A 57,231-nucleotide genomic window follows, 5' to 3' on the forward strand; every position below is an offset into this window, starting at 1 on the left:
GCCCTTGGCGTGCTGCTTCTCCACCGCGCGCTCGGAGCCGGCGTGCGTCGCCTCGTGGATCCGGCGCTGCAGATCCGCGAGCTTCCCCGCGGTCGTGTGAATGTCGATGCTTGCTGACTCTTCCGGCTCGGACATCGGGATGCGGCTCCCTGCCTGCTCAAGGGGACGTGAGGGATCGGTCGTACGTGGTGCGTGGCGTGCTCAGAAGTGGGTGTGGTTACTCATCCGTAGAGTAGTGCTGCGCCTACCGTTCGGCAGTGCGGCGTTTACCACACTCCTGACCCCTTCCGCTCGTACGATCGGAGCGTCGCGGCGGGACACGTCGGAGGGGCGGCATCACGAGAGTGATCGAGCGCCCGTGAACCTCGGCTCGTCAGGGCTGGAATCCGTCCCCTTCTCGCGGGGCGGAGGATGTCAAACCTAGGGTGGGTTGCATGACGAACCCACCAGGTGCACAAGGTGACCCGTCCAGCGGACCGGGTGAGCCGAGGTCGGACCGCTGGTCCGACCTCGGCCGGCCGCCTCTCAACTCCGCCTCCCTGCGCCGGGCCCTGGTCCGGGAGGGCGGGCTGTGGAGCTCCCTGGACGTGGTGCCCGTCATCGGCTCCACCAACACCGACCTCGCGGGGCGGGCCGACCGGCTTCCCGAGGGCGCGGTGCTCGTCGCCGAGGAGCAGAACGCGGGCCGGGGCCGGCTCGACCGGGTGTGGAGCGCGCCGCCGCGCTCCGGGCTGTTCTTCTCCGTTCTCCTCAAGCCGACCGAGGTGCCCGTCCGGCACTGGGGCTGGCTGCCGCTGCTCAGCGGCGTCGCCGTCGCGACCGGGCTGTCCCGGATCGCCGGGGTCGACACGGCGCTCAAGTGGCCCAACGACCTGCTGGTGACCGTGCGCGGTGAGGAGCGCAAGGCGGGCGGCATCCTCGCGGAGCGCGCGGGCGCCGAGGGGGTCGTCATCGGGATCGGCATCAACGTCAGCCTGCGCGAGGACGAGCTGCCGGTGCCGACGGCCGGATCGCTGGCGCTGGCCGGTGCGGAGACCACGGACCGTGACCCCCTGCTGCGGGCCGTGCTGCGGTCGTTGGAGGAGTGGTACGGGCGATGGCGGGCCGCCGGGGGCGATCCGTCCGTGAGCGGCCTCCAGGAGACCTACGCCGCGGGCTGCGCGACGCTGGGGCGCACCGTGCGTGCCGAGCTGCCCGGGGACCGGTCGGTGGTGGGGGAGGCCGTGGCCGTGGACGGCGACGGGCGGCTGGTCCTTGCCACGGAGCACGGGGTGCAGGAGCCGGTGGGGGCGGGGGACATCGTGCATCTGCGGCCCGTGTGAGGGGAAAGCCGCGGAGACGGTGGGTGCCGGGTGCCGGGTGCCGGGTGCCGGGTGAGGGGTGGGACGTGGGGCGGTCTGTGGGTGGGTGCGGCCTACACGGGTGTGGGCCGCGGGTGGTGGCGGGTGAGGCCTGTGGGGCCGGTGTGGGCTGAGTGATGTGTGGGTGGGGTGGGGGGTGGGGACTCGGGGTGGTGTGTGGGGGAGGGCGGGTTCGCTCGTCGGCTCCTGCCGGGTGCCGTTGGGGCCCGTCCGGGTGGCGTGACTGCCCGCGGCGGGCTTGGGGGTGTCCACCATCGGCCCCACCTGACGGAGTGAGCTGGCGCACACCTGCCGTAGAGTTGAGGCCGGTCGAGTACGTGACCGCGGGAGATCGGAAGGGCAGCAGGAGTGAGCGTCGAGGACACGGGCTCCGGCACGGACGCGGATGGCCGCGTGGAGCCGCCCCCTCTCTCGGCTTCGCTCGAGCGGGGCGAGCCCCATGACGTGGACGCCGACGAGGAGGACCCGCTGGCGTTGCGGCTCGAAGGGCTGATCCTCGGGGCCGAGCGCCGGTACACCCCCTTTCAGGCGGCGCGCAGTGCCGGGGTCTCCATGGAGCTGGCGTCCCGTTTCTGGCGGGCCATGGGCTTCGCGGACATCGGTCAGGCCAAGGCGCTGACCGAGGCCGACGTGCTCGCGCTGCGGCGCCTCGCCGGTCTCGTGGAGGCGGGGCTGCTGAGTGAGGCCATGGCGGTGCAGGTCGCCCGGTCGACCGGGCAGACCACGGCGCGGCTGGCCGAGTGGCAGATCGATTCCTTCCTGGAGGGGCTGACCGAGCCGCCGGAGCCGGGGATGACCCGGACCGAGGTGACGTATCCGCTGGTCGAGCTGTTGCTCCCGGAGCTGGAGGAGTTCCTCGTCTACGTCTGGCGGCGCCAGCTGGCCGCCGCCACGGGCCGCGTCGTGCAGGCCGCCGACGACGAGGAGATGGTCGACAGGCGCCTGGCGGTCTGCTTCGCGGACCTCGTCGGGTTCACGCGGCTGACCCGTCGGATGGAGGAGGAGGAGCTCGGCGAGCTGGTCGAGGCCTTCGAGACCACGGCGGCGGACCTGGTGGCGGCGAACGGCGGGCGGCTCATCAAGACCCTCGGCGACGAGGTGCTGTACGCCACGGACGACGCGGGTGTCGCCGCCGAGATCGCGCTGCGCCTCATCGAGACCATGGCCAACGACGAGACCATGCCCGAGCTGCGCGTCGGCATGGCCTTCGGCACGGTGACGACGCGGATGGGCGACGTCTTCGGCTCCACCGTGAACCTCGCCAGCCGGCTCACCTCGATAGCGCCGAAGGACGCGGTCCTCGTCGACGGCGCCTTCGCCGAGGAGCTGACCCGTACGGGCGAGGCCCCCGCCTCCGAGGCCGAGGCCGCCGAAGCCGCGGCCGCCGCGGAGAAGGAGGGCGAGGAGCCGCCCACCTACCGTTTCGCCCTCCAGCCGATGTGGCAGCGACCGGTGCGTGGGCTGGGCGTGGTCCAGCCGTGGCTGCTCACGCGGAGGCCGGGGAAGGTGTGAGGGGCGAGGAGCCGCCGGGTGTCCGGCGCCTTCTCGTGGCACGGCCACAGCCACAGCCACAGCCACAGCCATAGCTACGGATCCGGGGTCGGCTGTGTGGCCGCTCCTGTGGTCACGGTGTTCCCTCTGGTCACGGCTGTCCCTGTGGCAACGGCTGTCCCTGTGGCTACGGCTGCGGTGGCTGATCTCTGTTATCCGCTCAGGGCGTCGTCGACGCATACGCCGACGATCGGGACGCACAGGCCCGGTTTTGTCGGCTTCGTGGGCGTGGTCGTGTCGTCGGGGGCCGTCGGCGTGGTCGGGGAGTCCGGTGCGGTCGGCTGCTGGGGGGCCGCCGCCGGGGGCTGGGTGGGTGCGGGAGCGGTGGGCCGGGAGGCTTCCGGCGCGCGGGGTGCCGTGGACGTGTCCGGGGCCGGCGGAGTCCTGGGGAGGTCGCCGGTGCCGGGGGCGGCGGGGAGGTCGACGCCGATGGAGGGGGCGGGCCGGTAGGCGGAAGGGGTCGGGGTGGGGGAGGGCCCTCCCGGTGACGGAGGCTGCCGGGTGGGCGTGGGGTCTCCGCCGCCCATGGGAGCGTCGGCGGTGGGGATGCCCGCGTCGGTGCCCGGCTCGCCGCCCACGGTGGCTCCCGCCTCGGTCGTGCCGTCCGTGACGTCGTCGGGCGCGCTCGGGGCCGGGCCCGCGGCGCCGACGCCGCCGACCGGGTCCGATGCCAGCCGCAGGAGGCTCAGGGCGCCGGCGGCCAGTGCCATCCCGCCCACCGCGAACAGCAGTTTCCGGGGCCGAGGCCGGCGGTGCCGGCCTCGCGGGCGAGGAGCGGGCTGGTCGGGGGTGTGGGCGACCTGGTTCGGGCGGCCTGTCGAGATCCCGGACGTGGTCGAGGAGAAGGGCGTCGTGAGGGTGGCGGGGGTCGTGGAGGGCTTCCACGGGGGCGGGGGCGTCGCCGAACCCGTCGACGGTGCCGGGTGTGGCCTCGGTGTCGTCGGTGGCTGCTGTGGCGCCCGTGGTGTGGTCTGCGTCGGCCTGGTGGCCGTGTTCGTCGTCATGGTTCGTCCCTCCCCTGCGCGCCCGTGTCCCTCGGTGCGCCTATGGCGGAGCGCAGGTTATGCGCCGTGGTCGGCGCTGTGGCCGGAGAAGGTCCGGATGTCACCCGTACGGGGAAAAGATCGTCGGGGTTCGTCAAGGGGGCGCGCCGTGGGGGCTCCCGTTGGGGTGGCCGCGGGGAGCACGGATGACGCCGTCTGCCGCCGCGTGTCCGTCGGGGTGGAGGGGTGGGGAGGGACTGGGGCTGGGGTGGTCGTGGGGCGGGCCGGGGTTTCGTCCGGCGGGGGTGGCTGGGATGATCGGGGCGGTGCTTGTTAACTGTCGTTAACCGGGAGGGTGTCATGGGTGACGGTGTGGCTGTGGGGGAGCGGCGGTTCGGGGAGTTCGTCATGGTGCGGCGGCACGGGTACGTCGCCGAGCTCGCGCTGGACCGGCCCAAGGCCATGAACGCCGTGTCGACCGACATGGCCCGCTCGGTCGCGGCGGCGTGCGACGCGCTCGCCGCCGACCGGGACGCCCGCGTCGTCGTGGTGACGTCGACGCACGAGCGGGCGTTCTGCGTGGGAGCGGACCTGAAGGAGCGGAACTCCTTCAGCGACGCCGATCTGGTGCGCCAGCGGCCCGTCGCCCGCGCCGCGTACACCGGCGTGCTGGAGCTGCCGATGCCCACGATCGCCGCCGTGCACGGCTTCGCGCTGGGCGGCGGCTTCGAACTCGCCCTGTCCTGCGACCTGATCGTGGCCGACCGTACGGCGGTGGTGGGGCTGCCCGAGGTGTCGGTGGGGGTGATCCCGGGGGGTGGCGGTACGCAGTTGCTGCCGCGCCGGGTGGGGGCCGCGCGGGCCGCCGAGCTGATCTTCACGGCGCGCCGGCTGGAGGCCGAGGAGGCGCGGGAGCTGGGGCTCGTGGACCAGTTGGTGGAGGAGGGGCGGGACCGGGCCGAGGCCCTGGCGCTGGCCGAGCGGATCGCCGCGAACTCGCCCGTAGGGCTGCGCGCGGCCAAGCGTGCGCTGCGGCTCGGGCACGGCCTCGACCTGCGGGCCGGTCTGGAGGTCGAGGACGCGGCCTGGCGCTCGGTCGCGTTCTCGGGCGACCGCGCGGAGGGTGTGGCCGCCTTCAACGAGAAGCGAAAGCCCGCCTGGCCGGGGGAGTGAGCGGAAGGGGGGCCGAGCGGACACGGGTGGAGCGGAAGGGGGCGGGTGGGGCGTCGGCGAGCGTCGGCTGTCCGGGGGTGTGGTGCTGGGCTTGTGGCTTTCGTGGGGGTTGCGTGGCGCGTCCGTCCGGTGCGGCCTGCGTGGCCTGGCGCGGTCGGCGCGGTCCGTTCGGCTGGCCCGGCTCGGTCGCCCCGGGGGCGGGACAACTCTCGGTGCCGCTCTCGGTGCAGCGCTCGGCCCGTACCCCTGTTCGCCCCACTAACGTCCCTAATCGGGGCAAAGCTACCTAGCCTGGGGTGATGGGAGAGGACAGGCGGCTGAGGGCCGTGGTGGCGTTGGCGCGGGGGATGGCGGGGGCGCGTACGTCGCGGGAGACGTGGTGGGCGGCCGCGGACGGATCGTGTCGCGCGCTCTCGGGGAGCTTCGCCGCGCTGTCCGTCTGGGAGCGGGAGCGCGGGCTGCTGCGGGTGCTGGTGAACGTGGGGAACCGGGCGCCCGACGAGGAGGAGTTCCCCGAGGACGAGACGTACCCGGTGCACGAGTTCCCGGAGATCGCGGAGTTCCTGCACGAGCGGTGGCTGGAGGGCGGTGAGCCCAACGCCTGGGTGGAGACGGCCGCGGGGCCGGTCGGCGGGCGGCGGCCCGGCGGCTACTGCCATCAGCGGGTCGCCGCGCTGCGCCGGCGCGGGCGCGGCTGCTGTGTGGTGGCGCCCGTCGTGCTCAACGGCCGGGCGTGGGGGGAGCTGTATGTGGCCCGGCCCGCCGGGGAGCCCGTCTTCCACGGTGACGACGCCGCGTTCGCCACCGTGCTCGCCTCGGTCGTGGCGGCCGGGCTCGCGCAGTCCGAGCGGCTGGAGGAGGCCCGGCGGCTCGCCTTCACCGACCCCCTGACCGGGCTGGGCAACCGGCGCGCGGTCGACCTCCGGCTCGACGAGGCGATGGAGGCGCACCGGCGCGACGGGACGGTGATCAGCCTGGTCGTCTGCGACCTCAACGGGCTGAAGAAGGTCAACGACTCCTACGGGCACGCGATGGGGGACCAGCTGCTGGAGAGGTTCGGTTCCGTGCTGTCGCGGTGCGCGGCCGAACTGCCCCGGGTGCTGGTCGCGCGGCTCGGCGGGGACGAGTTCTGTCTGCTCGCGGTCGGCCCGTCGGCGGACGACGTGGTGCGGGTCGCCGGGGATCTGTGTGTGCGGGCGCGGGAGCTGGAACCGGGGGACGGGGTGGCCTGCGGGGTCGCGTCCACCGGCGACCCGATCGGGCCCCTGCGCTCGGCCCGGCGGCTCTTCCGGCTGGCCGACGCGGCGCAGTACCGGGCCAAGGCCGCGGGCTCCGTCGAACCGGTCGTCGCGGGGCGCGAGGGAGAGGGTGCGGAGGACCCGGTGGTGAGCCTCGCCGACCGGCCGCCCGCGCCGGTGGACCCCGCGCACCCGGGGGACCGGCGCCGCATTCGAGGGCGCCGGTCCTAGGGCGGGCCGCGCGGCGGGTCGAGTCGGCGCGCGGTCCTGGGCTGCCCACGGCCAAGGGGGGAGTGGGCCGTGGGCCGGTCCGAGATATCGACCCTACTCGCCGTCCGCGACCTCTACGGCTCTGACCTGGGGGTTCTGACCAATCTCTGAGCAACCTCCGATCGTTCTCCGAGCGGATTCCGATCTACGCGGATTGCGGATCGCGGTGGGTAAGGAGCCCCTGCGCCCTTCGGTCGTGACATTCGGCGATTCAGTCCCTACGATCCTGAATATGGATATGCACTCTGTGGACACGGTGGTCCTCGGGACGTCCGGGGTCACCGCGGCCGACGTCCTCGCCGTGGCGCGCGCCGGCGCCCGGGTCGAGCTCTCCGACGAGGCGGTGACCGCCCTCGCCGCGGCGCGCGAGATCGTGGACGCGCTGGCGGCCAAGCCGGAGCCCGTCTACGGCGTCTCCACCGGCTTCGGCGCCCTCGCGACCCGGCACATCAGCCAGGAGCTGCGCGCCCGGCTCCAGCGCAACATCGTCCGCTCCCACGCGGCCGGCATGGGGCCGCGCGTGGAGCGCGAGGTCGTGCGCGCGCTGATGTTCCTGCGGCTGAAGACCGTCTGCTCCGGCCGGACCGGCGTACGGCCCGAGGTCGCGCAGACCATGGCCGACGTCCTCAACGCCGGTATCACCCCCGTCGTCCACGAGTACGGCTCCCTCGGCTGCTCCGGCGACCTCGCGCCGCTCTCGCACTGCGCGCTCACCCTGATGGGCGAGGGCGACGCGGAGGGCCCCGACGGCGTTGTAGGGCCCGCCGGTGAACTGCTCGCCGCACACGGCATCGCCCCCGTCGAGCTGCGCGAGAAGGAGGGGCTGGCCCTCCTCAACGGCACCGACGGCATGCTCGGCATGCTGGTCATGGCCCTCGCCGACCTGGACATGCTGTACACCTCGGCCGACATCACCGCCGCGATCTCGCTGGAGGCGCTGCTCGGCACGGACCGGGTCCTCGCGCCCGAGCTGCACGCGATCCGCCCCCACCCCGGCCAGGCCGCCTCCGCGGCCAACATGCTCGCCGTGCTGAAGGGGTCGGGACTCACCGGGCACCACCAGGACGACGCGCCCCGGGTGCAGGACGCCTACTCCGTGCGGTGCGCCCCGCAGGTGGCCGGCGCCGGGCGAGACACGCTCGCGCACGCCCGGCTCGTCGCGGAGCGGGAGTTGGCCGCGGCGGTCGACAATCCCGTGGTCCTGCCGGACGGGCGGGTGGAGTCCAACGGGAACTTCCACGGCGCGCCCGTCGCGTACGTCCTCGATTTCCTCGCCGTCGCGGTCGCGGATCTCGCGTCGATCGCGGAGCGGCGGACGGACCGGCTGCTCGACAAGAACCGGTCGCACGGGCTGCCGCCGTTCCTCGCGGACGACGCCGGGGTCGACTCCGGGCTGATGATCGCGCAGTACACGCAGGCCGCGCTGGTGAGCGAGCTGAAGCGGCTGGCCGTGCCGGCCTCGGCCGACTCGATCCCGTCCTCCGCGATGCAGGAGGACCATGTGTCGATGGGCTGGGCCGCGGCGCGGAAGCTGCGGACCGCCGTGGACGGGCTGACGCGGGTGCTGGCGGTGGAGCTGTACGCCGGGACGCGGGGGGTCGAGCTGCGGGAGGGGCTCGTGGCGGCGCCGGCCACGCGGGCCGTGGTGGAGGCGGTGCGGGCGGCCGGGGTCGAGGGCCCCGGGCCGGATCGCTTCCTCGCGCCCGATCTGGCGTTGGCCGAGGGGTTCGTGCGGGACGGGCGGTTGGTGGCGGCGGCGGAGTCCGTCACGGGGGTACTTGCCTGAGGGCCGTGGGCGCTTCGGGTGCGGGTCCGGTGGGGCTTCTCGCGCAGTTCCCCGCGCCCCTGAAGGGCCTACGGCCCCTTCGGGCCGAAAAAAGCACGGGGCGCAGCCCCTGCTTTTTCAGGGGCGCGGGGAACTGCGCGACCAGCCCCCACTCACCCGCAGGCGAACTACGCGCCCCCCACCGGCCCCAGGTCCTCGTGTTCGCGGCGGATCGAGTACGCGACGAACGCCGCGCCCAGGGCCAGCATCGTGGTGCCGCCGATGATGTAGGGCGTGGTGTTGGGGCTGCCCGTGTCGGCCAGTTCGCGGGTGTCGGCCGAGGTCGTGGTCGCGGTCGTCGCCCGGTCGCGTATGGGGGTCTGCTCCTGCGTCGCGTTGGCGGACGGCACGAACCACAGGGCACCCAGGAGGGTGCCCGCGGCGGTGGCGGTCAGCAGCGATCGGCGGGCGGTGGACGACGCGCGACGTGCGACGGACACGGAATATCGATCCCCTTGTGGCGCTGGCGAATTGGCCGTAGGGGGCGATGCTAATGAAAGGCGCGGGTCGCGGGAAAGTCGCGTCACCTGTGAGCCGTACGCTCCGGAGCATGAGTACAACGGAGACATCACAGTTTGTCCGCCTTCGCGTGGAGTTGGTGGTCGAAGTCGAGAACGTCGAGGCCATCACCGGGGCCGCATTGCGACGGATCGCGGACGACTCCGATATGCCCGCCGATGAACGGGTACACGCCGAGAACGCGGTGACGGAGGACACGGCGGAGGCCCTCGCCTATCTGGTCGACCCGTTCGACCTGGTCGGGGACGTGCCGGGGGTCGAACTGGCCCAGGCCTCCTGGAGCAGCGAGGGAATCGACTACGACCCCGATTCGCCGGAATGGGGTCTGGACGAGGATGATGACCGGGAGGACGAAGAGGAAGACGGACTCGGCTGAGCGGCTCGGGAGATTGATTGCCCCGGGCGGCAACCACCGCCCGGGGTTCTTTCGTCTCATGGATCGCACCAGTCACTAGTGCACCGCCGCCGGGTCGCCGTCGATCCGTTGCGGGTGGAGTGGCGTATCCCACATATCCGCTTCGGCGGAACGGCTCGGTGCCGTAGTGGTGTTTAAGTGCTTACGGGGATCTTCGGCGTTTTGGGGATTCGGCAACGATGGAGAAGCGTGTGATGACGAACAGTAAGCGGCGCAGGGGCCTGACGGTCGCGTCCGCACTGCTCGGTGGGGTGCTGGTGCTCTCTGCGTGCAGCGGGGGTGACAGCGACAACGCGTCCGGGAACGACGGCGGGGACTCCTCGCAGGCCCAGGCCGACAAGGCGGCGGCCGAGAAGACCTCCGAGGCGGACATCAAGATCACGCCGAAGGACGGCTCGGACAACGCCTCCATCAACAACTCGGCCAAGGTCACCGTGAGCAAGGGCACGCTCACCGAGGTCAAGATGACCACCTCCGAGGGTGCCGCCGTCGAGGGCGAGATATCCGCGGACAAGAAGAGCTGGGCCCCGAGCGTCCAGCTGGAGCGGTCCACCAGCTACAAGATCACGGCCGCGGCCCAGGACTCCGAGGGCCGTGAGGCCCACGAGAACTCCGCGTTCACCACGGTCTCCCCGGCCAACAGCTTCATCGGCAACTTCACGCCCGAGGACGGCTCCACCGTCGGCGTCGGTATGCCGGTCTCGATCAACTTCGACAAGGCCATCACCAACAAGGCCGAGGTCCAGAAGGCGATCACCGTCTCCAGCAGCTCCGGCCAGGAGGTCGTGGGGCACTGGTTCAACGCCAACCGCATCGACTTCCGCCCCGAGGACTACTGGCAGGAGGACTCCACCGTCACCCTGAAGCTCGCGCTCGACGGGGTCGAGGGCGCCGACGGTGTCTACGGTGTGCAGCAGAAGACGGTCACCTTCAAGATCGGCCGCAACCAGGTCTCCGTCGTCGACGCCAAGACCAAGCAGATGAAGGTCATGCAGGACGGGAAGGTCGTCAAGACCATCCCCATCTCCGCCGGTTCGCCCGAGAACAAGACCTACAAGGGCGTCATGGTGATGTCGGAGATGTTCAAGGAGACGCGCATGAACGGCGCGACCGTGGGCTTCACCGACGACGACGGCAAGGGCGAGTACGACATCAAGGACGTGCCGCACGCCATCCGCCTCACCACGTCCGGGACGTTCATCCACGGCAACTACTGGGGCGCCGACTCCGTCTTCGGCAGCGTCAACACCAGCCACGGCTGTGTCGGTCTGAACGACACCAAGGGTGCCAACGACAAGGGCACGGCGGGCTACTGGTTCTACAACAACTCGATCGTCGGTGACGTCGTCGACATCCGGAACACCGGCGACAAGACGGTCGCCCCGGACAACGGCCTCAACGGCTGGAACCTGAACTGGGCCGACTGGAAGGCGGGCTCGGCGGTCTGATCCACCGTCAGCCCCACCAGCACCACAGCACACCAACGACGATGCCGTCCCCGGGGAGCACCCGGGGGCGGCATCGTCGTTCCGCGAGGTCGTCGTCCGTCGGGTCGTCGTCCGCGGGGTCGCGCACAGGGGTTCTCATCAGGCTCTTATCCAGGGCTTATGCCTTCATCACGCGGCGTCCCTAGCTTGCCGCCATGTTCTTCACCTACCTGAGGCGCGAACTGCGCCGCCGCAGAAAGGCGGCGCTCGTCGTCGCCTCCGGCCTCGCCCTGGGCATCGCGCTGGTGATCGTGGTCAGTTCCGTGTCCTCGGGCATGGAGAAGGCCCAGGCCACGGTGCTCGAATCCCTGTACGGCCTGGGGACGGACATGACCGTCACCAAGGCCGCCGCCGCACCCGGCGAGAACGGCGGCCAGCGCCCCCGGTTCGAGTTCGACGCCCAGGACGACGACTCCGACGAGGAGCAGAGCAGCGACCTCGTCCGGGTCCAGGGTTTCCAGACGCTGGCGAGTTCGACCGTCACCGAGGTCGGCGAGCAGGAGGGCGTCGCGGAGGCCGTCGGTGGTCTCAGCCTCCAGGTCATCAAGGTCGACGGGCAGTTCCGGCGCGGGCAGTTCCAGCAGGACGAGGGGACCGGGGGCGAGCAGCAGGGCGGACCCGGCGCCGGGCGGAGCGGCGGCACGGGGCAGCCGCAGGGGCGGGTCGAGGGCGGCGGCGCCGAGTTCGACGTCGACAACTACTCCGTCTACGGCACCGACGTCACCGAGCCCGAGCTGGGCCCGCTGACCTCCTCGAAGATAACCAGCGGTCGTACGTTCAAGACGTCCGAGACGAACGCCGAGGTGGTCGTCGCGGACGCGTCGTACGCCAAGGAGAAGGAGCTGAAGGTCGGGAGCAGCGTCACGATCAACAGCGTCAAGTACCAGGTCATCGGGCTCGCGACGCCCGACAGCGGAGACGCGGCGGCCAACCTCTACATGCCGCTGAAGCAGGCGCAGACCCTCAGCGACTCCCCGGACAAGATCACCACGATCTATGTCAAGGCGAGCGACTCGCAGCGGATCGACAGCGTGAAGGCGGCCATCCAGAAGAACATCTCCGGGACGACCGTCACCACCTCCGCCGACCTCGCCGACACGGTCTCGGGGTCGCTGTCCACCGCGTCCGACCTCGCCGCGAACGTCGGCAAGTGGCTGTCGGTCGCGGTGCTCGTGGCCGCGTTCCTGGTGGCCGGGCTGCTCACCTCCTCGGCCGTGTCGCGGCGCGTGCGGGAGTTCGGCACGCTCAAGGCGCTGGGATGGAAGTCGGGGCGGGTGACCCGGCAGGTCGTCGGCGAGGCCGTCGTCAACGGACTCGTGGGCGGCGCGCTCGGGATCGCGCTGGGCCTCGGCGGGGCCTACCTGGTGACGGCGATCAGCCCGACGCTCCAGGCGGAGATCGGCGCGAGCGGCGGTGGGTTCGGCGGTGGACCCGGCGGCGGTGGACCCGGCGGCTTCGCCGGTGGTGCCGGTGGTGGACGCCAGGCCGCCTCGAACGCGCTCGACGTGGCGCTCACGGCACCCGTCAGCGTCACGACCATCGGCGTGGCGGTGGGGCTCGCCGTCGCGGGCGGCCTGATCGCGGGGGCGTTCGGCGGCTGGCGCGCCTCCCGGCTGCGGCCGGCGGACGCGCTGCGGCGCGTGGAGTAGGCGGGCCGGCGGCACGACCGCCCGCGGCCTGACCGGCCACCAACCCTTCTGTCTCTTCCGGGAGTTGCACATGTACGTACTCAGCGGCGTCACCAAGCGGTACGCGCGCGGCAAGGACACCGTGACCGCTCTCGACGCGGTCGACCTCACCATCGCCGACGGGGACCGGCTGGTCATCCAGGGCCCCACCGGCGGCGGGAAGTCCACGCTGCTCCAGATGCTCGGCGGGTTGGACAAGCCGTCCGACGGGAGCATCGAACTCGACGGTACCGATCTGGCGAGGCTGTCGGAGGCGAAGCTCACCACCGTGCGGAGCCAGAACATCGGGTTCGTGTTCCAGAGCTTCAACCTGATCCCGACCCTGACCGCGCAGGAGAACGTGGAGACGGCTCTCGTGCCGCTCGGGGTGAGGGCGAAGGAGCGGCGGGAACGGGCCGCCGAGGCGCTGGAGTCGGTGGGCCTGGGCGAGCGGCTGGGGCATCTGCCGGCCGAGCTGTCGGGTGGTCAGCAGCAGCGCGTCGCCATCGCCCGCGCGCTGGTGAAGCGGCCCAAGGTGCTGCTCGCGGACGAGCCCACCGGCAACCTCGACGAGTCCACGCGCGACGAGATCATGGAGGTCCTTCAGACGCTGTGGAAGGAGCACGGGCTCACGTTCGTCATGGTCACCCATGACTCCGTCCTGGCGAAGCAGGCCCCCCGGGTCGCGACGATCCGCAAGGGGCGGATCACGGTGAAGGAGAACGCCGGGGCGTGAGCCGGGCGGCCGCTCCGGGGCACAGAAGTGCCGGCGCGGGGCGCCGGGGCGCGGAGTCCGGGGCGCGTGCGGATCGCGCGTGGCCCGGCGTTCGCCGCTGTGCGCCCGGCCGCGAGCCGTGTGGCACGAGTTGACCCCCGGTCATACTGCGTAGACCGGGGGAATTGACGCGTATGTGTGCGGACGCTCCCCTGGCCGGATGAACCGGGTCAACCGGAACAGCGGGCTTGAGGGGGAGACTTGCGCAGACATGTGAAGCGTGCGCGTACGGCCGCGACCGCCCTGGCGTCGGCCGTGGTGGTCACGGCGGGAACGGCCCTGGGGACGACGGCGGGCATGACCGGCCCGGCGTCCGCGATATCCGGGCACACCACCGGCACGACCCTGGCCGGCCCCGACACCCTGGCCGGCCCCGACACCCGGGGCGCGGGAGCCGGGGTGAGCCATCGCATCACCCTCGTCACCGGCGACCGGGTGCTCGTCGACGCCGAGGGACGGGTGCTGGGTCTGGAGCGGGCGAAGGGCCGGGAGGGCGTGCCGGTGCAGCTGCGCCGGGCCGACGGCCACACCTATGTGCTGCCGGCCGACGCGGCCCGCCTCATCGCCACCGGAAGGGTCGACAGACGGCTCTTCGACGTCACCGTGCTGAACCGCTCGGCGACCCGCTCCTCCCAGCAACAGGGCCTCAAACTGATCGTCGGCTACTCGGGGACCGCCGCCGGCGCCCGCGCCGACGTGCGGGACGCCGGCGACACCGAGGTCCGGCGCACGCTGAAGACCCTGAACGCCGACGCGGTGCTCACCCCGAGGGACGATGCCGCCGAGCTGTGGAAGGCCGTCACCGACGCCGACGGCACCACCGCCACCGGGGTGGCGAACCTCTGGCTGGACGGCGTCCGCACGGTCAGACTCGACACTTCGGTCGCCCGGATCGGCGCCCCCAAGGCCTGGAAGGCCGGCTTCGACGGCAAGGGCGTCACCATCGCCGTACTGGACACGGGCATCGACACCACCCACCCCGACCTCAAGGGCCGGGTCAGGGCCGCCAAGAACTTCTCCGCCTCGCCCGACACCACCGACAAGTACGGCCACGGCACGCACGTCGCCTCCATCGCGGCCGGTACCGGGGCGAAGTCCAAGGGCAGGTACCGGGGCGTCGCGCCCGGAGCCGAGCTGCTCAACGGCAAGGTGCTCAGCGACGAGGGCTACGGCGACGACTCCGGCATCATCGCGGGCATGGAGTGGGCCGCCGAGCAGGGCGCCGACGTGGTCAACCTCAGCCTGGGCGGCGGTGACACCCCCGAGGTCGACCCGATGGAGGCGCAGATCGACAAGCTCTCCGCCGAGAAGGGCATCCTCTTCGCGGTCGCCGCCGGCAACGAGGGCGACGGGCCGCGGACGGTCGGCTCGCCGGGCAGCGCGGCCGCCGCCCTCACCGTCGGCGCCGTCGACGACCAGGACAGGCTCGCCCCGTTCTCCAGCCGCGGTCCCACCGCGGACGGCCGGATCAAGCCCGACGTGACCGCGCCCGGTGTCGCCGTCACCGCCGCCGCGGCCCCGGGCAGCGTCATCGAGGAGGAGGTCGGCCAGAAACCCGAGGGGTACCTGACCATCTCGGGCACGTCGATGGCCACCCCGCACGTCGCGGGCGCCGCCGCCCTGCTCAAGCAACAGCACCCGGACTGGACGTACGCCGAACTCAAGGCCGTCCTCGTCGCGTCCGCCAAGGGCGGCCCGTACACGCCGTTCGAGCAGGGCTCGGGCCGTATCCGCGTCGACCGGGCGATCAAGCAGCGAGTCGTCGCCGACCCGGTATCGGTCGACTTCGGTGTCCAGGAGTGGCCGCACACCGACGACAAGCCGGTGACCAGGAAGCTCACCTACGAGAACCTCGGCGGCAAGGCCGTCACCCTCACGCTCTCGGTGACCGGCACCGCCCCGAACGGCAAGCCCGCCCCGGCCGGCTTCTTCAGGCTCGGCGCGAAGAAGGTCACCGTCCCGGCGCGCGGCAGGGCCTCCGTGAAGGTCACCGTCGACACCAGGTTCGGCGGCCGCGTAGACGGGGCGTACTCGGCGTACGTCGTCGCCCAGGGCGGTGGCCAGGGCGTACGCACGGCGGTCGCCGTGCAACGCGAGGAGGAGTCGTACGACGTCACCCTGAAGATGATCGGCCGGGACGGCGGGCCCGCCGCGCACCACATGCTCGATCTGACCGGCGTCGCGGGACTCGCCCAGGACACCTGGTTCACGCCGTACGACAAGGACGGCACGGTCGAGCTGCGGGTGCCGGAGGGGACGTACATCTTCAACGCCGGGATCGTCGTGGACCCGAAGGACTACGGCAAGGGGGTGGCCTGGCTGTCCCGGCCGAAGCTCACCGTCGACCGGAACACCTCCCTGGTGCTGGACGCGCGCAAGACGGAACCAGTGAACATCACCGTGCCCGACACGGGCGCCGAACCGGCCTTCGCGGCACCGGAGTTCACCCTGCGGGTCGGCGGCGGCGGGTACACCTTCGGGTGGCTGCTCGACACCTATGAGGGCTTCCGCACCGCACACCTCGGTCCGCCGGTCACCGGCGACAGGCTCAGCCAGAACTGGGTGGGCCAGTGGACCGAGGGCGACACCGAACAGTGGGCGGTCGCCACCGGGGGCGAGGTCGCGAAGCTCGCCACGGGCTTCACCAAGCGCTGGAAGAAGGGCGAACTGTCCACCGTGCGGACCGGCCTGGGCTCCTCCGCCGCCGGGAAGACGGGCGCCGTCATCCCCTGGGCCTGGCTCCCCGGCAGCTTCGGCTCACCCGCCGTCGGCGTCCCGCAGCCGCTGCCCGGCACCCGCACGCTGCACCTGTCCGCCGTGCGCGGGGTGAAGTGGAGCCTGGACTTCGAGCAGTACGGCGCCGAGGACGAACAGGGCTTCCCGCTCCTGGACGCCTACTACACGACCGGCGACAGCCACACCTTCAAGGCGGGCCGAACCTACGAACAGACCTTCAACGTCGGCGTCGTCGGCCCCAGGATCGCCGGGTTCCACGGCATCCGCCGCGACGGGAACACGCTGTACGGGCTGCTGCCGATGTTCGCCGACGGGCGCGGACACGCCGGGGCCTCCTTCTACGAGAAGGTCACCACGGTCCTTCACCGAGACGGGAGGAAGCTGGCCTCCGGCGAGGACGCGCTGGACGGGTCCGGGCAGTTCAAGGTGCCGGCGGGCCCCGCGACCTACCGTCTGACGACGTCCATCTCCCGCTCCGCCGACCTGGCCAGGGCCTCCTCCCGGATCGACGCGAGCTGGACCTTCAGGTCGCAGAAGACCGCGAGCGACAGGAAACTCCCGGTCTCCACCGTCCGGTTCGGCGCCCCCTTCCTGGGGCTCGACAGCACCGCCCCGGCCGGCACCGAGGGCACCGTCCGCGTCAGCGTGCAGGGCGCGGCCAGGGGCGCCAACCTCAAGTCGCTGACCGTGTACGTGTCCGGTGACGGGAAGAAGTGGACGAAGGTGGCCCTGAAGAACAGCAGGTTCACCCAGAAGACCCCGGCCGCGGGCAGGAGCGTCTCCCTGCGAGCCGTGGTGACCGACAAGAAGGGGAACAGGTCGACGGTGACGATCCACGACGCGTACTTCGGCAGGTGACGGACGCGCCCGTCATAGGCAGGGCGGCGGCGCCGTGGCCGGGTGGTTACGGTGTCGCCGTCGACGCGCGCGTCGCGTCCGTGCCCCAGCTGGCCAGGAGACGCAGGGCGTCGGCGGAGGGGGAGCCCGGTTCGGCGTGGTAGGTGATCAGGCTCTGCTCGTGGTCGTCGGGGAGGTGGAACGTCTCGAAGGAGAGGGTGAGTTCACCGACCAGGGGGTGGTGCATGCGCTTCACCCCGTGGCTCTTCTCCTTCACGTCGTGCGTCGCCCACAGCCGCCGGAACTCCTCGCTCTTCACCGACAGCTCGCCCACCAGCGCAGACAGCAGCGGATCGTCCGGATGACAGCCCGCGTCCATCCGCAGATAGCTGACGATGTCGGCCGCCTTCTGGTCCCAGTCGACGTACAGATCGCGGTAGTCGGGCCGCAGGAACACCATCCGCGCCCAGTTCCGGTCCTGCGCCGGCAGCGCCGACCAGTCGCCGAACACTGCCGCCGCCATCCGGTTCCACACCAGGATGTCCGAGCGCCGGCCCGTGACGTACGCGGGAATGCCGTCGAGGGTGTCGATCAGCTGCCGCAGGGCGCCCCGCACCTGCTGCGGCCTGACCGACCGCTTCTTCTTGTGTGCCTTCGGCTTCGCGAGATGCGTGAGATGGGCGTGCTCCGCGTCGTTCAGCCGGAGGGCGCGCGCGATGGCGTCGAGCACCTCCGCCGACACATTGCGCCCGTTGCCCTGCTCCAGCCGCGTGTAGTACGCCACCGACACCCCGGCGAGCTGTGCCAGCTCCTCCCGGCGCAGCCCGGGGACCCGGCGGTGCCGTCCGAAGGCCGGCAGGCCCACGTCCTCCGGTTGCAGCCGGGCCCGCCGGGTGCGCAGGAACTCGCTGAGCTCGGCGCGCCGGTCCAGCGCCCCGGCGGCCTGTCCGGCCTGGGGGTCCCGCGGGGCTTCGGGCTGTTCGTCCATACGGCAAGTATTCATGGTCGTACGACCACACGGGCCGGTGAGCCTGACCCCGCCAGTGGTAGGACCGGCAGACGTACGCAAAGCCGTGACCTGGGTGATGCGCGGGATCTCGGGCAGGCTGGTCCTCGCAGCCGGCCGGAAGGCAGGCCGGATGCGGGACGATGATCAGGAGAATTCCGGCATGACCACCACTGTTGCCGCCTACGCGGCGCCCGCCGCCAAGGCTCCGCTGGAGCGCACCACGATCGAGCGCCGCGAGGTCGGTGAGTTCGACGTACTGATCGACATCAAGTACGCCGGTATCTGCCACTCGGACATCCACCAGGCCCGCGAGGGCTGGGGCGAGGCGATCTTCCCGATGGTCCCCGGCCACGAGATCGCCGGTGTCGTCGAGGCCGTCGGCTCCGGCGTCACCAAGTTCGCCGTCGGCGACAAGGTCGGCGTCGGCTGCATGGTCGACTCTTGCCGTGAGTGCGAGAACTGCCGGGCGGGCCTGGAGCAGTACTGCCTCAAGGGCAACGTCGGCACGTACAACGCCGTCGGCAAGGACGGCGAGCCCACCTACGGCGGCTACGCGGAGAAGATCGTCGTCGACGAGGCCTTCACCCTGCGCATCCCCGACGGCATCGCCCTCGACGAGGCCGCGCCCCTGCTGTGCGCCGGCATCACCACGTACTCCCCGCTCAAGCACTGGAACGCCGGCCCCGGCAAGAAGGTCGCCGTCGTCGGTCTCGGCGGCCTCGGTCACATGGGGGTCAAGCTCGCGCACGCGCTCGGCGCCGAGGTGACCGTGCTCTCGCAGTCCCTCAAGAAGCGCGAGGACGGCCTGAAGCTGGGCGCCGACCACTACTACGCGACCAGCGACGAGGCGACGTTCAAGGAGCTGGCGGGCACCTTCGACCTGATCGTGTCGACGGTCTCGGCGCCCCTGAACCTGGACGCCTACCTCTCCCTGCTGAAGACCGACGGCGCCTTCGTCAACGTCGGCGCCCCCGAGGAGCCCGTCGCCCTCAACCTCTTCTCCGTCATCGCCGGCCGCAAGACCCTCGCGGGCTCCGGCATCGGCGGTATCCCGGAGACCCAGGAGATGCTGGACTTCTGCGCCGAGCACGGCCTCGGCGCCGAGATCGAGCTGATCCGCGCGGACCAGATCAACGAGGCGTACGAGCGGGTGCTGGCCAGCGATGTGCGCTACCGGTTCGTGATCGACACGTCGACGATCTGAGCGCGTCGGGTCGGACGGGGCGGTCGCGTCGTGTCCGGCTGCGGGTGAGTGGGGGCTGGTCGCGCAGTTCCCCGCGCCCCTCAAGCGGCACGGGGGCTGCGCCCCGTGCCGCTTGCCCCTTGCGTGGTGCGGCCGGACGATGAAGGGGCGGGGGAGAGACAGGCGGCGCGACGCGATCACCACCCGGGGGGCCGACGAGGTGTGAGCGACATGCCCCTGCAGAAGACCCGTCCGGGCACGGTCCACAGACTGCGCCCGGACATCCAAGTTCTCGCCGACAGCCTGGAGGTGCCTGGGATCGGGCACATCCCGGTCAACGCGTTCGTCCTGCTGTCCGACCAGCCGGTCGTGGTCGACACCGGCCTGGGTCTGCCCGACCGGAACTTCGTCGAAGTGGTCAGTTCGGTGCTGGATCCGAAGGACGTGTGCTGGATCTGGCTCACCCACCCCGACCGCGACCACACCGGCGGCCTCTTCGACCTGCTCGCGGCGGCGCCCGGCGCCCGGGTCGTGACGACCTTCGTCGGCGCGGGGATCCTCTCCTGCGAACGCCCGCTGCCGCTTGACCGCTGCTACCTCCTGAACCCCGGCGAGACGATGGACATCGGCGACCGCACCCTCACCGGTTTCCGCCCGCCGCTGTTCGACAACCCCGCCACCGTCGGCTTCTTCGACGACCTCTCCGGTGTCTGCTTCAGCTCCGACTGCTTCGGCGCGCCGCTCGCCACGGCCGACCTCGCCCAGGCCGGCGACGTCCGGGACGTCGCCGTCGACGATCTGCGGACCGCCCAGCTGCTGTGGGCCACGGTGGACAGCCCCTGGGTCAGGACGGTCGACATGGACAAGTACCTGGCGACCATGCAGCCGCTGAAGGACCGCAAGCCCGACCTGGTCCTCTCCACCCACCTGCCCCCGGCGGCGGGCATCACCGGGTCCCTCCTGGACACCGTCGCCACGGCCCCCGACGCCCCGTCCTTCACGGGCCCGGACCAGGCGGCCCTGGAACGAATGCTGGCGGAATTCGAGCCGAAGGGCGGCGGACACGGCCCCTGAGCGGCCGCGCGCCTCTCGCCGTGCCGCACGACAGGACCGGCGCGGAATCGCCCGGAGCCCTCGCGCGTTGAGGACGGTGGGCATCGGACTGGCGGCGGGGTGCGAGACGAGTACACCGGGTCACCGAGCTGACACGCATGGGAGGGTCGCGATGACCGCGCAGACGCAGAGGGCCGTGCTGGCGGGCGGATGTTTCTGGGGAATGCAGGATCTGATCCGCCGGCTCCCGGGGGTGACGGCGACCCGGGTCGGATACACCGGGGGCGACGTGCCGAACGCCACGTACCGGAACCACGGCACGCACGCGGAGGCCATCGAGATCCTGTTCGACCCCGAGAGGACCGACTTCCGAGCGCTCCTGGAGTTCTTCTTCCAGATCCACGACCCGAGCACCAGGAACCGCCAGGGCAATGACATCGGCCTCAGCTACCGCTCGGCGATCTACTACGTGGACGACGAGCAGAAGCGGATCGCCGAGGACACGATCGCGGACGTGGACGCCTCCGGCCTGTGGCCGGGCAGGGTCGTCACCGAGGTGGAGCCGGTCGGGCCCTTCTGGGAGGCCGAGCCCGAGCACCAGGACTACCTGCAGCGCTACCCGGACGGCTACACCTGCCACTTCCCGCGCCCGGGGTGGCGGCTGCCCGCCCGCACGGAGGGCTGACCGCGAGAGCCCGCCCCCGCGAGGGCTGACCGCGAGACCCAGCCCGCACGAGGGCTGACCGTGAGACGGCCCGGCGGCCCGACGGCCCGACGGAAGGCGGGGCTCCGGAGCCGGCTGTGAACGAGCGGGCGGTACCCGGAGACGTTCCGGGTACCGCCCGCACACCTGGGCCCGTGGGCCCGCCCGCTCAGTCGGCCGAGGACGCCGCCACCACCTGCGCCGAGGCGTTGCGGATACGGCAGTAGTACTCGGCCATCGCCGCGCCGTCGCCCTGATAGCGCCACGGCAGCGCGTTGACGTACCCGTCGACCAGCTTGAACTGTTCGAGGGCGGCGTCGTCGCGGTCCTGGAGGGCGAGGTAGTACGCGAGCAGGTGCCGGAGTTCCGGGAGGCGGGGGTGGGTCGGGTCGGCCGCGGCGGCGTCCGCGAGACCGGCGTCCACCCGGCCGATCATCGTCGGGGTGCGGTCCGCCTCCGCGTCGTCCGACGTGTCGTGCTCGAAGTGCGCGATCAGCGGCAGGACGGTCAGCAGGCCGCCCAGCGGCGCGTTCGCCGCGGCGCGCTCGGCGAACTCCGTCGCCAGCTTCTCCGAGCCCCGCCACTTCGCGCACCAGTACTGCAACGCCGAGAAGTGGGCCTCGTAGTGGTGCGGCGCGCGGGCGATGATCTCCGCCCAGAGCCTGTCCATCTCCGCGTGCGGATAGCCGAGCCCGAGGGCGACCGTGATCTCCGTGACGTACGGCGTGGGGTCGTCGGGGTTCAGCAGCGCGGCCCGCGCGATCTCCTCCCGGGCGCGCTCCAGCATCCGGTGGAACCCGGCGAACTGCTCCTGGGTCGTGTACTTGGCCTTCTTCGCGCCCCGCAGGTTCCCGGCGAGGAACACCGTGCTGCGGGCGCGGACCACGGCCGCGTCCGGGTCGTCGGGGCGGTCGGCCTCCCAGGCGAGCAGCCACTCGTCGTCCTCGGCGGCGATGTCGGCGAGCAGGGCCGTCGCGCGGGAGCGCCGGTCCCAGTCGCGGCCGATGTCCTGCAGCAGCTTGGCGCCCGCCTTCCAGTCACCGCCGCGCACGGCCGCGAGCGTCGCGTCCCAGCCGGCGGGCAGAGCACCCGCGTACTCGGTGTTCTGCCGCTCCGCGGGCAGCAGCCCCATCGATTCGGCGGCATCCGGGTCGACGTCGCCGCTGGGGCGGAAGAACTCCTTGAGGAACACCCCGGCGATCCAGAGCCCGAAGAGCAGGGTCGGCACCGCCAGGACGGCCAGTATCCACAGCAGTACGGTCATCGCGGGGCGTCCGTTTCTCTGGCGGCGGGGCCTTGGGGGCTGGGCAGCAGCATGCGCAGCGGGCGCGTGTCGGGGTGGTCGGCGACGGCCGCCTCGATCGCGGCGCCGAGGTCGGTCTCGGTGCCGTCCGGCGCGGGCGCCAGCCGGGCCGCGGCCGGTTCCGACCAGGAGAACTCCCAGCTCAACCGGGAGTGCACGCTCAGCTCGGCCAGCACCATGCCCTGCAGCGCGTCGGCCAGCGCGGGCCGCACGAACTCACGGAAGGCCCGGCCCTTCGCCTCGGCCGCCTGGTCGGACAGGGGCAGCCGCCGCGCCAGCTGCCACAGCTGACCGTCGTCGATCACCTTGAGCAGCGCGGCCAGTGTCGGGTGCTCCTTGGTGTACATGGCGAGCGCCCGGTGCAGTGGGGTGTCGAGGGAGGCGAAGTTCGCGACCATCGACCCGTCGAGCAGTTCCTGCCAGTCGCCGGTGCGCCGGAAGCGCAGCACGTCCTCGGTGAGGACCGCGTCCTCCAGCGCCGCGAGGGTCCGGTCGGGGTCGACGAGCAGGCCCAGCGCCGCGCCCCTGGCCTCGTCGGTGCGGCCGTCGGCGGGCAGCGCCTCGATCCGCTCGACCCGGTCCGCGATGGGCGGGTGCGAGTCGTACGGCGAGGCCGGCTCGGTCGGCAGGTCGGTGCGCAGGCCGACCAGTTCGAGCTGGCGGGCGGAGAGCATGCGCCCGTATCCGCCGAAGAACTCGCCGCGCGGCGGCATCAGCCGGGCCTCGGCGCCGAGCGTGGCGTAGCTGTTCATGTAGAAGCCGAACGCCGCGTCCAGCGCCGGGATCTCGCGCAGCGCCGACGCGGTGGCGTCCCGGCCGGCGATGCGGGCGGACGCGAGGTCGGCGGCGTACTCCTGGCGGCGTGAACCGGCGAGGGTGGCGCGCATGTACAGCTTGGCGTAGCCGATGTAGATCTTCGCCATCGCGCGATACGTGATGCCCGCGTGCCCGGTGTCGATCTCCCTGGTCTTCTTCCCCTTGGCCGCGGCCTTGGCGTTCTTCTTCTCCTGCCGGGCCCGCTCGCGTCCGGCGGTCCTGTCGGCCCGGTCCTCGAAGTGCCGGACGGTGCGCAGCACCTGGGACCGGCCGCGCACGGTGAGGGCGGCGAGGCGGGTGTCGGCGTTCGAGTAGTGGCCCAGCTCATGGGCGAGGACCGCGCGCAGCTGCGCCTCGGTCAGGCCCTGGAGCAGGGGGACACCGAGGTAGAGGCGGCGCGGGCCGGGGAGCAGGCCGAGCAGCCGGGCGTCCTCGGCGACCGCGGCGTTGACGTCGGCCGTCAGGACGATCCGGGAGGGCGCCCGGGTGCCGACCTGGTCGGCCAACTCCCGTACGGTACGCCACAGTTCGGGCTCGTCGGCCTCGGTCACCGGCAGGCCGGGCGGTTCCTCTCCCTTGGGCGTCCGCAGCATGAACAGACCGCGGACCAGCGGGATCGCGAGCAGTACGGAGACCACGTACAGCTTGGCGGCGACGCCGGACGGAGCGTGCAGATGGAGCAGGTAGTCGGCGCCGGCGAGCGCCGCGAGCAGGATCACGCCGAGCAGATAGAAGCCGGCGAGCAGCACGAGGGCGCGCAGTGCGCGCAGGGTCGCGCCCATTGGGCAGGTTTCCCCCCACGGAAAGATCGCGAACGATCATGTATACGGTGAAAACGGTCGGTCTAGGACGTGTCCATGACCAAAGGTGTGAGGGGCGGAGTATTTCGCACGGATGTGCGGAGTCGCAAGGGCTTACTGGAGGGCTCGACGTCTCACGAGGAGGGCTCGGCGATTCACGAGGTCAGTGCGGAAGCGTCGCCGGGCTGCCGCCGTTCGCCTCGTATCCCGCCACCGCCAGCGCCCGGTATATCGCGTAGTCCGCGGCCGGGTCGGAGGTGAGGGTCCAGGGCAGGGCGCCCACATGGCCGTCGACGTGGACGAGCTGGTTCATCGCCTCGGACCAGCGCTCGGAGCGGACCAGGAAGAAGATCAGCAGATGGCGGACATGGGCCAGCATCGGATCGTCGGGGCGCGCGGCGTGCGCCGCGAACAGGGCGCCGTGGATCGCCTTGGTCACGACCTCGCTCTCGTAGAAGCCCTGCACCAGGTTCACCTCGGGCAGGTGCTCGAAGACCGCGAAGAGCGGCATGGCTGCCAGGAGCGAGCCCTGCGGCGCCCGGGCGGCGGCCGCCTCCGCGAAGGAGTACGCCAGCTCCCGCGAACCGTGCCACTTCTCGCACCAGTAGTGCAGGGCCGCTAGATGGGCGCCCATGTGCTCCGGCGCCCGGTCCAAGATCTTCAGCCAGAGCTGCTCGAACTCCGCACGGGGGTACGCGAGCCCCCGCGCCACGGACAGCTCGATGAGGTACGGGATGGGGTCACCGGGGGCCAGCAGCGCCGCGTCGGCACACGCCGACCTGGCCTCCTCCATGATGATCCGGAAGTCGTCCGTGCCCGGCGTCGACGTCCGCCACGCCTGCTGCACCAGGAACTCCGCGTGCACCGCCGCGCCGCCCGCGTCCTTCGGTGCCTCCGCGCGCCACACCCGCAGCCACTGCCCGCCCGGCGTCTCGCCCACCCCGCCGGGCCGCTGCGCCAGCTCCAGCGCCGCCGCGCCCGCGAACGCCTGCACCCGCTGCCATCTGACCTCGCCGACCGCCTCCGTACCGGCCAGCAGCTGCTTCGCCGCGCGGTAGTCCTGGGAGCGCTGCACCACGTCCAGCACGTCCAGCAGATCCTGGTCCGGCCCCGGCATCCGCACGTCCAGCAGCTCCTGGCGCATGAACCCGTAGTCCGCGGGGTCGGCCGCGTCCGGATGCCCCGCCTCGACCTGCTGAATGCCGGCCCGCCGCCGCGCCACGATCGGCCACACCACGAACCCGACCATGAGCATCGCCATCAGGACCCAGAGAATCTCCATGCCACAAGGGTTCCAGACGCCACCGACAATTGCCCAACCCGGTCGCGGGCCTGTGGACAACTCCCGAGGCTGACCTGTGGACAACCCCTGGGTCCGCGCCACGGCCAGGGGCGCGGACCGTGTCCGACGCGCGCCCCGCCACACGGCCAGGACCCGCCGCACGGCCAGGACCGGCCACGTGGCCAGGACCGGCCACGGGCATCTGTCATCGACCGTTCACAGGCCCCCCGGGCCGTTGGGCACCCAACACCCGGCGCACCGCTTAGGCTCGATACCCATGAGCGACACCCACACCAGCCAACACTTCGAGACCCTCGCGATCCACGCGGGCAACACCGCGGATCCCCTCACCGGCGCCGTCGTCCCGCCGATCTACCAGGTCTCGACCTTCAAGCAGGACGGCGTAGGGGGTCTGCGCGGCGGCTACGAGTACAGCCGCAGCGCCAACCCCACCCGCACCGCGCTGGAGGAGAACCTCGCCGCCCTGGAGGGCGGCCGTCGCGGCCTCGCCTTCGCCTCCGGGCTGGCCGCCGAGGACTGCCTGCTGCGCACACTGCTCAGCCCCGGCGACCACGTGGTCATCCCCAACGACGCGTACGGCGGCACGTTCCGTCTCTTCGCGAAGGTCGTCTCCCGGTGGGGCGTGGACTGGTCGGTCGCCGACACCTCCGACCCCGCGGCCGTCCGCGCCGCCATCACCCCCAAGACCAAGGTCGTCTGGGTGGAGACCCCCTCCAACCCGCTGCTCGGGATCACCGACATCCCGGCCGTCGCCCAGGTCGCCCGCGAGGCCGGCGCGAAGCTGGTCGTCGACAACACCTTCGCCACCCCCTACCTCCAGCAGCCGCTCGCCCTCGGCGCGGACGTCGTCGTGCACTCGCTGACCAAGTACATGGGCGGCCACTCCGACGTCGTCGGCGGCGCCCTGATCGTCGACGACCAGGAGCTGGGCGAGGAACTGGCGTACCACCAGAACGCGATGGGCGCGGTCGCCGGTCCCTTCGACTCCTGGCTGGTGCTGCGCGGCACCAAGACGCTCGCCGTCCGCATGGACCGGCACAGCGAGAACGCCACCAAGGTCGCCGACATGCTGACCCGGCACCCGCGCGTGGCCGGCGTCTACTACCCCGGCCTGCCCGAGCACCCCGGCCACGAGGTCGCCGCCAAGCAGATGAAGGCGTTCGGCGGCATGGTGTCGTTCCGGGTCACCGGCGGTGAGGAAGCGGCCCTGGAGGTCTGCAACCGCGCCAAGGTGTTCACCCTCGGCGAGTCCCTGGGCGGCGTCGAGTCCCTGATCGAGCACCCCGGACGCATGACGCACGCCTCGGTGGCCGGCTCGGCCCTGGAGGTGCCGGCCGACCTCGTCCGCCTCTCCGTGGGCATCGAGAACGTCGACGACCTCCTCGCCGACCTCCAGCAGGCCCTCGGCTAGGCACCCCCGCCCGGGGCCGGTCCCCGGCGAGGGGCGTTCACCAGTCCGTCACCGGTGGGGTCGTCGTCGACGGCGGCTCCACCCAGGGACGCGTCGTCAGCGCCCACACGAAGAACGCGACCACGGCGGCCGTCAGCACCAGCCACAGTACGCGGCGGGCCACCGTCCGGCGCCGCAGCATGCGCCCGCCGCGCAGCATCGCCGCCGCGCACAGATCCGGCGGCACCTGGACCGGCGTGCGCTCCAGGATCCGCCGCACGGCCGTCTCACGCTCCCGCAGACTCATGACGGCGCCACCTCCACCACCTTCTTGGCGGCGGCCTCACGCGGGGGATGCAGGACGGTCGCCATCGCGCGCAGACAGATCGTCCGCACCCGCTCGACGGGCAGCCCGAGCAGCGCCGCCGTCTGCTCCTCGGCGACCCCCTCGTAGAGCCGCAGGACCAGGATCAGCCGCTCCTGCGGGCTGAGCACGCGCAGGGCGCCCACGCGCGCGTGGCGGAAGAGAGCGTGGTGGTGCCAGGCCGCGCGCGCGAAACGGACGGCCAGCTGCTGACGGGTCCGGTCGTAGGGGTCCTCGCCGCGCAGCCGGTCCCAGGTGGCGTACGTGTGCGCGAGGGCGTGCGTCAGCAGCCGCCGCGCGCGCGGGTTGTCGCCCGGCGCCTCCGCCGTGAGCAGGGTGGCCGTCTGCAGCAGCCGCCCCGCCGCACCCGCGACGAACGCCTCGAACTCCCGTGCCCGGCGGGCGCCTTGGACCACTTGCCGATCTCGCACCGCGCCTCCCGCCTGAGGCCGGCCCTGAGGGGAACAGGGCCCCGATCTCATATGAGGCCAGGAGCGGGGGCGCGGTCAAGGGTCAGGAGGGCGACGGTGCCTCCGGCGCCGCCGCCATACGGGTGGAGAGCGCCGTGTTGAAACGGGTGAGGAGCGAGCAGAACGCCTCGCGCTCCTCGGGCTGCCAGTCCTGGGTGAGTTCGGCCATCAGCTGACGCCTGGAGGAACGTACCTCCTCAAGGCGGGCGAGCCCACGCGGCGACAGCTGGAGCACCACCGCCCGGCCGTCCTCCGGGTGCGAGGTGCGCTTGACGAGACCGGTGTCCACGAGCGGCGCCACCTGACGGGTGACCGTCGAGGAGTCGATCCCCATGCTCGCCGCGAGCGCCTTGACGCCCATCGGGCCTTCGTTGTCGAGGCGGTTCAGCAGCAGGTACGCGGCACGGTCCATGGAGTTGCGCACCTGCCCGACGCCGCCGAGCCGGGTCTGTTCGGCACGGCGCGCGAACACCGCGACCTCGTGCTGCAGCGTGTCGAGAAGACCGGTGTCACCGACGGTCGTCATGTCCATCGACATTTCAGGTGTTGTGGGCATGGCCAAAGGCTCAATTCATGCGTGGGGCGCTGGGTTGGGGGACAGAGTACGCGGACCGGGCGCGGGGTGTACCGGCGCCGCTGAAACCCGTCCCGCGCCTTGGTCACACCCGCGTTCCACCGCTGTGAACTGCGAGACTGGTGGTCATGAGCTACAGCACGGCTGACTCCTTTCCGGTGGTGACGCTCGACGACGTGCGAGGCGCCCAGAAGATGCTTACCGGCGTCGCACGTGTCACCGCGATGGAGGGCAGCAGGCATCTGTCGCAGCTCGTCGGCGCGCCGGTGCACCTCAAGTGCGAGAACCTCCAGCGGACGGGCTCGTTCAAACTGCGCGGCGCGTACGTCCGGATCGCCGGCCTGCTGCCCGAGGAGCGCGCCGCCGGTGTCGTCGCCGCGAGCGCCGGCAACCACGCCCAGGGCGTCGCCCTCGCCTCCTCCTTGCTCGGGGTGCGCTCCACGGTCTTCATGCCGAAGGGCGCCCCGCTGCCGAAGATCAGCGCGACCGAGGAGTACGGCGCCGCGGTGCGGCTGCACGGCACCGTGGTCGACGAGACGCTGGCCGCGGCCCAGGAGTACGCGGCCGAGACGGGCGCGGTGTTCATCCACCCGTTCGACCACCCCGACGTCATCGCGGGTCAGGGCACGGTCGGCCTGGAGATCCTGGAGCAGTGCCCGGAGGTGCGCACGATCGTCGTCGGGGTCGGCGGCGGAGGACTCGCGGCCGGTATCGCGGTCGCGGTGAAGGCGCTGCGGCCCGATGTGCGGGTCGTCGGCGTCCAGGCGGAGGGCGCCGCCGCGTATCCGCCGTCGCTGGCGGCCGGGCTGCCCGTGGCGGTCGCGAACCCGGCGACGATGGCCGACGGCATCAAGGTCGGACGGCCCGGCGACGTGCCGTTCGGGATCGTCGCCGAACTGGTGGACGAGGTCCGCACGGTCTCGGAGTACGACCTCTCCAGCGCCCTGCTGCTCTGCCTGGAGCGGGCCAAGCTGGTCGTGGAACCGGCCGGCGCCAGCCCCGTCGCGGCCCTGCTGCGCGAGCCGGGGTCCTTCGAGGGTCCGGTCGTCGCGGTGCTCTCCGGCGGCAACGTCGACCCGCTGCTGATGCAGCGCATCCTGCGGCACGGCATGGCCGCCGGTGGCCGCTACCTGCAGGTACGGCTGCGGCTCACCGACCGGCCCGGCGCCCTCGCGACACTTCTGGGGGTGTTGTCAGGGGTCGACGCTAATGTCCTGGACGTGAGCCACGTACGGACCGACCCCCGGCTCGGGCTCACGGAGGTGGAGGTCGAACTGCACCTGGAGACGAGGGGCCCGAAGCACTGCGCCGAGGTCAACCTCGCCCTGCGCGAGGCGGGTTACACCGTCATCGACTGAGGCCGGCGCCTTTTCGATCCGCACGCGTCACCCGTTCGGGTAAGTCCATTGAGAGACGCGATACATCGCGTTATGGTGTGTCTCGTGTCCGGTGTGCCGTTCTCGTCGCTCCGCTGTTCCGCTGCTGCTGTTCCGCTGTCCGTTGTTTCGCTGTCCGCTGTTCCACTGTGAAAGAACCCCGACGACGTGGAGAAATCACATGCCAGCCGCCATCCAAGCCGAAGGCCTGGTGAAGACCTTCGGTGACGTAAGAGCCCTCGACGGCGTCGATCTCGACGTCCCCGAGGGCACCGTGCTGGGACTGCTCGGGCCGAACGGCGCGGGCAAGACGACCACCGTCCGCTGCCTCACCACCCTGCTGCGGCCCGACAGCGGCAGGGCCGTGGTGGCCGGCATCGATGTGCTGAAGGACCCCGACGCCGTACGGCGCTCGGTCGGTCTCTCCGGCCAGTTCGCCGCGGTCGACGAATATCTGACGGGCCGTGAGAACCTGCAGATGGTCGGCCAGCTCTACCAGATGCGGGCCCGGGACGCGAAGGTGCGCGCGGGTGAGCTGCTGGAGCAGTTCCACCTCGCCGACGCCGCCGACCGCCCCGCCAAGACCTACTCCGGCGGAATGCGCCGCCGGCTCGACCTGGCCGCCGCGCTGGTGGTGTCGCCGCCGGTGATGTTCATGGACGAGCCGACCACCGGACTCGATCCGCGCAACCGCCAGCAACTGTGGGACGTGATCAAGCAATTGGTCTCCGGCGGCACGACGCTGCTGCTCACCACCCAGTACCTGGAGGAGGCCGACCACCTCGCGCACGACATCGCCGTCGTCGACCACGGCCGTGTCATCGCCCGCGGCACCTCCGACCAGCTCAAGGCCCGCACCGGCGGCGAGCGCGTCGAGGTCGTCGTGCACGAGCGCGAGCGCATCCCGGCCGCCGTCGAGGTGCTGACCGGCTTCGGCAAGGGCGGGACCACCGTCGAGGAGCACACGCGCAAGCTCACCGTGCCCGTCACCGGCGGTGCCAAGCTCCTCGCCGAGGTCATCCGCGAGCTGGACACCAGAGGCATCGAGATCGACGACATCGGCCTGCGCCGCCCCACCCTGGACGACGTGTTCCTCTCCCTGACGGGACACCTCGCCGAGGTGAAGGACGAGACCGGTACCGAGGGGCAGGGGGAGGCGGCCGACGCGAAGGGGCGCGGCCGTAGGAAGGAGGGGTCCAGGTGAGTACCGCCACCAGAACCGCACGCGTCGCACCGTCCGGCAATCCGTTCACCCGGTCCGTCCGGGACTCGTTGGTCGTCGCCAAGCGCAATCTGATCCGTATGTCCCGCATCCCGGAAATGGTGATCTTCGGGCTCATCCAGCCCATCATGTTCGTGGTGCTGTTCACCTATGTCTTCGGTGGCTCCATGAACATCGGCGGGACCACCGACCCCGATGTCTACACCGAGTTCCTGATGGCCGGCATCTTCGCGCAGACCGTCACCTTCGCCACCGCGGGCGCCGGAGCGGGCATCGCCGACGACATGCACAAGGGGCTCATCGACCGTTTCCGCTCGCTGCCCATGGCGCGCGGTGCCGTGCTCACCGGGCGGACGCTGGCGGACCTCGTCCAGACGGCGCTCACCCTGGCCGTGCTGGCCGTGGTCGCCCTGCTCGTCGGCTGGCGCACCCACACCAACGTCGGCGAGGTCCTCGGCGCCTTCGGCCTGCTGCTCCTGCTCGGATACGCCTTCACCTGGGTCGGCGCGCTGATCGGGCTCTCCGTGCGCACCCCCGAGGCGGCCACCTCCGGCGGGCTGATCTGGCTCTTCCCGGTCACCTTCATCTCGAACGCGTTCGTGGACTCCAGCAGGATGACGCCGTGGCTCCAGCACGTCGCCGACTGGAACCCGTTCAGCGCCACCGTCCAGGCCTGCCGCGAGCTCTTCGGCAACCCGGGGGTCTCGCCCTCGGACGCCTGGCCCATGCAGCACCCGGTGTGGGCCTCGCTGATCTACTCGGTCCTCATCATCGTCATATTCCGCACCCTGTCCGTGCGGAAGTACCGCTCGGCGGCGGCATGAGCGGCCACCGCCCCCGTGCATGACCGGGCCCCCGGCGCCGAGGGGGCGCCGGGGGCCATGGGGCGAGCGGGGGACGGGCGGTCAGCTCTGGTAGGGCACGGCCTTGAGGATCTTCACCGAGGCGAACTTGCCGTTCGGCAGCTCGTACTGGGCGTCCTGGCCGACCTTCTTGCCGATCACGCCCGAGCCGAGCGGGGACTGCGGCGAGTAGGTCTCGATGTCGGAGCTGGCGTACTCCCGGGAGGCGAGCAGGAAGGTCACGGTGTCGTCCTCGTCGCCGTCGAAGGCGATCGTCACGACCATGCCGGGAGCCACCGCGCCGTCCGCCGACGCCGGCGCCTCGCCGACCTTCGCGTTCTCCAGGAGCTGGGTCAGCTGGCGCACACGGAGCTCCTGCTTGCCCTGCTCCTCCTTGGCCGCGTGGTACCCGCCGTTCTCGCGCAGGTCGCCCTCCTCGCGCGCGGCCGCGATCTTGGCGGCGATCTCCGTGCGCGCAGGACCAGACAGGTAGTCCAGCTCGGCCCTGAGCTGGTTGTACGCCTCCTGGGTCAGCCAGGTGACGTTCTCGCTGGTCTGGGTCACAGGTGCTCCTCGTAGGTACTGGGAATACAAAGCATCGCCCTACACAGAAGAATGTTCCTTCACGAGTGGGCGAAACCACGAGCCTAACAATTCAGCGGCGGATGGGGGAGGACATAAACCACAAGCGTTACGTCGACGCAGGTCAGGGTCGCGTTCAGTCGGCGTGGCAGCCGAGCAGTTCGGCGGTGGTGCCGCGCGCGGTCGTCTTCAGGGTGACGACCTCGTCGATGTCGGTGGTCGCGGCGTCGAAGCGGAAGTCGGCGCGGCCCACCTCGGCGCCGTCCTCGGACTGGGAGCGCACGGTGCAGTAGCCCGGGACACCGGCGTCCTTGTCGCCCCTGAGGTGCACCTTCACCGAACGCGCCGAGGTATCGAAGGTGTAGATCTCGACGCTGATCCTGTTGCCGGCGACGTAGTGGTAGGCGAACCAGCCGATGAGGACGAGGAGGGCCGCGCCGAGGACGCTGCCGATGACCTTGAGCTTGCGGTCGGCGCGCTCGTCCGCGGAGCGGCCGTAGCGGCCCTCGGGAAGCCGCGTGCTCGCCGTCGTCATGGTCGCCCTCTCCGATCCGGTCCGATCCGGGATCCGGTCTGATCCGGTCGATCTCCCGACGGGGAATATCCCGCCCTCCGATGCCGTCACTATAGAAGCCCCCGCCCAGCGCCTGACGGCCGCCCCACACGGGTGTCCGAGCGGGACGGCAGTATGGACTCACCGGATCGCGCCGGGCCGAGTCACCGTAGTTCAGGCCGGGCGCCGAGTGACGAGGGAATGAGTCTTGACTGACCAGCTGCGACTGATGGCCGTGCACGCGCACCCCGACGACGAGTCGAGCAAGGGTGCGGCCACCATGGCGAAGTATGTGTCCGAGGGGGTGGACGTGCTGGTCGTGACCTGCACGGGCGGCGAGCGCGGCTCCATCCTCAATCCGAAACTGCAGGGCGACAAGTACATCGAGGAGCACATTCACGAGGTGCGCAAGAAGGAGATGGACGAGGCCCGCGAGATCCTCGGCGTCAGCCAGGAGTGGCTCGGCTTCGTCGACTCCGGCCTCCCCGAGGGAGACCCGCTGCCGCCGCTTCCCGACGGCTGCTTCGCCCTGGAGGACGTCGACAAGGCGGCCGGTGAGCTGGTCCGGAAGATCCGCGCGTTCCGTCCGCAGGTGATCACCACCTACGACGAGAACGGCGGATACCCGCACCCCGACCACATCATGACCCACAAGATCTCGATGGTGGCGTTCGAGGGCGCGGCGGACACCGAGCAGTACCCCGAGGCGGAGTACGGCCCGGCGTACCAGCCGCAGAAGCTCTATTACAACCAGGGCTTCAACCGCCCGCGCACCGAGGCGCTGCACCACGCCCTGCTGGATCGCGGTCTGGAGTCCCCCTACGGCGACTGGCTCAAGCGCTGGGACGAGTCCGACCACAAGGACCGCACCCTCACCACGCATGTGCCCTGCGCCGACTTCTTCGAGATCCGTGACAAGGCCCTCATCGCCCACGCCACGCAGATCGACCCCGACGGCGGCTGGTTCCGGGTCCCGATGGAGATCCAGCGGGAGGTCTGGCCGACCGAGGAGTACGAGCTCGCGAAGTCCCTCGTGGACACCTCGCTCCCGGAGGACGACCTCTTTGCGGGCATCCGCTAGCCCTGGGGGACAATGCCAGGCATGAGCGTAAGCCTGGCAGTCGCACACCTCGTCCCCCTCGCCAAGGAGGTGGACGAGGACAAGGTCACCCCCGGCGTCCTCGGTTTCATCGTCTTCGCGGTGATGGCCCTGGCCGTCTGGGGCCTGATGAAGTCCATGAACAAGCAGATGGGCAAGGTCGACTTCGAGGAGTCGCCGGACCCGGACGCCTCCGTCGAGGAGACGGCGACGGACACGGCCGGGAGGACGACCCCGGCGAAGGGCTGACCGCCGGCGCGACGGCTTCAGGGGCGGACCGCGTGACACCGGAGAGGTGCCGCGCGGTCACGCCCTGCCGTCGCCCGGTGAGGGGCGGCGAGCCCGTGCTCACCCGTGGCCGCCCGGCACCGGCACCCCCATCACCTCGCGCGCGTGGCGGTTCGGGACCATGCCGAGGGTCCAGGCGCGCCAGCCGCTCTCCAGGTTCACGCCGCGTTCTAGGAGGAGCTGGTAGGCCTCGATGTACTCGGTGAGTTTCTCGTCACGCAGAGGGTGGTCCGTGCGGGACAGGTGGGCCAGATCCTCCTGGGCGACGGCCGTGCCGATCTCGACGCCGCCGGGAGCCGCGTAGGGCAGCAGGGTGCACTTGAGGAAGCGGGCCCAGTCCTCGCCGCGCCGGTCGCCGTAGGAGGCGAAGAGGCGGGCGGCCTCCTCGCAGAGGGCCAGTGCCTGGGGGGTGCGGTTGTTGCCCGCGTCCACGACCGCCAGTTCCAGGCAGGTCCAGGCCTCCCCGTGGGCGACGCCGATGCGCTGGAAGTCGGCGCGGGCGTCGACGAGGAGCTGGCGGGCGAAGCCGGAGTTGCGCAGGGAGCCGGTCTGCACGGCGCGCTGGTCGCGGGTGACACGGGCGGAGTGGTGGCGGGCACAGGCCAGGCCGTAGACGTCCCGCATCCGGGAGAACATCGTGCGGGAGCGCTCCAGCTCGCGGACCGCCTGGTCGAGGTTGCCGGTCTCCTCCAGGGCCTGGCCCAGGTAGTAGCCGGACCAGGCCTCGCCGCGGGCGTCCTCGTTGTCGCGGTGACGCGAGGCGGCCTGGCGCAGCCCGTCGACGGCGGCGGAGGGATCCCCGGCGATGAGGCGGGCGCGGGCCAGCTGGGTCATCGACCAGGCCTCGCCGCGCGGGTCACGGGTGCGGCCGAACAGGTCGAGCGCGGTGCGCAGTTCGGTTTCCGCGCGCGGTATCTCGCCCATGCGCAGCAGCAGTTGGCCGAGCTGGAAGTAGGCCCAGCCCTCGCCGTGCAGGGACTCCTGCTGGCGGTGGAGGACCAGTGCGCGGGTCAGCAGGTCCAGGGAGTCCGCCAGATGGGATCGGTCGCGTTCCACCGCCGCGAGGGCGTGCATCGTCCAGGCGCGGTCCGCCGCCAGTTCGGCGGTCGACTGCATCTGCAGGGCCTCCAGGAGCTTCTCCGCCGCCTCGGTCAGATTGCCCTGGTGGTGGAGGGTGATGCCCAGGGAGCACAGGGCACGGGCGGCGCCCGCGTCGTGGTTGGTCTCCATGTACAGGTTGACCACCGACGCCAGGGTCGTGCGGGACTTGTCGAGCTCGCCCAGCTGACGGGCGGCGATACCCGTACGCCACTGCACGGAGCGGGTCAGCAGGCCCTGCCCCACCGACTGGGCCAGCTCGTTGAGCTCACCGAGGCGGTAGAGGTCGCCGCGCAGCAGGCAGTAGTCGCACAGGGCGCCCAGCAGGCTGAGCACGGCCGCCTCGTTCACGCCCTCCGCGTGCCGGAGCGTGGAGGTGATGAAGCTGGTCTCGTCGTCCAGCCAGCGCAGCGCCTCCTCCAGGGACACGAAGCCGTGCTGGCCGAAGCGGTCCGAGCGGGTCGACATGTTGCCGTCGACGAGACGCAGGACGGAGTCGGCCAGGTCCGCGTACGTGACGATGAGGCGTTCCTGCGCGGCGGTGCGCTCGCTCGGCTCCTCCTCGTCGAGGAGGCGGGCCTGGGCGAAGGCGCGGACCAGGTCGTGCAGGCGGTAGCGGTTGCCGTGGACGTGGTCGATCAGGCCCGCGCGGGCGAGCGCGGTGAGGTGACGGGTCGCCTCGGTCTCGTCGGTGGCGAGGAGCGAGGCGGCCGCCGCCGCGCCCAGGGAGGCGCGGCCCGCCAGCGCCAGCCGACGGAACAACTGGCGCGAGGACTCCCCGAAGTCGGTGTAGCGCAGCCACAGGGCGCGCTCGACCGGCTCGACCGGGCCGTACGCGCCCAGGTCGGTGGCCAGCCGGCGGGGCTCACGCGGGCCCAGAGAAGAGCCGGCGACGCGCAGAGCGAGGGGCAGGCCGCCGCACAGCTCCCGGATCCGGGCGACGGCTTCGGCGTTGTACGAGTTCGGGTCGGTCACTTTCACGGCTTTCGCCGAGCCCGAGTTGCCGTACGCCTGAGCCGGCGGACCCGAGGACAGCGCCTCGGCCGCCTGGGCCACCGTTTCCAGGAGTTCCAGCGCGCCCTCTCCGTCGAGCGCCTCGACGGGGAGCTGGTGGACCCAGGCGGGCAGGTCGGCGGGGAGGGCGAGCGGGGAGCGGGCGGTGACCAGGACGAGGCTGTCGGAGCGCTCGGGGACGAGGGCGCGGACCTGCTCGGGGTCGGAGGCGTCGTCCAGGACGATCGTCACCGGCAGCGCGGTCAGATGCTGGTGGTACAGCTCGCTGAGCCGTTTGACCTGCTGGTCCTGGGAGGTGCGCTCACGGAAGAGCAACTGGTCGCGGGGGGCGCCGAGACGATTCAGCAGATGCATCAGCGCGTCCCGGGTCGACAGCGGCGGCTCCTCCGGGCTGTCGGCGCGCAGATCGACCACGCAGGCGCCCCGGAAGTAGTCCCGCAGCTCGTGTGTGGCGCGGACGGCGAGAGCGGTGCGGCCGGAGCCGGACGCGCCGTGCAGCACGACGACGGTCGGCCGGGTCTCGGTCTCCGCGCGGGCCGCCTGCACCCACTGGCGGATCTTCCCCATCTCCGCCCGTCGGCCCGCGAACCGGTCGTCGGCCTCGGGGAGTTGGGCGAACGACTGCTCCAGTACGTTGCGCCGCCGGGCCGCCGCGCTCTTGTCGGCGCCGCGCAGTCGGGGCGTCTTCTTCGCGGTCGCCGTCGACGCGGCGAGGACGCGCTGCTGGTCGAGGAACGGGCGGATGCCGCGCACCTCCAGTGCCGTCAGCCACTGCAACCGGAGCTGCTCGGGGCCGCCGGGCTGGCTCAGGGCGCCCGCGTGGTGGTGGGCGGCCGGGAGGTGGGAGGCGGTGACCTTCAGGACGGTGGCCACGGCGCTCGCGATGCCGACGATCACCCCCGTGCTCACGGCGGTGCCGGGGGCGACGCCGAAGGAGAGGTCGGCGACGACCGCCGTGCCGGCGGCAACGGCCGCGACCAGCACGGGAGTTCCGGCGCCCTCCTTGGCGTAGCGCCGGCGGAAGGTGGGGCGGCCGGCCTCGGACTCGTCCAGTGCGCGGGTGTAGGTCTCGTACTCCTCGGCCGCGTTCTGCGCCATCGTGTCCAGGGACGCGCGTGCCCGGCCGAGCAGGACGACGCCGTCGGTGCGGCCGCCCGACCTGCGGACCTCCTCCTCGACCGCCCGGACCAACAGCCGTTCGGCCTCCCCCCGGTGGCTGTCCCGCATCACACGTCCCCCTATCGCCGAAACGGTTGCCTCCGGCCAGTGTGCGGGGCGTAGTCCGACTAGGCGAGAGGGCGTGATCGTGGGCGGGGGCTCGGGTGCGAGGTTTCGCCGTGGGGGGTCCGGTTGTCGGCCGGGTGCGGGTCTGTTGTGGTTGCTCGCGCAGTTCCCCGCGCCCCTTTCAGGCGCGCGCCCCGTGCTGAACTGCGATTCCCGGGTACTGGGGAATGATGGTGCCCATGGCGAACCGACTGGCCCACGAGACATCTCCCTACCTCCTCCAGCACGCCGACAACCCGGTCGACTGGTGGCCGTGGTCGGCCGAGGCGTTCGAGGAGGCGCGCAGGCGGGGAGTGCCGGTGCTGCTCAGCGTCGGGTACTCCAGTTGCCACTGGTGCCATGTGATGGCGCACGAGTCGTTCGAGGACCGGGAGACCGCCGACTATCTGAACGCGCACTTCGTGAGCGTGAAGGTCGACCGGGAGGAGCGGCCGGACGTCGACGCGGTCTACATGGAGGCCGTGCAGGCGGCGACCGGGCAGGGCGGCTGGCCCATGACCGTGTTCCTGACCCCGGAGGGCGAGCCCTTCTACTTCGGCACCTACTTCCCGCCCGCCCCCCGTCACGGCATGCCCTCCTTCCGGCAGGTGCTGGAGGGGGTGCGGGCGGCCTGGACGGACCGGCGCGACGAGGTCGCCGAGGTCGCCGGGAAGATCGTGCGGGATCTGGCGGGACGGGAGCTGAAGTTCGAGGCGGTCGACGTGCCCGGCGAGGACGAGCTCGCGCAGGCGCTGCTGGGGCTCACCCGGGAGTACGACGCGGCGCGGGGCGGCTTCGGCAGGGCGCCCAAGTTCCCGCCGTCGATGGTGATCGAGTTCCTGCTGCGGCACGCCGCGCGCACCGGCTCCGAGGGCGCGCTCCAGATGGCGCGGGACACCTGCGAGCGGATGGCCCGCGGCGGCATCTACGACCAGCTCGGCGGCGGCTTCGCGCGGTACTCCGTCGACCGTGAGTGGGTCGTGCCGCACTTCGAAAAGATGCTGTACGACAACGCCCTGCTGTGCCGTGTGTACGCCCACCTGTGGCGGGCGACCGGTTCCGAGCTGGCCCGGCGCGTCGCCCTGGAGACGGCCGACTTCATGGTCCGCGAACTGCGCACGAACGAGGGCGGGTTCGCCTCGGCACTGGACGCCGACAGCGACGACGGGACGGGCTCCGGGAAGCATGTCGAGGGCGCCTACTACGTCTGGACGCCCGAGCAGTTGAGCGAAGTGCTTGGTGAGGAGGACGCCGCGCTCGCCGCTCACTACTTCGGGGTCACGGAGGAGGGGACCTTCGAAGAGGGGGCTTCCGTTCTCCAACTGCCGCAGCACGAGGGTGTGTTCGACGCCGAACGGATCGAGTCGGTCAGGACGCGGCTGAACGAGGCGCGTGCGCGCCGGCCCGCCCCGGGCCGCGACGACAAGGTGGTGGCCGCCTGGAACGGCCTCGCCGTCGCCGCGCTCGCCGAGACCGGCGCGTACTTCGACCGCCCCGACCTGGTGGACGCCGCGATCGCCGCCGCCGACCTCCTCGTACGACTGCACCTGGATGAGCGGGCGCGGCTCGCGCGGACCAGCAAGGACGGGCAGGTCGGGGCCAACGCGGGGGTGCTGGAGGACTACGCGGACGTCGCCGAGGGGTTCCTGGCGCTGGCGTCGGTCACGGGGGAGGGGGTGTGGCTGGAGTTCGCCGGGTTCCTGCTCGACCATGTGCTCGCGCGGTTCGTCGACGAGGAGTCGGGGGCGCTGTTCGACACCGCGGCCGACGCGGAGAAGCTGATCCGGCGGCCGCAGGACCCGACCGACAACGCCACGCCGTCGGGGTGGAGCGCGGCGGCGGGCGCCCTGCTGAGCTATGCCGCGCACACCGCCTCCGAGCCTCATCGGACGGCCGCCGAACGGGCGTTGGGCGTGGTGAAGGCCCTGGGCCCGAGGGCGCCGAGGTTCATCGGATGGGGACTGGCCACGGCGGAGGCGCTGCTCGACGGGCCGCGTGAGGTGGCGGTCGTCGGACCCGAGGGGCATCCGGGGACGAAGGAGCTGCACCGGACGGCGTTGCTGGGGACCGCGCCGGGCGCGGTGGTGGCCGTGGGGACCACGGACAGTGACGAACTGCCGCTGCTGGCCGACCGTCCGCTCGTCGGCGGTGAACCGACCGCGTACGTCTGCCGTAACTTCACCTGTGACGCTCCTACGACAGATGTCGACAGGCTGCGCACGGCGCTCGGATCGCCCGCCACGGGCGCAACCGGCTGAAACGCGCCGGTCCGGGACTAGGACAAGATCGAACAACTGGCTGGAAACAGGCCGGTGTGCGGACACATCCGATTAGATGTTCCCCCGAACGGAAACACGGTTTTTATCGGAAGGGTCCCCGGGATTCACAGTTTCCCCCTAGGCTCTGCACAGTTACGCGGCGGGAGTAACTCACCGTCGCGCAGGGGGATTTGGGGATCTGGGGGGATCTTTCTTGCTGACGTCCGTCTTCATTGCCGTCGTCTCGCTGCTCTTGTTCTGGATGGCGGCCTTCACGCTGTGGTGGCAGATGCACGCGTGGCGAACGCCCGAAGTGCTGGCCTCCACCCGCTTCAGCAGACCGGACGGCGACGAACATGTGTCGTTCTCACTGCTGCTGCCGGCACGCCACGAACAGGCCGTGCTGGACCACACCATCCAACGACTGCTCGAATCCGGTCACGACGACTTCGAGATCATCGTCATCGTCGGGCACGACGACCCGGAGACCGCCGAGGTGGCCCGGGCCGCGGCGGGACGCGACCCGCGTGTGCGCGTGGTGGTCGACCACCACGAGAAGAAGAACAAGCCGAAGGCCATGAACACGGCGTTACCCCACTGCCGGGGCGACGTCGTCGGGGTCTTCGACGCCGAGGACCAGGTCCACCCCGAGCTCCTGTCCCACGTCGACCACGCCTTCCGCACCACGGGCGCGGACGTCGTGCAGGGCGGGGTGCAGCTCATCAACTACAACTCCAGCTGGTACAGCCTGCGCAACTGCCTGGAGTACTTCTTCTGGTTCCGGTCCCGGCTCCATCTGCACGCGCAGAAAGGATTCATTCCGCTCGGCGGCAACACCGTCTTCGTCCGCACCGACGTGCTGCGCGAGGCCGGCGGCTGGGATCCCGAATGCCTCGCCGAGGACTGCGACCTCGGCGTCCGGCTGTCGAGCGTCGGCAAGAAGGTCGTCGTCGCCTACGACTCCGACATGGTGACCCGCGAGGAGACCCCCGGCAGCCTGATGTCGCTGATGAAGCAACGCACCCGCTGGAACCAGGGCTTCCTCCAGGTCTACCGGAAGAAGGACTGGCGCCAACTGCCCGGATTCCGGCAGCGGTTGCTCGCCCGCTACACCCTGATGACGCCCTATCTCCAGGCCGTCTCCGGTGTGATCATCCCGCTGAACGTCGCCATCGCGCTCTTCCTCGACGTCCCCGTCGGCGTCGCCTTCATCACCTTCCTGCCTGCCGTCACCGCCTTCGTCACCTTCGTGTTCGAGGTCGTCGGACTGCACGACTTCGGCAAGCAGTACGGCCTCCGCGTCCGGTTCGTCCACTACGTCAAGCTCGTCGTGGGCGGCCCCTTCTACCAGGTGCTCCTCGCCTTCGCCGCCGTACGCGCGGTGTGGCGCGAGCAACGGGGCCGCAACGACTGGGAGCTGACGAGCCATGTCGGCGCACATCTCGTGAACGCGAACGTCAACCGAGAGGACGTTCCTGCGTGACCTCCACACTTCCCGCGGCGGCCAAGACGGAAGTCAAGGTCCCCGCGCAGCGGACAGCTGCGCCCACAGCCGGTTCGACAGGCCGAACAAACGGTTCCTCTTCCGCTTCGCCCGCGCCCGAGGCGCCGCCGAAGCGCCTGCGGGACTCGCGCCCCGACCTGCTCCTGTGCGGTCTCCTCCTCGTCGCGATCATGATCGTGCAGGGCTGGAACATCGCCGACTACCCGACCCTCAGCGACGACGAGGGCACCTACCTCGCGCAGGCCTGGGCCGTCCAGGAGGGCAGAGGCCTCGCCCACTACACCTACTGGTACGACCACCCGCCCTTCGGCTGGATCCAGCTCGCCGTCCTGACCTGGATCCCCGCGCAGCTCGCCCCCGCGTCGATGACCGTCGGCTCGATGCGCGGGGTGATGCTGCTGATCAGCGCGGTCAGCGCCGTCCTCGTCTACGTCCTCGGCCGCCGTCTGTCGCTGCCCCGCTGGGCCGCCGGCCTCGGCATGGCCCTCTTCGGGCTGTCCCCGCTGTCGGTGGTGCTCCAGCGGGAGATCTTCCTCGACAACATCGCGGTGATGTGGACCCTGCTGGCGTTCTGCCTCGCCGCCTCGCCCAGCCGTCACCTCTGGCACCACTTCGGCGCCGGCATCGCCGCCGCCGCGGCCGTGCTCACCAAGGAGACGATGCTCCTCGTCCTGCCGGCTGTGCTGCTCACCATGTGGCGGCACAGCCACCGGGACACCCGGAAGTTCGCCATCACCGGCGCCGTCACCGCCTGCACCCTGATCGGCGTCTCGTACCCGCTGTTCGCCCTGCTCAAGGGCGAGTTGCTGCCCGGCGCCGGCCATGTGTCCCTCTGGGACGGCATCGTCTACCAGATGAGCCGCCCCGGCTCCGGCTTCATCCTCACCGAGGGCACGGGCTCGTACGGCGTCCTGCAGTCCTGGCTGTACTACGACCGCGTGCTGCCGCTCGGCGGGCTCGCGGGCGCGCTGCTGCTGTTGCTGACCTGGCGCTGGTCGGTGACCGCGAGAGCCCTCGCCGGCCCCGCGCTCGCCGTCGCGATCCTCGCCGGCATGGCCCTGCGCCCCGGCTACCTCCCCGCCATGTACGTCCTCCAGGCGCTTCCCTTCCTCGCGCTCGTCCTCGCGGGCGGCACGGCGAGCGTCACCCACGGCGTCCTGCGCCGATGGCGCAGCGCGACCGAACGCAGGCCCGTGACCTGGGCGAGGCACGCCCTCGCCCTCGCCCTGGCCGCCGCCGCGGCCGCGTACGTCGTCCCGCGCTGGTACGACGGCAACCACACCGCGATGACGTTCAACGCCAACGCGCCCTACCAGCGGGCCGCCGAGTGGCTCGGCCGGGAGGTCGACGACCCCGCGGACACCCGGGTCCTCGTCGACGACGCGCTCTGGCTCGACCTCGTCCACGAGGGCTACGAGCCGGGCCTCGGCGTCATCTGGTTCTACAAGGCCGACCTCGACCCGGCGGTGACGAAGACGATGCCCCGCGGCTGGCGCGACCTCGACTACGTGGTCGCTTCCCCGACGGTACGGCGCGACGCGGAGGACCTGCCCAACGTCAAGGGCGCGATGGAGAACTCGACCCCCGTGGCCACCTTCGGCACCGGCGAGGACCGGATCGAGATCCGCAGGATCGAGGGCGCGGGGGACGACGACCGGGCCCGCGACGCCGGTGCCGCCGAGGGTGACAACGACCCGATCCGCGAGACCGAGGCCGCTGGAGGCGACCGATGAGCAGCGGAAGCTACGAGTCCACAGCCCCCGAAGAGCTGGGCGACCCGGCGGTGCGCGGCGCCGAGGTGCCCGAGCCGGGGGCCGTCACCATCGTCGTACCGACCTTCAACGAGTCCGCCAACGTACGGGAGCTGCTGCACCGCATCACCGAGACGGTGCCGTCCCGGCTGCCCTGCGAGGTCGTCTTCGTGGACGACTCCACCGACGACACCCCGGAGGTCATCGACGCCGCCGCCCAGGACTGCCCGTTCCCCGTGACCGTGCTGCACCGCGACGAACCGGTCGGCGGACTCGGCGGCGCGGTCGTCGAGGGCATCAAAGCAGCCGGCTCCGACTGGGTCGTCGTCATGGACGGCGACCTCCAGCATCCGCCGTCCCTGGTACCGGAGTTGGTGGCCACCGGGGAGCGGTCGGCCGCCGGTCTGGTGGTCGCCTCCCGCTACATCAAGGGCGGCAGCCGGGCCGGACTCGCCGGGAGCTACCGCGTGGCCGTCTCGCGCGGCGCGACCTGGCTGACCAAGTCCCTCTTCCCGCGCCGGCTGCACGGCATCAGCGACCCGATGAGCGGCTTCTTCGCCATCCGCCGCAGCGCGGTCACCGCGGACGTCCTCCAGCCGCTCGGCTACAAGATCCTCCTCGAACTCGCCGTGCGCAGCCGCCCCCGGCGGGTCACGGAGGTGCCGTTCGTCTTCCAGGACCGCTACGCCGGCGAGTCCAAGTCGACCGCGCGCGAGGGGTTCAGGTTCCTGCGCCACCTCATGGGGCTGCGGACGGCCTCGCCGCTCGCCCGCATGATCGTCTTCGGGCTGATCGGTGTCACGGGCTTCGTCCCGAACCTCGCCGGTCTCTACGCCCTGACCTCGGCCGGCCTGCACTACGTGCCCGCGGAGATCCTCGCCAACCAGCTCGGGGTGGTCTGGAACTTCCTCCTCATCGAGCACCTGTGCTTCCGCGAGCGCCGTAGGCACCGCAAGGGATGGGACCGCATCGGCAGGTTCGCGCTGCTCGCCAACGCCGATCTGGTGCTGCGCATCCCGCTGATCGCCCTGTTCGTCGGCGAGTTCGGGATGGGGGCGCTGCCCGCGACCGCGCTCGCCCTGGTGACGACGTTCGTGCTGCGCTTCGTGGGGACCGAGGCGCTCGTCTATCTGCCGCGCGAGAAGTCCGGCCGTGGCGGGAGGTCTCGCCGTGGGGAGCGCGGCGAGGACAGGAAGACCGGTCGGCCGGAGCGGTCGGAGGAGGCCGGTCAGCCGGGTCAGCCCGGTCAGCCGGAGAAGTCGGAGAAGTCGGCAAGGAGAGCCGCGTGAGGAACCTTCTGAAGAACCACTGGACGACCCGGACGAGACCGAGACGGAGAACCGCACTGCTGGCGGTGGGCGCACTCGCCTCCGGGCTGCTGCTGATCTCGCCCCAGCCCGCGTCCGCCGCCAACCTCGTCAAGAACCCCGGCTTCGAGACGGCCGGCACCGGCGACATGCCGTACTGCTGGTCGAAGTCCGGCTGGGGCGACAACGACTTCACCTTCACGGCGGTGGCGGACGCCCACTCGGGCTCCAAAGCCATGAAGGTGGAGCTGACCCGCCGGGTCTCCGGCGACCGCAAGGCCCTGATCACGGAGTCGGCGGCCTGCGCGCCGCCGGTCACCGTCGGCAAGCAGTACGACCTGGGCCTCTGGTACAAGTCGACGACCCCGGACACCTCCCTCACGCTCTTCCGGCACGACACCACCGCCGGCTGGCAGTACTGGACCGACCTCAAGTCGCTGGAGATGGCGGGGAGTTGGACCGAGGCGACGATCCGCACCCCCGCGGTCCCGGCGGGCACCGACCGGATCACCTGGGGCGTCTCCGTCTACGGCACCGGTGCCGTCACCACCGACGACTACACGATGGACCAGGTCGCCGACCCGGTCCCGGACCCGGAGTGCACCGGCACGCCGACCGAGTGCCAGAACGGCCGCTGGGACGTCCTGCCCACCCAGAACCCCGTCCGCTCCATGCACTCCGTCGTCCTCAACAACGGCAAGGTGCTGCTGATCGCCGGGTCCGGCAACAGCGAGGAGATGTTCGAGGCGGGCACCTTCACGTCGGCGGTGTACGACCCGAAGAACGGCACGTACAAGCAGATCCCGACCCCGGACGACATGTTCTGCGCGGGCCATGTGCAGTTGGACGACGGCCGGGTGCTGGTGATGAGCGGCAACAAGGCGTATCCGGTGGTGGGCGGACACGGCTACGAGGGCTACAAGGACTCGTACGTCTTCGACCCGGTGACGGAGATGTACAGCAAGACGAACGACATGAACGACGGCCACTGGTACCCGTCGGCGACGATCCTCGGCAACGGCGACGTCATCTCCTTCGGCGGTCTGCGCGAGGACTCCACGGGTTCGGTGACGGCCGAGCTGTGGTCCGACGCCGAGCAGAAGTGGCTCGAACTCTGGAAGGTCAACCAGACCTGGTCGTACTGGGGCCTGTACCCGTCGATGATCCTCATGCAGGACGGCCGCCTCTTCTACTCGGGCAGCCATGTCTTCGGCAACAACATCCCGGGGACGGGTTCGGCGATCTACGACTACGGGGCCAACACGGTCACGCAGGTCCCCGGCCTGCAGCGGAAGGACGAACGCGACCAGTCCGCGAGCGTGCTGCTGCCCCCGGCCCAGGACCAGAAGGTCCTCACGCTCGGCGGCGGCAACATCGACTCCAACCCGGCGGCGAACCGTCTGACGGACGTCATCGACCTCAAGGCCGCGAACCCGGCGTACGTCGCCGGGCCACCGATCCCGCAGGGCACGGTGGACCTGGGAGCGGGCAAGGTCGCCCAGACGGGCGACCAGGGCAAGATGTACGTCTCGGCGGTGCTGCTGCCCGACGGCAAGGTCCTGGAGACGGGCGGCGCCCTGCACAACCGCGCCGACCCGGTCTACGAGACGTCGATCTACGACCCGGCGACCAACACGTTCGACCAGGTGGCGACGGATCCGGAGGAGCGCGGCTACCACTCCTCGGCCTTCCTCCTGCCCGACGGCCGCGTCATGACCACGGGCGACAATCCGGGCAACGGCACCTGGAACCACGACGTGTCGATCTACACCCCGCCGTACCTCCTGAAGGGCGCCCGCCCCGCCATCACCTCGGTGATCGACAAGGAGTGGGTGTACGGCGACACGCAACGCATCACGGTCGACCGCCCGATCGCGAAGGCGGAACTGATCCGCCCCGCCGCCGTGACGCACTCGTCGGATCCGAACCAGCGCTTCGTGGACCTTCCTCTGTCGGTCGACGGCAACAACGTCGACCTGAACGTGACGAGCAACCCGAACCTGGCCCCGCCGGGCTGGTACATGCTCTTCGCGGTCGACGCCAACGGAGTCCCCTCGGTCGCCGAATGGGTCCACCTCCAGGGCCCGACCGCCCTCGCGCAGGCCTCCGGCGACGCCCCGTCGGCCCACGTCCACGACTTCGCGGACGCCCCGAAGGGCAAGGTCACGGGCCCGGGCAAGAAGGTCAGGTCGAAGAAGGTCAGCCCGACCCTCTCCGGCTGCGACCGCCACTACGGCACGGCGAACGTCTGCGTGCCGACGACGTTCCCGTCCGAGGTCGCGAACACGACGGCCGCACGCTGCGCGTGGCTGACCCGGAACGACTACGGCCCGCTCAAGGTCAACGGCAAGGACGACCCCCTGAGGCTGGACCGCGACGGGGACGGCCTGGCGTGCGGGAAGGGGGACGTGAGGCGCCGCTGACGGTCAGCCGGTCGGCGTGGTCGGCCCCCGTGCCCGGTGGACAACCGCCGGGCACGGGGGTCGTGTCGGTTACGCGCGCTCGATGATGTGCGCGGCGCTGGGCGAGGCTTGGACGGACCGTCGACATTCCGGTGCGGCTGGTGGCGGAGGTTGGCTGTCGAGGGCTCGGCAGAGGGCGGCGTGCAGGTGCTCGGCTTCGGCGAGGGTGAGTGTCAGCTCAGTGTCTGTCGGGTCTCCGCCGGTACGGGTCAGGCGTATAGGTACGGCGAGACGGTTGTCGCCGATGCGCCGTACCGGCCGCTCGGGGGTGCGCTCGATGGTCCAACTCAATGCGTCGCCCCGTCCTTTCCGATGCGGGTGAGGCGGTACGTGCCCCACAGTTTCCGCCCTTCCAGACACCCGTCCTGAGCCTTGGGGCGGCCCTTGCAGCCCTCGGCGCATCGGCGGGTGTGCTCGAACCACAGCTGGTAGGCGCGAAGCATGGGGATCTCTGCTCGTTCGGCGACGGCCTGGACCCGTCCCCGTCCCTGTTCCGGTGCCTGTCCGCTGATCATCAGCACACCTCCGCGAACTGCCGTACCTGCCGCAGCTGTTGCCGCACCTCGGGAGTCAGGACATACGCCCCGACGAGGGTGCTGGCGATGTCCTTGGTGGTGATGTCCGGCAGTTCGGTCTGAGGCCTCGGACATCGGGTTCGCGTTCGGCCTCTGTGACGCCGAGCGCTGGCGAGGAAGGCGGCCCACATCTCGGGGGAGAGGTGGTTGGCGAGCATGCTCGGGACGGGGGCCGGTGCGGTGTCGGGTTCGTGGGCCGTGCGGTCGGATTCAGGTTCAGGCGGCCCGAAGAACACGGCCCTCACCCGTACGAGTGCCCGTGATAGAAGGTGCATCGTCGGTCTCCTTGTCAGGTCTGATCGGCCGTGCCCGGGACCGTGTCGGCGGTCGCCGGGGTGTCCCGTGCCCGATGCGGGCGTGGCGTCGCCCCAAAAAGAGACTGGACCGGTGGACCGGTCCAGTCAAGCGAAACGCCGTTTTCCCTACCTCATGGGGTAGTTGTCGACCTGCTCGAACACATGAGAGGCCGTCACTCCCTCTTCGCAGACGAGCGGCCGATGATCCTGGTCAAAGGCCACGTGCAGCACGACCGCGACCGCGGCCGGTTGCTCTACTTCGAGCAACTGGGCCTCATCGCTGTCGGCCAGCCGCACCGTAGTCGTGTCAGTCCCCTCCACCGGGATACGGCCTGTCTCGCGGCGCACGTAGTGCGTGGTCCCCTCGGCGATGGGCCCCCTCAGAGCCAGACGTGGGGCGGCGTCAGCGACGGCGGCAGGAAACCAGGCAGTCACGAGCGTGTGTGGGGAGCCGTCGTCGAGCAACACGAGCCGGATTCTCCGCAGCACTTCCTCGCCCGCCTGCAACTCCAGCGCTTCCGCGACGTGCGGCGGCGGCACCGTACGGTCGGGGACACCGATACGCCGGTACGGGGCGCCACCTGAGACTCGGGTGGAGCCGACGCGGCGGGCGCCGGCGGGCCGGGCGACGGGGGTCTCGGCGACGACGAATCCAGCGCCCTGCCGAGCACTGACAAGGCCGTCGTTACGCAGAACGTCGTACGCCTTGACGACGGTGGCTCTGGACACACCCCACTGCTCGGCCAGATCGCGGCCGGACGGAAGCATGTCCCCGGGCCCGAACTCGCCGTTCGCGATCCGGGTGCGCAGATCCTCGGCGATCTGCTCGTACTTCAGCTGCGGCATGGGTCTCGCTTCCGATCACTGGACTGGTCCACCGGTTCGCCACCAGAATGCCCGTATGCCAAGCCCTGAGGTAGCGCCGGAGATCGTGAGGTTCTACACGGAGAGGATCAACGAGTCCGACCGGCTGTCCACGACGGCGGACGGACACCTGGAACTGGTCCGAACCCAGGAGTTGCTACGCCGCCACCTGCCGCCCCCGCCCGCCAGCATCCTCGACGTGGGCGGCGGTCCCGGCGCCCACGCCCGCTGGCTCGTGGCGGACGGCTACGAAGTCCACGTCATCGACCCGATCCCCCGCCACTTGCCCCAGGCCGAACGAGTCGGTGCCACAGCGGCGTTGGGCGATGCCCGCGACCTCCCACAACCGGATGCCTCTTACGACGTGGTCCTTCTCCTGGGCCCCCTCTACCACCTCCCCGAGCGAGCCGACCGAGACCGGGCTCTCGCGGAGGCCCGCCGCGTGCTCAAACCGGGGGGCCTCCTCGCAGTGGCCGGCATCAACCGCTACGCCTCCCTCTTCGAACACACCGCCTTCGCCCACCTCCACAAGGAGCCTCTGCGAGACAGCATCTCCAGCATCCTCGCCACCCAGATCCACGACGGCAGAAAGGCCTTCACGAAGGCCTACTTCCACACCGGCGCCCAACTCCTCGACGAGGTAACTGCCGCTGCCTTCACCTCTACCGAGGTCTACGGCATCGAAGGCCCCGCCTGGTCCCTCTTGGCGGCCACGGAACGCCACACGGGCGAACCGCTCGCCGACTCACCGCTCTTCAAGTCGGCCTTGACCGCGGCACGGATGGCAGAGCCCTACCCGGAGCTGCTCTCGGCGAGCTCCCACCTACTGGTGGTCGGGCGACGGCCGGCATGACCGGTCACCCACACGCACCACGACGACGCGCACATGCCCGGCTCGTCCTCGGTGACGAGGACACACTCGCCGAGTTTGAAGGAGAGCCACAGGCGTACCGGTGGTTCTTCCACAGAGATGGATCTGCGGTTGATGCCCGCCTGGTCAGCGCCGACGAGGCCCAAGCTCCGGATAGCTCAGGGGTAGTTCTCTGGTCAGGCCGCCACACCGTCACGGCACTCGCACGGTCTGCCGTCCGTGCCTTCGACCGGATCGACTATGAACAGGGCGAAGCCTACGAGTCCCACTGGGGTCGGCCGTCTCCCCGGACCGAACTCGAAGCTCTACGAACCGCAATGCGATCGCACCAGAGCGCCACAGCAACCAACGGCACCGCCGCCCAGGAGGGCCGATGAGCGGAAGTCCGGGCCGTCCCTGGGCCGTCCGACGCTGTTCAACAGTGGCCAAGGACGACCAACGACGACCACCAGGCGCACGAGCCCACAGCCCCTGACCAGCAAATACCAGGTCACCAAGATCCCGGACAAGACCCCGGCGGACAGCCGCGGACCATCGCAGCAGGTGAGAGATACATCGGCTGGAGGTCAGGCACTCACCGCAGTTGAAGCAGGACGAAGCGGTCGCTCCGTTAAGGTGCGCGGTATGACCGACGACGCCGCGGCCTGTTCCGAGTGCAGCCAGCCCATGAAGTCTGGTGGCTTCATTCTCTCCAGGCGGGAGGACGATGGCCGGCGGACCTGCCGGACGTTGTGGAGATGTAGCGGTCGGCATGTCTGGTGGAACTGGGCCGACCGGCCGGATGAGCCTTTGGAGCCCTGCCCCGTGCCGCAGCTCTTCCGCTGACATCCAACGTTGACATCAACGCCCCGGACGGTGGCGACACTCAGCACCTACGCGTGGCACCGGTAACTGATGTGGGCCCCATCCGGGACGAGAAGAGATCGAACTCCTGAAGCGAGTGTCGCAGGTTCGAGTCTCGCCGGGGCACGGAAGAAGGCCCAGTGTCGAGACGGCTACGTTGAGGGCGTGGACGAAGAAGCGATCACCATCAGGCTCACGCGCGATCAAGCGTTCGTGCTGTCGGACTGGCTTTACCAAGTCATGTTCCAGTCCGACGACCTTGAGGGAATCGTGCGCGACCGAGCCGTATGGTCACCGATCTACACCATCTCTGGAACGTTGGACACGACGCTGAGCGAGATCTTCATGCCCGACTACGCCGAGCGACTCGACGCAGCCAAGGGGCGGCTCCGAGTCGACCTCTACGGCGATGCCGACGGACCAGATGCGTCAGGCAGGGACGCGGACGCCGCACCACAAGCGCACCAGATAGAGAGGGGAGCAGCGGGGAATCACGGTGAAAGCAGCTGAGCCAGACGAAGCCATGGCTCAGTCATTGGCCCAGGTCAGCGCCCAGACCAGCTCCAAATGCTCGCAGCTTCCCAAACTGAGAGCACTGGATCTGCGGCAACGTCCGGCCGTCGCGACTTGCCGGGGATGAAGGCGGGGCAGCCGCAGCTCCGCGCAGATGCGGCGTTGGCCTGTCACGATCAAGCCGTGGCCAACCTGTCGAAGACCGCAGATCGTCTGGACGCCGTCATGGACCTGATGGGTCCGGTGATCGGCGTCATTGCGCTGGCAGTGGGCATCCAGACCTACGGTGACGGTGGATCTGTGGGTTGGCCCCTGGCCGGGGCGGCGCTACTCGTGACCAATCTCTTGGTGGCTTGGCGTCGGCTCTCCGGGCGTCGGCGCTCGGATACCTCGTCGTAGCGACGTTGCACGGCTGCCCTGCTTACCACCCCAGCAACCGGCCGTGACCGACAGTCGCCCTGGGGCCGGAAGGTGGCCTCGTTGAACCACGTTGACCGATCTTCGTCGAGCTGCGGACCAGCAGGCTGTCCAGGCGGACCCGGTTGGCCCCGGGGTTAGCTGCCTTCGGCCCGTGGTCGGTAGGCGCAGAGGGATCGCGGCGGGGGTCCCGCCGCCCGCGACAGCCGGACACAGCCGGCTGCGGTGCTCGTCCCCGCACCCGTCACGACGAGACATGTTGTTCCACCACGTCCGACGGACCTCTCTGTCTCTGAAGCGGCACCGTGAGTGACTCGCTCGCATGCGCCCCGATCCCTCCGACTCCGGTGCGCCGCCGGGGAGATGGCCCATAGAGCGAACAGCTGGCCCTTGCAAGTAATATGCATCAAGCTATTCAGGTCCTTACGGGCCGCCCGTGACGTGGAGTCTCGTCCTGTCCCCTGGGGGTTTCGTGATGGCCGTGACCGCTTTCTCTCCGGCGGGCCCGCCGATCGTCACGAAAGGACTGGGATGGACCCAGAGATAGTCGCCGCGCTTCTGGTGGCCGCGACCGCGGCCGGGTGGGTGGACGCCGTGGTGGGGGGTGGTGGGCTGATCCTGATTCCGACGCTGCTGGTGGCGTTTCCGACCATGGCACCGGCCACCGTGCTGGGCACCAACAAACTGACGGCGATCACCGGCACCAGCGTTGCCGCCGTCACCTATGCGCGGCGCACCAAACTGGACCGGTCCGTGGCGCTTTCCGCGGCCGGACTCGCGATCCCCTCCGCCGGAGTCGGTGCCCTCTCGGCATCGAGCCTGCCGTCCGACTGGTTCCGGCCGTTGATCATGGCTCTGCTCATCGGAGTGGCGGCCTTCGTGACGTTGCGCCCCAGCTTCGGATCCGTGATCGAGACCGCCGACGCCGTCAGCCGACGACGGAGGCTGATGGCCGTCGGCGTGGCCGGCTGCGGCGTCGGCTTCTACGACGGTGTCTTCGGACCCGGCACCGGAACCTTCCTCATCATGAGCTTCACCGCCCTGCTGTCCATGGAGTTCCTCCAGAGCTCGGCACTGGCGAAGATCGTGAACGTGGGGACGAACTTCGGCGCGCTCACGGTCTTCGCCGTGCAGGGCCACATCCTGTGGACCCTCGGGGCGGGGATGGCCGTCTGCAACATCGTGGGCGCCACCCTCGGCGCGCGGACCGCGCTGAAGCGGGGCTCCGGCTTCATCCGCGGCGTGCTGCTCGTGGTCGTCACCGCGTTGGTGATCAAACTCGCGGTCGACCAGTTCGGATGACGCCGACGCGGGTCATGACGGCTCACCCGCCGCGCGTCTCCAGCGCCTCCCGCACGATCGCCTCCAACTGCTCGTGGTGCGCGCCCTTCCAGTACGCCCGGCCGCAGGTGTCGCACTGGGCGAAGACGTCGTACGAGCGTTCCGTGCCGCCCTCCAGGCGGTCCGCCACCTCTTCCTTCGTGGCCGGCTTCAGGAGGCCGTTGCAGGCGGTGCAGCGGGTCCAGGGGTGCAGGGGCGGGGCGAAACGGGCCAGTACGTCGCGGAGTTGTTCGTCCGGCTGGGTGCTGTAGACGTACGCCCCGGCCCACAGTTCGCGGCGTCGCAGCAGACCCCGGTCGCGGCTGAGCATCACCCGTCGCTCGGTGGCGGAGAGCGTGGCGAGGGCCGGGTCGCCGAGGTCCGTGGACTCGTACGCCGCGTCGACGCCCAGCAGGCGCAGCCGGCGGGCCAGGGTGCCGAGGTGGACGTCGAGGAGGAAGCGGAGCGGGGCGCCCGGGACCTGCTGGGGGCGTTCCACCGGCCGTACGGTCACCGACTCGCCGTCCGCCGGGACGTGGGACACCCGGACCTCGTGTCCGTCCACGACCAGTGCGCCCACCTCCGTCAGCGGTACACCCAGGGACTCCACGACATGGCCGAGCGTGGAGACCCCGTCGGTGGCCAGCGGCCTCGCCCCCGTGCGGTGGGCGTGGGGGACGAACAGGGCCAGTTCGGGGGCGACTTCGATGTGGATCTCGGCGGGTTTCACCTGGTCAGGATGGCATGGGAGCGGGGCGGAGGCTCAGGGGTTTTCCGCGCCCGGGCCGTGCTGGAGGGTGCCCAGGCCGTGCTGGAGGGTGTCCAGGGCGCGGTCCACCAGGTCGGCGAAGTCGTCGCGGTGGTCGTTCTCCGCCCAGTAGAGCGACGTTTCCAGCAGGCCGCCGATCAGGGACATCGCCCAGACCCTGACCTCCAGGCTGTCCGGGTCGCGGCCCGTGCGCTCGCCGATCGCGGTGCAGAGCACGCGGCCCGTGACCGACATGCTCTCCATCATGCGTGAGCGCACCGCCGGGACCTGGACCATCAGACGGGTGCGCAGCCGGGCGGCCTCCGCGTCCTCCTCGACGCCCGTGCGGACGGCCTCCCGCATCACGTGCCGGATGCTGTCCGGCCAGGGCTCGTCCGCCGGGCGTCCCCGTAGTTCCTCCAGCAGGACCGGGTCGTATTCGTCGGTGAGGACGATGTCCTCCTTGGCCGGGAAGTAGCGGAAGACGGTCGACGGCGACACCTCCGCCCGGTCGGCGATCTGCTCGATCGTCGTGGCGTCGTAGCCCTGCTCCCGGACCAGCGCGTACATCGCCGAGCGGATCGTCTCGCGCGTCTTGATCTTCTTCCGCTCCCGTAGTCCGAGGCGAGGGCGGTCGGCGGGGGGAGCGGGGGCGGGAGTGGAGGCGGTGGGGCGTGCGGCCGTCATGCGGTCATTGTCGGGCATCGGCCCACCAGGGGGCCCAGGCGGCGGTGGGCGCACGGCAATGGCCACGGCTCGGGAGCCGTGGCCAGGGAGAGGGGTGCGAGGAGTCGCGTACTACGCGTGCTGGTACGCCACCAGCGAGATCCCCACGTAGTGCGTGATGAACGCCGCCAGGGTCAGGGAGTGGAAGACCTCGTGGAAGCCGAACCAGCGCGGTGACGGATCCGGGCGCTTCAGGCCGTAGATGACTCCGCCGACGCTGTAGAGGACGCCGCCGACGATCACCAGGACGAGGACGGCGATACCGCCGGTGCGCATGAAGTCGGGCAGGAAGAAGACCGCGGCCCAGCCCATCGCGATGTAGCAGGGGGTGTAGAGCCAGCGCGGGGCACCGACCCAGAAGACCCGGAAGACGATGCCGGCGAGCGCCGCCGCCCAGATGCCCCACAGCAGCCACTGTCCCTTGGCGCCCGGCAGCAGCAGCATCGTCAGCGGGGTGTAGGTGCCCGCGATGATCAGGAAGATGTTGGCGTGATCCAGTCGGCGCAGGATGCCGTCCATGCGCGGGCTCCAGTTGCCCCGGTGGTACAGCGCGCTGACGCCGAAGAGCAGGCAGGCCGTGAGGGTGAAGATCCCGCAGGCGATACGGCCGCGCGTGGAACCCGCGAGAGCGGTGAGCACCAGGCCGGCGACGAGCGCGGCCGGAAACATGCCGAGATGGAGCCAGCCCCGGAGTCTGGGCTTGATCTCACCGGTGATCTGGTGGATCTCGTCGGTGATCTGGTGGGCGATCTGATGCGGTAGGGAGCGCTCGTCGGACGGGCGGCCGTCGGCCGGCGTCTCCTTGTGTGCATCGGGGACGGACGCAGTCATGTCTCGCATCGTACCTACGGAACCGTAACTTACGGGAGCGCGCGGACCGTTCGCGCATCCGGAAGTGGCCATCCTCTCACGCGGCGGGCTCACGAGGATGCTCGAACGCGCATTCCGCCACCCCTGGTGAGGTGGTGGTGACACAGGGAAACCTCCCGGGCGGAATCGGGGGAGTGGTGATGGTCACGATGCTCACGTGGGCGGCCCTCTGGACAGATGGGCGCTCCCATCGGATGATCAAATGAGTGCGGTCGGCACCGGATGAGCGCCCAGAGATCCAACCGTGAAGCATCCGGGTCGCAGCCCCCACGGGGCCTCCAACACAAAATCCCTCATTTAGGAGCAATCGTGGCGCGCGACATCGCGGCTCCCCCTTCAACCGTCCCGACCACCCACCGAGAACTCGTGGCGTGGGTGAACGAGATCGCCGAACTGACCGAGCCGGACAACGTGGTCTGGTGCGACGGATCCGAGGCCGAGTACGAGCGCCTGTGCGGGGAGCTCGTCGAGAAGGGCACCTTCCGGAAACTCGACCCGATCAAGCGCCCGAACTCCTACTACGCCGCGTCCGACCCGACCGATGTCGCCCGGGTCGAGGACCGTACGTTCATCTGTTCGGAGAAGGAGGAGGACGCGGGCCCGACCAACCACTGGAAGGCCCCCGCCGAGATGCGGGAGATCTTCCAGGGCGAGAAGGGCCTGTTCCGCGGCTCGATGCGCGGGCGCACGATGTACGTCGTCCCGTTCTGCATGGGCCCGCTGGGCTCGCCGCTCTCCGCCATCGGCGTCGAGATCACCGACTCCGCGTACGTCGCCGTCTCCATGCGCACGATGACCCGTATGGGACAGCCCGTGCTGGACGAGCTCGGCTCCGAGGGCTTCTTCGTGAAGGCCGTGCACACCCTCGGCGCCCCGCTGGAGCCCGGCCAGGCCGATGTGCCGTGGCCCTGCAACAGCACCAAGTACATCTCCCACTTCCCCGAGAGCCGCGAGATCTGGTCGTACGGCTCCGGGTACGGCGGCAACGCGCTGCTCGGCAAGAAGTGCTACGCCCTGCGCATCGCCTCGGTGATGGCGCGCGACGAGGGCTGGCTGGCCGAGCACATGCTGATCCTCAAACTGACGCCCCCGCAGGGCGAGTCGAAGTACGTGGCGGCGGCCTTCCCGTCGGCCTGCGGCAAGACGAACCTCGCGATGCTGGAGCCGACGATCTCCGGCTGGACCGTCGAGACGATCGGCGACGACATCGCGTGGATGCGCTTCGGTGAGGACGGGCAGCTCTACGCGATCAACCCCGAGGCCGGGTTCTTCGGTGTCGCGCCCGGCACCGGTGAGCACACCAACGCCAACGCGATGAAGACCCTCTGGGGCAACTCGGTCTTCACCAACGTCGCCCTGACCGACGACGGCGACATCTGGTGGGAGGGGATGACGGAGGAGACTCCGGCGCACCTCACCGACTGGAAGGGCAACGACTGGACGCCGTCCGCCGGGACGCCGGCCGCCCACCCCAACGCCCGTTTCACGGTGCCGGCGGCGCAGTGCCCGATCATCGCGCCGGAGTGGGAGAACCCCAAGGGTGTGCCGATCTCGGCGATCCTGTTCGGCGGCCGCCGGGCCACGGCCGTACCGCTGGTGACGGAGTCCTTCGACTGGAACCACGGGGTGTTCCTGGGCGCGAACGTGGCGTCCGAGAAGACCGCGGCGGCCGAGGGCAAGGTCGGCGAACTGCGCCGCGACCCGTTCGCGATGCTGCCCTTCTGCGGCTACAACATGGGCGACTACATGGGCCACTGGGTCGATGTCGCCAAGGACAAGGACCAGTCCAAGCTGCCGAAGATCTACTACGTCAACTGGTTCCGCAAGAACGACGCGGGCAAGTTCGTGTGGCCCGGGTTCGGCGAGAACAGCCGGGTGCTCAAGTGGATCGTGGACCGGCTGGACGGCAAGGCGGACGGGGTGGAGACGCCGATCGGCATCCTGCCGACGCGGGAGGCCCTGGACACGGAGGGGCTGGATCTGTCCGCCTCCGACCTGGACTTCCTGCTGACCGTCGACAAGGAGGTGTGGCGGGAGGAAGCGGCGCTCGTGCCCGAGCATCTCAACACGTTCGGTGATCACACGCCGAAGGAGTTGTGGGACGAGTACCGGGCGCTGGTGAGCCGCCTGGGCTGACGCCCTTTCGCTCCGCGGTCGGCCGGGTATGGGTTGCCCTGACCAGTGACTTCTCTTGGCCGACCGCGGGTTTTTTGTGCGCGTGGTAGCTCGGGTGGTGCGTGTTTCGTCGGCGGGTGCGGGTGCGTGGGGCTTCTCGCGCAGTTCCCCGCGCCCCTGAAAGGCCTCCGGCCTTTCGGCCGAAAAAGCAGGGCGCAGCCCGCTTTTTCAGGGGCGCGGGGAACTGCGCGACCAGCCCCCACCGGACCCGCGGATGGGGGTCAAAGGGGCGCAGCCCCTTGGTGGGGGCACCTCCCGCTCGAGCGAAGCCGAGAGTGGGGGAGGGACGGGTAGGGGCGGAGGGGGCGAAAAGGGCTGCCGGGGGGCGGAATTCGCGGGACACTCGGGACATCCGCACCGAACCCCGAAATGAGGTGACCGGGGTGCGCACACCCGTAAGTGACCCCATGAAGATCGGCCCGTACAAAATAGTCGGCCGCCTCGGCTCCGGCGGCATGGGCTGGGTCTACCTCGGCCGCTCACCCGCCGGCCGAGAGGTCGCCGTCAAGGTCGCCCGCCCCGAACTCGCCGCCGAACCCGAGTTCCGCGAACGCTTCGCCCGCGAGGTCGCCGCCGCCCGCGTGGTCAG

At 70.8% G+C, this 57,231-nt stretch carries 49 protein-coding genes (1 of these 49 only partly in view); 30 read left to right on the forward strand and 19 right to left on the reverse strand.

The window, feature by feature from the left end; all coding sequences use genetic code 11:
- Nucleotides 1-434: 434 nt before the first annotated feature.
- Entirely contained in the window at nucleotides 435-1,322 is an 888-nt protein-coding gene (locus HW837_RS17510; RefSeq protein WP_045563147.1) for a biotin--[acetyl-CoA-carboxylase] ligase, read from the forward strand.
- A 387-nt stretch (nucleotides 1,323-1,709) separates the two neighbouring features.
- Nucleotides 1,710-2,873, forward strand: a complete 1,164-nt coding sequence (locus tag HW837_RS17515) for an adenylate/guanylate cyclase domain-containing protein (RefSeq protein WP_045563148.1) — start codon at nucleotides 1,710-1,712, stop codon at nucleotides 2,871-2,873.
- 191 nt (nucleotides 2,874-3,064) lie between these two features.
- On the opposite strand, the gene HW837_RS17520 is transcribed toward HW837_RS17515, so the two are convergent.
- Nucleotides 3,065-3,622: a hypothetical protein gene (locus HW837_RS17520; protein ID WP_052683193.1), complete on the reverse strand. Its 558-nt coding sequence runs from the start codon at nucleotides 3,620-3,622 to the stop codon at nucleotides 3,065-3,067.
- Between the two features lie 651 nt (nucleotides 3,623-4,273).
- On the opposite strand from HW837_RS17520, the gene HW837_RS17525 reads away from it, so the two are divergent.
- From HW837_RS17525 to hutH, 3 genes are all read left to right on the forward strand, one after another.
- On the forward strand, nucleotides 4,274-5,068 hold the full coding sequence (locus HW837_RS17525) for an enoyl-CoA hydratase/isomerase family protein (protein ID WP_193380972.1): 795 nt from the start codon (nucleotides 4,274-4,276) through the stop codon (nucleotides 5,066-5,068).
- Nucleotides 5,069-5,367: 299 nt separating this feature from the next.
- Nucleotides 5,368-6,537, forward strand: coding sequence for a GGDEF domain-containing protein (locus tag HW837_RS17530; protein WP_045563149.1), 1,170 nt, complete (start codon nucleotides 5,368-5,370; stop codon nucleotides 6,535-6,537).
- Nucleotides 6,538-6,823: 286 nt separating this feature from the next.
- Nucleotides 6,824-8,362, forward strand: a complete 1,539-nt coding sequence (gene hutH, locus HW837_RS17535) for a histidine ammonia-lyase (protein WP_045563150.1) — start codon at nucleotides 6,824-6,826, stop codon at nucleotides 8,360-8,362.
- Between the two features lie 167 nt (nucleotides 8,363-8,529).
- Here hutH and HW837_RS17540 read toward each other — a convergent pair whose 3' ends face one another.
- The gene (locus HW837_RS17540) at nucleotides 8,530-8,841 is read right to left on the reverse strand and encodes an LPXTG cell wall anchor domain-containing protein (RefSeq protein WP_234379444.1); all 312 of its coding nucleotides are present in this window, start codon (nucleotides 8,839-8,841) and stop codon (nucleotides 8,530-8,532) included.
- Between the two features lie 110 nt (nucleotides 8,842-8,951).
- On the opposite strand from HW837_RS17540, the gene HW837_RS17545 reads away from it, so the two are divergent.
- Both HW837_RS17545 and HW837_RS17550 read left to right on the forward strand, forming a co-directional pair.
- The gene (locus HW837_RS17545) at nucleotides 8,952-9,296 is read left to right on the forward strand and encodes a hypothetical protein (protein WP_045563184.1); all 345 of its coding nucleotides are present in this window, start codon (nucleotides 8,952-8,954) and stop codon (nucleotides 9,294-9,296) included.
- Between the two features lie 218 nt (nucleotides 9,297-9,514).
- Nucleotides 9,515-10,783: a L,D-transpeptidase gene (locus HW837_RS17550; protein WP_093790374.1), complete on the forward strand. Its 1,269-nt coding sequence runs from the start codon at nucleotides 9,515-9,517 to the stop codon at nucleotides 10,781-10,783.
- A gap of 7 nt (nucleotides 10,784-10,790) precedes the next feature.
- Here the strand turns inward: HW837_RS17550 and HW837_RS49610 are convergent, their stop codons facing one another.
- Nucleotides 10,791-10,922, reverse strand: coding sequence for a hypothetical protein (locus tag HW837_RS49610; RefSeq protein WP_267887714.1), 132 nt, complete (start codon nucleotides 10,920-10,922; stop codon nucleotides 10,791-10,793).
- A gap of 55 nt (nucleotides 10,923-10,977) precedes the next feature.
- Between HW837_RS49610 and HW837_RS17555 the strand changes: the two genes are divergently transcribed.
- The 3 genes from HW837_RS17555 (at nucleotide 10,978) to HW837_RS17565 (ending at nucleotide 16,858) form a co-directional block, all read left to right on the forward strand.
- Nucleotides 10,978-12,471, forward strand: a complete 1,494-nt coding sequence (locus HW837_RS17555) for an ABC transporter permease (protein WP_045563152.1) — start codon at nucleotides 10,978-10,980, stop codon at nucleotides 12,469-12,471.
- A 70-nt stretch (nucleotides 12,472-12,541) separates the two neighbouring features.
- The gene (locus HW837_RS17560; RefSeq protein ID WP_045563153.1) at nucleotides 12,542-13,225 is read left to right on the forward strand and encodes an ABC transporter ATP-binding protein; all 684 of its coding nucleotides are present in this window, start codon (nucleotides 12,542-12,544) and stop codon (nucleotides 13,223-13,225) included.
- A 240-nt stretch (nucleotides 13,226-13,465) separates the two neighbouring features.
- Nucleotides 13,466-16,858: a S8 family peptidase gene (locus tag HW837_RS17565; RefSeq protein ID WP_193380964.1), complete on the forward strand. Its 3,393-nt coding sequence runs from the start codon at nucleotides 13,466-13,468 to the stop codon at nucleotides 16,856-16,858.
- Between the two features lie 46 nt (nucleotides 16,859-16,904).
- On the opposite strand, the gene HW837_RS17570 is transcribed toward HW837_RS17565, so the two are convergent.
- A complete protein-coding gene (locus tag HW837_RS17570) occupies nucleotides 16,905-17,825 on the reverse strand; it encodes a helix-turn-helix transcriptional regulator (RefSeq protein WP_193380963.1) in 921 nt (306 codons plus the stop codon).
- 181 nt (nucleotides 17,826-18,006) lie between these two features.
- On the opposite strand from HW837_RS17570, the gene HW837_RS17575 reads away from it, so the two are divergent.
- From HW837_RS17575 to msrA, 3 genes are all read left to right on the forward strand, one after another.
- Entirely contained in the window at nucleotides 18,007-19,050 is a 1,044-nt protein-coding gene (locus tag HW837_RS17575; RefSeq protein WP_060883507.1) for an NAD(P)-dependent alcohol dehydrogenase, read from the forward strand.
- A gap of 210 nt (nucleotides 19,051-19,260) precedes the next feature.
- Nucleotides 19,261-20,103 carry an MBL fold metallo-hydrolase gene (locus HW837_RS17580; protein WP_045563156.1) on the forward strand — a complete coding sequence of 281 codons (843 nt, stop codon included), beginning with the start codon at nucleotides 19,261-19,263 and terminating at the stop codon, nucleotides 20,101-20,103.
- A 151-nt stretch (nucleotides 20,104-20,254) separates the two neighbouring features.
- Nucleotides 20,255-20,767, forward strand: coding sequence for a peptide-methionine (S)-S-oxide reductase MsrA (gene msrA, locus HW837_RS17585; protein ID WP_045563157.1), 513 nt, complete (start codon nucleotides 20,255-20,257; stop codon nucleotides 20,765-20,767).
- Between the two features lie 187 nt (nucleotides 20,768-20,954).
- Here msrA and HW837_RS17590 read toward each other — a convergent pair whose 3' ends face one another.
- The 3 genes from HW837_RS17590 to HW837_RS17600 form a co-directional block, all read right to left on the reverse strand.
- Nucleotides 20,955-22,049: a hypothetical protein gene (locus HW837_RS17590; RefSeq protein ID WP_045563158.1), complete on the reverse strand. Its 1,095-nt coding sequence runs from the start codon at nucleotides 22,047-22,049 to the stop codon at nucleotides 20,955-20,957.
- A complete protein-coding gene (locus HW837_RS17595) occupies nucleotides 22,046-23,686 on the reverse strand; it encodes a M48 family metalloprotease (RefSeq protein WP_045563159.1) in 1,641 nt (546 codons plus the stop codon). Before HW837_RS17595 ends, HW837_RS17590 begins: the two co-directional genes overlap by 4 nt.
- Nucleotides 23,687-23,867: 181 nt before the next feature.
- Complete coding sequence (locus HW837_RS17600) at nucleotides 23,868-24,986, reverse strand: hypothetical protein (RefSeq protein WP_045563160.1); 1,119 nt, start codon at nucleotides 24,984-24,986, stop codon at nucleotides 23,868-23,870.
- A gap of 277 nt (nucleotides 24,987-25,263) precedes the next feature.
- Here HW837_RS17600 and HW837_RS17605 point away from each other — a divergent pair, with 277 nt between their 5' ends.
- Nucleotides 25,264-26,418 (forward strand): cystathionine gamma-synthase, encoded by a 1,155-nt coding sequence (locus HW837_RS17605; RefSeq protein WP_045563161.1) that lies wholly within the window; start codon nucleotides 25,264-25,266, stop codon nucleotides 26,416-26,418.
- A gap of 37 nt (nucleotides 26,419-26,455) precedes the next feature.
- Here HW837_RS17605 and HW837_RS17610 read toward each other — a convergent pair whose 3' ends face one another.
- From HW837_RS17610 to HW837_RS17620, 3 genes are all read right to left on the reverse strand, one after another.
- Nucleotides 26,456-26,704, reverse strand: coding sequence for a hypothetical protein (locus HW837_RS17610; protein ID WP_045563162.1), 249 nt, complete (start codon nucleotides 26,702-26,704; stop codon nucleotides 26,456-26,458).
- Nucleotides 26,701-27,192 (reverse strand): sigma factor-like helix-turn-helix DNA-binding protein, encoded by a 492-nt coding sequence (locus HW837_RS17615; protein WP_177261939.1) that lies wholly within the window; start codon nucleotides 27,190-27,192, stop codon nucleotides 26,701-26,703. Before HW837_RS17615 ends, HW837_RS17610 begins: the two co-directional genes overlap by 4 nt.
- 82 nt (nucleotides 27,193-27,274) lie before the next feature.
- The gene (locus tag HW837_RS17620) at nucleotides 27,275-27,769 is read right to left on the reverse strand and encodes a MarR family winged helix-turn-helix transcriptional regulator (RefSeq protein WP_177261938.1); all 495 of its coding nucleotides are present in this window, start codon (nucleotides 27,767-27,769) and stop codon (nucleotides 27,275-27,277) included.
- 164 nt (nucleotides 27,770-27,933) lie between these two features.
- Between HW837_RS17620 and ilvA the strand changes: the two genes are divergently transcribed.
- The 3 genes from ilvA to HW837_RS17635 all read left to right on the forward strand — a co-directional run bounded on the left by ilvA (nucleotide 27,934) and on the right by HW837_RS17635 (nucleotide 31,227).
- Nucleotides 27,934-29,163: a threonine ammonia-lyase gene (gene ilvA, locus HW837_RS17625; protein WP_045563187.1), complete on the forward strand. Its 1,230-nt coding sequence runs from the start codon at nucleotides 27,934-27,936 to the stop codon at nucleotides 29,161-29,163.
- A gap of 199 nt (nucleotides 29,164-29,362) precedes the next feature.
- The gene (locus HW837_RS17630) at nucleotides 29,363-30,385 is read left to right on the forward strand and encodes an ATP-binding cassette domain-containing protein (protein ID WP_060883500.1); all 1,023 of its coding nucleotides are present in this window, start codon (nucleotides 29,363-29,365) and stop codon (nucleotides 30,383-30,385) included.
- Nucleotides 30,382-31,227 (forward strand): ABC transporter permease, encoded by an 846-nt coding sequence (locus HW837_RS17635; protein WP_045563165.1) that lies wholly within the window; start codon nucleotides 30,382-30,384, stop codon nucleotides 31,225-31,227. The genes HW837_RS17630 and HW837_RS17635 overlap by 4 nt, the downstream gene beginning before the upstream one ends.
- Before the next feature lie 81 nt (nucleotides 31,228-31,308).
- Here HW837_RS17635 and greA read toward each other — a convergent pair whose 3' ends face one another.
- Nucleotides 31,309-31,809 (reverse strand): transcription elongation factor GreA, encoded by a 501-nt coding sequence (gene greA / locus HW837_RS17640; RefSeq protein WP_045563166.1) that lies wholly within the window; start codon nucleotides 31,807-31,809, stop codon nucleotides 31,309-31,311.
- A gap of 154 nt (nucleotides 31,810-31,963) precedes the next feature.
- A complete protein-coding gene (locus HW837_RS17645) occupies nucleotides 31,964-32,362 on the reverse strand; it encodes a DUF4307 domain-containing protein (RefSeq protein ID WP_045563167.1) in 399 nt (132 codons plus the stop codon).
- Nucleotides 32,363-32,609: 247 nt separating this feature from the next.
- Here HW837_RS17645 and mca point away from each other — a divergent pair, with 247 nt between their 5' ends.
- Both mca and HW837_RS17655 read left to right on the forward strand, forming a co-directional pair.
- Nucleotides 32,610-33,461: a mycothiol conjugate amidase Mca gene (gene mca / locus HW837_RS17650; protein ID WP_045563168.1), complete on the forward strand. Its 852-nt coding sequence runs from the start codon at nucleotides 32,610-32,612 to the stop codon at nucleotides 33,459-33,461.
- A gap of 21 nt (nucleotides 33,462-33,482) precedes the next feature.
- Nucleotides 33,483-33,728: a hypothetical protein gene (locus tag HW837_RS17655; RefSeq protein ID WP_045563169.1), complete on the forward strand. Its 246-nt coding sequence runs from the start codon at nucleotides 33,483-33,485 to the stop codon at nucleotides 33,726-33,728.
- Between the two features lie 99 nt (nucleotides 33,729-33,827).
- Here the strand turns inward: HW837_RS17655 and HW837_RS17660 are convergent, their stop codons facing one another.
- Entirely contained in the window at nucleotides 33,828-37,106 is a 3,279-nt protein-coding gene (locus HW837_RS17660) for a tetratricopeptide repeat protein (RefSeq protein ID WP_093790371.1), read from the reverse strand.
- Nucleotides 37,107-37,342: 236 nt separating this feature from the next.
- Here HW837_RS17660 and HW837_RS17665 point away from each other — a divergent pair, with 236 nt between their 5' ends.
- The 5 genes from HW837_RS17665 to HW837_RS17685 all read left to right on the forward strand — a co-directional run bounded on the left by HW837_RS17665 (nucleotide 37,343) and on the right by HW837_RS17685 (nucleotide 46,385).
- A complete protein-coding gene (locus HW837_RS17665; RefSeq protein ID WP_045563171.1) occupies nucleotides 37,343-39,400 on the forward strand; it encodes a thioredoxin domain-containing protein in 2,058 nt (685 codons plus the stop codon).
- 214 nt (nucleotides 39,401-39,614) lie between these two features.
- Entirely contained in the window at nucleotides 39,615-40,883 is a 1,269-nt protein-coding gene (locus HW837_RS17670; protein WP_045563172.1) for a glycosyltransferase, read from the forward strand.
- Entirely contained in the window at nucleotides 40,880-42,637 is a 1,758-nt protein-coding gene (locus HW837_RS17675; RefSeq protein WP_193380962.1) for an ArnT family glycosyltransferase, read from the forward strand. The genes HW837_RS17670 and HW837_RS17675 overlap by 4 nt, the downstream gene beginning before the upstream one ends.
- Nucleotides 42,634-43,944, forward strand: a complete 1,311-nt coding sequence (locus tag HW837_RS17680) for a glycosyltransferase (RefSeq protein WP_193380961.1) — start codon at nucleotides 42,634-42,636, stop codon at nucleotides 43,942-43,944. The genes HW837_RS17675 and HW837_RS17680 overlap by 4 nt, the downstream gene beginning before the upstream one ends.
- A 65-nt stretch (nucleotides 43,945-44,009) precedes the next feature.
- Nucleotides 44,010-46,385 (forward strand): galactose oxidase family protein, encoded by a 2,376-nt coding sequence (locus HW837_RS17685; protein WP_193380971.1) that lies wholly within the window; start codon nucleotides 44,010-44,012, stop codon nucleotides 46,383-46,385.
- A gap of 326 nt (nucleotides 46,386-46,711) precedes the next feature.
- Here the strand turns inward: HW837_RS17685 and HW837_RS17690 are convergent, their stop codons facing one another.
- From HW837_RS17690 to HW837_RS17700, 3 genes are all read right to left on the reverse strand, one after another.
- Nucleotides 46,712-46,939, reverse strand: a complete 228-nt coding sequence (locus HW837_RS17690) for a hypothetical protein (protein ID WP_045563176.1) — start codon at nucleotides 46,937-46,939, stop codon at nucleotides 46,712-46,714.
- Entirely contained in the window at nucleotides 46,939-47,274 is a 336-nt protein-coding gene (locus HW837_RS17695; RefSeq protein WP_193380960.1) for a hypothetical protein, read from the reverse strand. The genes HW837_RS17690 and HW837_RS17695 overlap by 1 nt, the downstream gene beginning before the upstream one ends.
- 147 nt (nucleotides 47,275-47,421) lie before the next feature.
- A complete protein-coding gene (locus HW837_RS17700; protein ID WP_193380959.1) occupies nucleotides 47,422-48,141 on the reverse strand; it encodes a GntR family transcriptional regulator in 720 nt (239 codons plus the stop codon).
- Between the two features lie 55 nt (nucleotides 48,142-48,196).
- On the opposite strand from HW837_RS17700, the gene HW837_RS17705 reads away from it, so the two are divergent.
- From HW837_RS17705 to HW837_RS17720, 4 genes are all read left to right on the forward strand, one after another.
- Nucleotides 48,197-49,012, forward strand: coding sequence for a class I SAM-dependent methyltransferase (locus HW837_RS17705; RefSeq protein ID WP_045563179.1), 816 nt, complete (start codon nucleotides 48,197-48,199; stop codon nucleotides 49,010-49,012).
- Between the two features lie 1,026 nt (nucleotides 49,013-50,038).
- Entirely contained in the window at nucleotides 50,039-50,383 is a 345-nt protein-coding gene (locus HW837_RS17710) for a hypothetical protein (RefSeq protein ID WP_193380958.1), read from the forward strand.
- 186 nt (nucleotides 50,384-50,569) lie between these two features.
- On the forward strand, nucleotides 50,570-50,785 hold the full coding sequence (locus HW837_RS17715) for a hypothetical protein (protein ID WP_093790428.1): 216 nt from the start codon (nucleotides 50,570-50,572) through the stop codon (nucleotides 50,783-50,785).
- 549 nt (nucleotides 50,786-51,334) lie between these two features.
- Nucleotides 51,335-52,105: a TSUP family transporter gene (locus HW837_RS17720; protein WP_045559219.1), complete on the forward strand. Its 771-nt coding sequence runs from the start codon at nucleotides 51,335-51,337 to the stop codon at nucleotides 52,103-52,105.
- Between the two features lie 22 nt (nucleotides 52,106-52,127).
- Here the strand turns inward: HW837_RS17720 and HW837_RS17725 are convergent, their stop codons facing one another.
- From HW837_RS17725 to trhA, 3 genes are all read right to left on the reverse strand, one after another.
- Entirely contained in the window at nucleotides 52,128-52,853 is a 726-nt protein-coding gene (locus HW837_RS17725; protein WP_045559218.1) for a Mut7-C RNAse domain-containing protein, read from the reverse strand.
- 33 nt (nucleotides 52,854-52,886) lie between these two features.
- Nucleotides 52,887-53,558, reverse strand: coding sequence for a TetR/AcrR family transcriptional regulator (locus HW837_RS17730; RefSeq protein ID WP_078853614.1), 672 nt, complete (start codon nucleotides 53,556-53,558; stop codon nucleotides 52,887-52,889).
- 111 nt (nucleotides 53,559-53,669) lie between these two features.
- On the reverse strand, nucleotides 53,670-54,428 hold the full coding sequence (trhA, locus tag HW837_RS17735) for a PAQR family membrane homeostasis protein TrhA (protein WP_045559216.1): 759 nt from the start codon (nucleotides 54,426-54,428) through the stop codon (nucleotides 53,670-53,672).
- 348 nt (nucleotides 54,429-54,776) lie between these two features.
- Between trhA and HW837_RS17740 the strand changes: the two genes are divergently transcribed.
- Nucleotides 54,777-56,603 carry a phosphoenolpyruvate carboxykinase (GTP) gene (locus HW837_RS17740; protein WP_045559215.1) on the forward strand — a complete coding sequence of 609 codons (1,827 nt, stop codon included), beginning with the start codon at nucleotides 54,777-54,779 and terminating at the stop codon, nucleotides 56,601-56,603.
- A gap of 422 nt (nucleotides 56,604-57,025) precedes the next feature.
- On the forward strand, nucleotides 57,026-57,231 hold the 5' end (the start) of the coding sequence (locus HW837_RS17745) for a serine/threonine-protein kinase (protein WP_052682932.1). Its footprint extends 784 nt past the window's final position; 206 of the gene's 990 nt are visible here — the first part of the coding sequence; the start codon lies at nucleotides 57,026-57,028; its stop codon lies off the right edge, out of view.

It is taken from the genome of Streptomyces caniscabiei, from assembly GCF_014930365.1.
GTDB lineage: Bacteria > Actinomycetota > Actinomycetes > Streptomycetales > Streptomycetaceae > Streptomyces > Streptomyces caniscabiei.

Excerpts from the sequence above, each read along its gene's own strand:
- HW837_RS17510 (WP_045563147.1), top strand. The coding sequence starts at position 435 with ATGACGAACCCACCAGGTGCACAAGGTGACCCGTCCAGCGGACCGGGT.
- HW837_RS17520 (WP_052683193.1), bottom strand. The coding sequence starts at position 3,622 with ATGGCACTGGCCGCCGGCGCCCTGAGCCTCCTGCGGCTGGCATCGGAC.
- HW837_RS17530 (WP_045563149.1), top strand. The coding sequence starts at position 5,368 with ATGGGAGAGGACAGGCGGCTGAGGGCCGTGGTGGCGTTGGCGCGGGGG.
- HW837_RS17545 (WP_045563184.1), top strand. The coding sequence starts at position 8,952 with ATGAGTACAACGGAGACATCACAGTTTGTCCGCCTTCGCGTGGAGTTG.
- HW837_RS17550 (WP_093790374.1), top strand. The coding sequence starts at position 9,515 with ATGGAGAAGCGTGTGATGACGAACAGTAAGCGGCGCAGGGGCCTGACG.
- HW837_RS49610 (WP_267887714.1), bottom strand. The coding sequence starts at position 10,922 with ATGAGAACCCCTGTGCGCGACCCCGCGGACGACGACCCGACGGACGAC.
- HW837_RS17555 (WP_045563152.1), top strand. The coding sequence starts at position 10,978 with ATGTTCTTCACCTACCTGAGGCGCGAACTGCGCCGCCGCAGAAAGGCG.
- HW837_RS17560 (WP_045563153.1), top strand. The coding sequence starts at position 12,542 with ATGTACGTACTCAGCGGCGTCACCAAGCGGTACGCGCGCGGCAAGGAC.
- HW837_RS17570 (WP_193380963.1), bottom strand. The coding sequence starts at position 17,825 with ATGGACGAACAGCCCGAAGCCCCGCGGGACCCCCAGGCCGGACAGGCC.
- HW837_RS17575 (WP_060883507.1), top strand. The coding sequence starts at position 18,007 with ATGACCACCACTGTTGCCGCCTACGCGGCGCCCGCCGCCAAGGCTCCG.
- HW837_RS17580 (WP_045563156.1), top strand. The coding sequence starts at position 19,261 with ATGCCCCTGCAGAAGACCCGTCCGGGCACGGTCCACAGACTGCGCCCG.
- msrA (WP_045563157.1), top strand. The coding sequence starts at position 20,255 with ATGACCGCGCAGACGCAGAGGGCCGTGCTGGCGGGCGGATGTTTCTGG.
- HW837_RS17590 (WP_045563158.1), bottom strand. The coding sequence starts at position 22,049 with ATGACCGTACTGCTGTGGATACTGGCCGTCCTGGCGGTGCCGACCCTG.
- HW837_RS17595 (WP_045563159.1), bottom strand. The coding sequence starts at position 23,686 with ATGGGCGCGACCCTGCGCGCACTGCGCGCCCTCGTGCTGCTCGCCGGC.
- HW837_RS17600 (WP_045563160.1), bottom strand. The coding sequence starts at position 24,986 with ATGGAGATTCTCTGGGTCCTGATGGCGATGCTCATGGTCGGGTTCGTG.
- HW837_RS17605 (WP_045563161.1), top strand. The coding sequence starts at position 25,264 with ATGAGCGACACCCACACCAGCCAACACTTCGAGACCCTCGCGATCCAC.
- HW837_RS17610 (WP_045563162.1), bottom strand. The coding sequence starts at position 26,704 with ATGAGTCTGCGGGAGCGTGAGACGGCCGTGCGGCGGATCCTGGAGCGC.
- HW837_RS17620 (WP_177261938.1), bottom strand. The coding sequence starts at position 27,769 with ATGTCGATGGACATGACGACCGTCGGTGACACCGGTCTTCTCGACACG.
- ilvA (WP_045563187.1), top strand. The coding sequence starts at position 27,934 with ATGAGCTACAGCACGGCTGACTCCTTTCCGGTGGTGACGCTCGACGAC.
- HW837_RS17630 (WP_060883500.1), top strand. The coding sequence starts at position 29,363 with ATGCCAGCCGCCATCCAAGCCGAAGGCCTGGTGAAGACCTTCGGTGAC.
- HW837_RS17645 (WP_045563167.1), bottom strand. The coding sequence starts at position 32,362 with ATGACGACGGCGAGCACGCGGCTTCCCGAGGGCCGCTACGGCCGCTCC.
- mca (WP_045563168.1), top strand. The coding sequence starts at position 32,610 with ATGGCCGTGCACGCGCACCCCGACGACGAGTCGAGCAAGGGTGCGGCC.
- HW837_RS17655 (WP_045563169.1), top strand. The coding sequence starts at position 33,483 with ATGAGCGTAAGCCTGGCAGTCGCACACCTCGTCCCCCTCGCCAAGGAG.
- HW837_RS17660 (WP_093790371.1), bottom strand. The coding sequence starts at position 37,106 with ATGCGGGACAGCCACCGGGGGGAGGCCGAACGGCTGTTGGTCCGGGCG.
- HW837_RS17665 (WP_045563171.1), top strand. The coding sequence starts at position 37,343 with ATGGCGAACCGACTGGCCCACGAGACATCTCCCTACCTCCTCCAGCAC.
- HW837_RS17680 (WP_193380961.1), top strand. The coding sequence starts at position 42,634 with ATGAGCAGCGGAAGCTACGAGTCCACAGCCCCCGAAGAGCTGGGCGAC.
- HW837_RS17690 (WP_045563176.1), bottom strand. The coding sequence starts at position 46,939 with ATGATCAGCGGACAGGCACCGGAACAGGGACGGGGACGGGTCCAGGCC.
- HW837_RS17695 (WP_193380960.1), bottom strand. The coding sequence starts at position 47,274 with ATGCACCTTCTATCACGGGCACTCGTACGGGTGAGGGCCGTGTTCTTC.
- HW837_RS17700 (WP_193380959.1), bottom strand. The coding sequence starts at position 48,141 with ATGCCGCAGCTGAAGTACGAGCAGATCGCCGAGGATCTGCGCACCCGG.
- HW837_RS17705 (WP_045563179.1), top strand. The coding sequence starts at position 48,197 with ATGCCAAGCCCTGAGGTAGCGCCGGAGATCGTGAGGTTCTACACGGAG.
- HW837_RS17720 (WP_045559219.1), top strand. The coding sequence starts at position 51,335 with ATGGACCCAGAGATAGTCGCCGCGCTTCTGGTGGCCGCGACCGCGGCC.
- HW837_RS17730 (WP_078853614.1), bottom strand. The coding sequence starts at position 53,558 with ATGACGGCCGCACGCCCCACCGCCTCCACTCCCGCCCCCGCTCCCCCC.
- trhA (WP_045559216.1), bottom strand. The coding sequence starts at position 54,428 with ATGACTGCGTCCGTCCCCGATGCACACAAGGAGACGCCGGCCGACGGC.